The following is a 50,268-nucleotide window of genomic DNA, read 5'->3' as shown; positions in this document are numbered from 1 at the left end:
AAGGGGCGTGAGCAGTCCGCGGAAGCTTCTGTCGGTTTTTACTTAGCCCACTAGGTTACAAACCTCGCGCCGCGATTAAACCGCTCCTAGTTTGAACAAATTGTAATTTGAAAAGGTCAACAGACCCTGAAGTATGTATCTAAAAATGCAGTAAATGATTGTTTATCAGCTTGTTCAATTGCCTTTTGAGCTTGGTACGACTCTGCAGCTTGTTGCTCTAGCCACGATTTTGAAAATTCAGTATAACTTGCTGTTTCATGGCTTTGTTTGTACTTCTGAGCAAGTGAGAGTGCAAAGTGGCCATTATCTAACCCTGATGCTTTTAACTGCTCAACATAACGACCAGAATACGTTAATGCCGGATCATGAATCCAAGTCGCCATGCGCTTAATGGTGTTTGAGTAGTAGTCAACATCGTAAGCCGTATCCATCCACTGAGCAACATCACTCAACTGACTAAATATTTCATCACCCCAAGATTCTAGGCTGCGCTGCTCATTATTAAAATTAAGCATCAAGCCTTGTTCTCGACCTTGGTTAACCACAGTATCAAGATTTTCAGTGCTACGAGTTTGCTCTTTCCAATCCATAGGCGCTGAATCTTTTAATAAACAATAAGTTAAAAACACATCTAAAAAGTGTATTTGCTCTAAGTCAATGCCAACTTCACTAAACGGGTTAACATCCAATGCACGAATTTCAATATATTCTATACCCGCTCTTAGCAATGCATCAGTGGGCGTTTCACCATTTTTTGCATTACGTTTAGGACGAATTGGCGAGTAAAACTCGTTCTCTATTTGCAAAATGTTTTTATTTAATTGCTTTGGCGTAGCACTGGTGTAATCGTCAATACTGCCGTAAATATCTGAAGGCGTATTTATGGCTTTTTTAAGTCCTGCGACATATTCATCTAATGAGTTATACATTACTCGTAATGACGATTGTGCGCTATTGGTATAGCCTAAGTTGCCTAAACGCAATGCGGTACCCACTTCCAAATATAAAGTGCCTTTACCGAGTTTTTTAAACGGTAAATCGCTTTTACGCCCTTGTAAAAAAGAGCTACATAATGCCGGCGATGCGCCAAACATGTAGCTAATTAACCACAGTTCACGTTTAAAGTTACGAATTAACGCCAAGTAACTATCCGATATAAAATCTTCAAGTTTCGCATTACTTTGCTTTAATGAATGCAGTGACTGCCATAGCGTTTGTGGAAAAGAAATATTGAAATGTACGCCAGCAATCGCTTGCATCATACTGCCGTAACGGTTCTTCAAGCCTTCGCGATATAGGGTTTTCATTTTACCGACATTAGAGTCGCCAAATTGTGCCAATACAATATCGTCTTGATGATTTATAAAGCACGGCATACTAATTGGCCACAACAATTCATCGCCCATATGTTCTAGGGTGAACTTTTGTAAATCTTTTAGCTGCTGTAAGGTTTGCGTTGATGACTCGCTAACCGGTGTAATGAACTCAAGTAAAGACTCAGAAAAATCAGTGGTAATATGCCCATTGGTGAGCGCACAGCCCACACCTTGAGGATGAGCCTGTTTTGAAATGGAACCATCGTGATTAATTCTTAATGATTCTCTCTCAATACCGCGCATAATGCCTTTAATAGCCTGTTGATTATCTGCATTAGATAGCGCGTTGAGCGTGTTCTTTAAATTATAAGTTGTCAAAAAAAAGTTTCCTCGAGCCAAGTGGCTTAATCATGAGGTTATGGGGTCTTTTTACCTTTACTCAAGATTAAACAATGAAAAAACTATATGAATTTATTAGATATAGTTTTTGCTGGATTTTAAACACGCTTTGTTTCACGCTAGAAAAGACAATCTTGCCATTGCCACCACGAATATACAATTTCTTTTACATATTATTTGCCATACCCCCCGCTGACAACATGGCGTTTTAAAACACTTTGATAAGATAGAGTTAAACCCTAAAAATTTGTCATAACTGAAAAATTCAATTACGCTTAATATTGATAAAGATCACATAAATATCAAAAAAAATGTCTTATTCCTGCTATTTTACACATATCACTAACGTATATTAGTTTTAGTAATTACAATAGCCGCCATAATAAAGAATGATAAAGAGTCACTATGCGTCGTAATCAAAGCTTAATAGATGAAGAAGTTAACTTCGAAGAACACCAAGAGTTGGTTTCAACCACTGACTTACGCGGTGTTATTACTTATGCCAATCATGAGTTTTGTAGTATCGCAGGCTACGAGATGGATGAACTGATAAATAAAAATCACAATATCGTTCGCCACCCTGATATGCCAAAAGCTGCATTTAAAGAAATGTGGGACACTTTAAAACAAGGCCATTCGTGGCGTGGCGCGGTAAAAAACTTATGTAAGGACGGCCGCTATTATTGGGTTGATGCATTTGTAACGCCTATTTTTGAGCATGGCCAACTTATTGGTTATCAGTCTGTACGAATAAAACTAGAGCAACGCGCAAAACGCAGAGCGCAAAAGCTCTATGCCAAAATTAACGCTAATAAATCATTATTCAGCTGGCGCGAACGCACATCATTAAGACAAGGTTTGAGCATTGCGGGTATTTTAATTTGGTTAGCCAGTGTCGCAATGTGGGGCTCTCTTTCGCTTGCCGCGATTAACTTATTAGTATGTATTGCTATTTTAGTTTTAAATTATGATGAGCTGGTAATCACACCTGCAACCCTCAAACAACAAAAAAGCCAAGCAGACTCTGTATCTCGTTATGTGTTTAGTGGCTCGCACCCACATAGTATTAGTGAGTATAGAGAGCAGATGCTCAGTGCTAAATTAAGAACGGTACTAGGGCGGGTAAAAGATTCAACCTTGAGTTTTAATTCGATTGCCCAAGGGTTAGATCAGCAATCGACGTTGACCGAGCAAGGTATTTCTTCTCAAGGCACTCAGCTAGAACAAATTGCTTCAGCCATGTCACAAATGAGTACCACGATTGGTGAAATCTCTACCAATACCAATAACACGGCTGATAAAGTGGGCATTACTTATCAAAGCTGCTCTGATATCAAGAATCATATTGCAGATAACAGTAAAATGGTGTCTGACTTAGCTGTACAAGTTGAGCAAGCGGCCGCAACAGCAACGGGGCTTGCCTCTGAAGCGGATAAAATTGGCCAAGTCATGAGTGAAATAGAAGGGATTGCTGAACAAACTAACTTATTGGCACTCAATGCGGCTATTGAAGCGGCACGCGCCGGTGAGCATGGGCGTGGTTTTGCCGTTGTTGCCGATGAGGTAAGAGCGCTGTCGTCACGAACTCAAAACGCCACAGCACAAATTCATAGCTCAATTAAAGAAATTCAAGATACCTTGTTTAGCTGGTCTAAAATCATGCAGAGCACAAAACAACAAGCCGATGACTGTGTTAATACAACAGGACAAACACAACAAGAGCTTGATAGTATTTTTATTCAAATTAGTGAAATTTCACAGCTCGCCACGGATATTTCAGCCGCAGCAGAACAGCAGCAGGTTGTAAGTAAAGACATTGGTAGTAATGTTGAAAAGATTAAAGGCTTAGGGGATGACAATTTACAATTGAGTTTTAGCGTAGCACGCGGTGCGGCTGAACTAGTTGAAGGCTCAAGAAAAGTGAATGACTTATTACTGACTTTTAAAGTTTAACAAACGCCCTAAAATAAAAACAAAAAAGCCGCTGAAAACAGCGGCTTTTTGCTGTGCTCAAATTATCGACTCGTAAACACTAAGCCGTCTTCGTTAGCATCAATGACAATGATACAACCTGGTTGAAAGTCATTATTAAGCAGTTTTTGTGCTAATGGATTTTCAATGGTTTGCTGTATTGCCCGTTTAAGCGGACGAGCGCCATAGACAGGATCAAAGCCACTGGCAGCAATTCGCTCAAGAGCAGCATCTGTCAACTCAAGTAAATACCCCATCTCTGTTAATCGTTGACGTAATTTACTTAATTGAATATCTGCAATTTCTTTAATATGACTATGTGAAAGTGAGTGAAATACCACTGTTTCATCAATTCGGTTAATAAACTCGGGTCTAAATTCATTCTGTAAAACGCCCATGACTTTTGCTTTAAGCTCATCATAGTCATTACTTCCCGCTTGCTCTTGAATGATATCTGAGCCCAAGTTGGAGGTCATAATGATAACCGTATTTTTAAAATCAACCGTACGCCCTTGGCCATCCGTTAAACGCCCGTCATCAAGGACTTGTAATAAAATATTAAACACATCTGGATGCGCTTTTTCTATTTCATCAAGCAAAATAACCGAATAGGGTTTACGACGAACAGCTTCGGTTAAATAACCACCTTCTTCGTAACCTACGTACCCTGGAGGCGCACCGACTAAACGTGCGACTGAGTGTTTTTCCATAAACTCAGACATATCTATACGCACCATGGCACTTTCGGTATCAAACATATAGCCTGCTAGTGCCTTGGTAAGTTCTGTTTTACCAACCCCTGTAGGCCCTAAAAATAAGAACGAGCCAATTGGACGATTGGGATCAGCAAGCCCTGCACGCGAACGACGAATGGCATTAGCCACCGCCACGACGGCCTCATCTTGACCAATGACTTTGTTATGTAACTGCTCTTCCATTTGTAATAGTTTTTCACGTTCACCTTGAAGCATACGCGCCACTGGGATCCCGGTCCAACGTGATAAAATTTCTGCAATTTCATCTTCGCCCACCTGATTTTTAAGCAAGCTCATTTCTTGCATTTCTGCTTGTGATGCTAAATCGAGTTTGCGCTCAAGCTCAGGTATACGTCCATATTGCAGTTCAGACATACGCTGCAAGTCACTTGCTCTGCGAGCCACTTCTAAATCAAGTCGTGCCTGCTCTAGCTCAGCTTTAATAACCTGCGTGCCTTGTAAAGACGCTTTTTCTGCATTCCATACTTCATCTAGTTCACGGTATTGCCCTTCAAGCTCAGTGATCAGCTCGACCATTTCTGTACGGCGCTTTTGACTTGCTTCATCTTTCTCTTTGGCCAATGCGTTATCTTCAATTTTTAATTGGATAATGCGACGCTCTAATTTATCTAAAGCTTCTGGCTTTGAATCAATTTGCAAGCGAATAGAAGAGCCCGCTTCGTCAATTAAATCGATTGCTTTATCGGGTAATTGGCGATCACTAATATAACGATGCGATAACTGCGCTGCGGCAACGATTGCGGGGTCGGTGATCTCCACTGAATGGTGTAATTCGTAACGCTCTTTCAAGCCACGCAGAATAGCAATGGTGTCTTCTACTGAAGGCTCTTCTATTAATACCTTTTGGAAACGGCGCTCAAGCGCAGCATCTTTTTCAATGTATTTACGGTATTCATCTAAAGTGGTTGCACCTACGCAATGGAGTTCTCCGCGTGCTAAGGCAGGTTTTAACATGTTACCCGCATCCATAGCGCCATCACTTTTACCAGCACCAACAATGGTATGAATTTCATCAATAAATAAAATAACTTGGCCTTCTTCTTTAGCCAACTCATTAAGTACTGATTTTAAACGCTCTTCAAATTCACCTCGGTATTTTGCACCAGCAACTAATGCGCCTAAATCAAGTGATAATACGCGCTTGTTTTTTAAGCCCTCAGGCACTTCACCATTAATAATACGCTGTGCAAGCCCTTCAGCTATGGCTGTTTTACCCACCCCTGGCTCACCAATTAACACAGGGTTATTTTTGGTACGGCGTTGTAATACTTGAATAGTGCGGCGAATTTCATCATCACGACCGATTACAGGGTCAAGCTTACCTTGCTCTGCACGCTCAGTTAAATCGATGGTGTACTTTTCAAGTGCTTGACGTGTTTCTTCCGCATTAGGATCGTCAACTTTTTGGCCACCACGAATCGCTTCAATTGCCGTTTCAACCTTACTCGCCGTAATGTTAAGTGCTTTAAAAACACTGCCAAGCGGGCCTTTATCTTCACACGCAACTAATACAAACAACTCACTTGAAATGTATTTATCTTTACGTTTTTGGGCGTATTTATCACATAGGTTTATCAGTGAAACCATGTTATTTGACAACTGTACATCGCCACCAACGCCTTCCACTTTAAATAACTTTTCTATCTCTTGTGATAATTTAGTGTTGAGTTCATCAACGCTGATGCTCATTTGTGCAAATAGTGCACGCACACTTGAGCCACTTTGTTTTAACAAAGCGTACATTAGATGCACAGGTTCAATAAATTGATGATCGCGACCTAGTGCTAATGATTGCGCATCTGAAAGCGCAGACTGAAATTTACTTGTAAATCTATCTAAACGCATGGGAGTTTACCTATAAAAAAACGAATTACTTAATAGATGGGTATGTTAGCGGGTTTGTTCAAGGTATTGTGGGAAAAATAATCACCTAATGATTATTTACTTGCGCCAGATCAAACTTGCCATACGACCGGTTTGGCCATCGCGCCGATAAGAAAAAAACAAGTTAGCTTGAGAAACAGTGCAATGCTCACCCCCGCTAATGTTTATAACGCCCTGTTGATTAAGTAAAATAGTTGCTATTAGATAGATATCAGCTAAATACTTTTCATTATTTTGAGCTTTGAACGCGCTGTGCATTAGGGGGTTATTTGCTGTAAATAACTCGACTACCTCTTGGCCTACTTGAAATTGATTAGCCCCTATTGCAGGGCCTAACCAAGCATGTATATTCGACGGGGCGTTTTTAAAACATGCCAGCGTATTGTTGATCACCCCTTGCTCTAACCCTCGCCAACCAGCATGAATTGCGGCCACTTCTTGCCCGTCACTCGATGAAAGTAAAATAGGTAAACAATCAGCGGTCATTATGGCTAAAGGTTGATTGCGTAATTGCGTGTATAGTGCATCGGCTGTGAGTGTTTGGTTGGGGTCAAATCGCTCATCCACTGTAATTACATCAGCGCTATGAACCTGATTTAACCAAATTGCCGGTTTAGGAAAATGAGCATTTACACGTGCTCTGTTATTTAATACATCTTGGCTGTTATCACCTACATGCAATCCTAAATTCAAGCTATCAAATGGAGGCTTTGATACGCCTCCATCCCGTGTAGTACTCAATGTGCCTACACCCTGAATAGATTGCCATGTAGCTGATAAGCCAAACATTGTTAACTCGCTATATCAGGGTTTGCTTTTGTATCTTCACGCAGTGCTTGAGTCATCGCCACCATATCATCAGGGATAGGCGCTTGCCAGGTCATCATTTCACCGGTGATTGGATGCGCAATACTTAATTTAACGGCATGAAGCGCTTGGCGCTTAAAGCTACGCAGTAACTCAAATAACTCAGGCGTTGCCCCTTTTGGTGGACGAGGACGACCGCCATAAGATTGATCGCCAATTAATGGGTGGTTTAAGTACGCCATATGCACACGAATTTGGTGTGTACGCCCAGTTTCAAGACGTAAACGCAAACGTGTATGGGCACGGAATTTTTCGGCAACACGGTAATGCGTAATAGCTGGTTTACCCATTTCATGTACTGCCATATGCGTACGCTGTGTAGCATGACGACCAATTGGTTTTTCAACCATACCACCGGCTGTCATAGTGCCATTACATAACGCTTCATATTCACGTGTGAAGTTTTCGCGCTTTTGCAGTGCTTTAACTAAATGTGTTTGTGCCTGAATCGTTTTAGCGACAACCATTAAACCTGTTGTGTCTTTGTCTAAACGATGCACAATACCCGCTCGTGGCACGTTAATAATTTCTGGATAGTAGTGTAGTAAAGCATTTAACACCGTACCATCAGGGTTACCTGCGCCAGGATGAACCACTAATCCCATTGGTTTGTTGATCACTAAAATATCATCGTCTTCATAAACGATGTTTAATTTGATATCTTGTGCTTCGTATTCACGAGGTGCTTCTATTGTTGTTTCAACAGCTACAACTTCACCACCGAGTAGTTTTTCACGCGGGGTGTTGAAAATTTCGCCATCAACAGTGATTTTATCATCTAAAATCCACGTTTTTATCCGTGATCGTGAATAATCAGGGAACAATTGCGCTAATACTTGGTCTAGACGTTTACCACCTAAGTCTGTTGGGACCTCGGCTTGGAGAGATATTTGCTCTGACATTAGTAACTTTACCCAATTTACCAGTGCAAGCTGTGCTTGACTGGGTTAGAATCGCTTTTAATAAAAGCATAACATAATACGCATAGTTTACTCGGTTTTACCCACTTGGCCTAGCCGAAGACATCGAAGGTAACAAATAAAATGATAAATAAAATAGGGAAACGTGCATTCGCCATTGTTTTTTCAGTTTCAGTGCTTAGTTTAGGGGCCTGCTCGTCTGCACCTGACCAAGAAGATATTCAACGCGTACCCAACAGATCGGCACAAGCATTATACGAAGATGCAAAACAAACGCTTGATTCTGGTTTATACGCTCGTGCAATTGAATTATTAACGGCAATTGACTCTCGCTACCCGTTTGGTCCGTTTTCAAAGCAAGTCCAAATGGATTTAGTGTACGCGCATTACCAATCAGGTAATACAGAGCAAGCACTTGCTACCATTGACCGTTTTATTCGCTTAAACCCAAACCACAAAGATTTAGATTACATGTACTACATGCGTGGCTTGGTTAATATTAAGGCGGATAAAAATGCTTTCCAAGAATACTTTGGCGTAGACAGAGCCGACAGAGATGCTAAACGCACCCGTGTTGCTTATACCGACTTATCAACTTTGGTTAAACGTTTTCCAGATAGTGATTATGCGCCAGAAGCAAAACGTCGTTTAGTTTGGTTATTAAACCGCATGGCACGTTATGAGCTAAAAGTGGCAACTTACTATTACGAACGTGAAGCCTATTTAGCAGCCGCAAATCGCGGTAAATATGTGGTAGAGCACTACTCACAAAGTAGCTATCTTGATGCGGCACTCGCCATGATGGAAAAAAGTTACGAGAAGCTTGGCTTGACTGAACTAAGTCAGCATGCAGAGCAAACGCGTAAATTTAATAGCAGAAATAAATAACACGAAAAAGGCGCTAGTTATAAAATTAGCGCCTTTTTTTACAAGGTTTACTCGACTATATAGCCTCTTCATCCTCTTCTGCAGTACGAATTCGAACCACACGTTCTACGTCAGTGACAAATATTTTACCATCACCAATTTTGCCAGTTTGTGCTGTTTTAACAATAACATCAATAGCACGTTCTACGTCTTCATCACCGAGCACAATATCTAGTTTTACTTTAGGTAAAAAATCCACCATGTACTCAGCACCACGGTATAGCTCTGTGTGGCCTTTTTGACGCCCAAACCCTTTTACTTCACTTACTGTCATACCCGTAATGCCTACATCAGATAATGCTTCACGCACATCATCGAGCTTAAACGGTTTAATGATTGCTTCTATTTTTTTCATAGTAATTACTTTTGAAAGCTTCAGTTGCCTCGATTTTAGACAATCATGAGGTTCATAGCAAACAAAGAGATTGAATAGCACCGGTGAAAAATAAACATGGTATGATTATTTTAATAAAAATAACTATACTAAAACATCACCGAGTTAATGAGATTTATATGAAAACTAAGCACCGTGGATTTACCCTATTAGAGTTAATGGTCACCGTAGCCATTGTTGGCATTATAGCCACTATTGCGTTGTGGAACAGTAGCGATATGCTGGAAGAAAACCGAGGTGAAAATTTTTTATTAGAACTTAAACGTAATATTAGCTTTGCACGCTCACAAGCGGCTAGTACCGATGAGATCGTAATTGTGTGCGCTGCTCCAGGTACAAAAGTAAAAAGTAATGATAAAACCCTAACTTGCTCAAGTAAATGGGATGTTGATCAAATAATTATTACCTTTATAGATGCTAATAATAATGGCCAATATAATAATGAAACAGATAGCTTGATCAGAGTCATGGAGGAAATTAGTCCTAATGATCGCGTTTCATTTACAGATACCCGTATACGATTTAATACCAGCGGACGTATAACTACAAATCCTGGGAACTTCATATTTTGTCCTAACGGCGACAACAAAAACCAAAAAGCGTTAACATTAACGAAATCAGGCACCGCTTTTTATTTAGGGGATACCACAGAGAGCTGTGGTTAAAAGCCATTTCATACTTTGTCGTTTTTTTGATTGTTTACTAAACTAATATAATGGACTGTTCAATGAAAGGCTTCAGGGATGAAGTTAATTATAAGTGTTCACAAAAATGGTGGCGTTACATTATTAGAATTACTAGTAACCATTTCAGTTATAGCGATACTAAGCCAACTCTCTTTATGGTTTTTTCCTGATTTCTTGGCGCTCAATCGCGCAGATAACCAGATTAATCTATTACACAGAAACATTAATTATGCACGTCTTTATGCAATAGAAAATAATAGCTACGTCACTCTATGTGCCTTGAAAAATAATGAGTGTTTAGAAGATGATTGGGACAATCAGGTGTCACTTTTTATTGATAACGACAAGTCAACCTCTTTGGATGATGACGAGCGCCTTATTAGTACCTTTGAACATACCCATCCCTCTGATAGCTTAGAGTATCCTCGGGATGCCATCACTTTTAGACCCGACGGCTCTTTAAACGGCTTTCAAAATGGGACTTTTATATATTGCCCCAATAGCGATAAAGCCAATCTCGAAGGATTGGCTTTATCTGTAAGTCAAACGGGTAGAGTACGTATAAAATCAACTGACAAATGCCAAGAAGAATAACCTTAATTACCTTCCCCAGCAGTAGTCAATATCTTTCCCGTCGTTTGTTTTAGCACCTTTAGCACCTTTAAGACCTGTATCAGTTATAAAAAGCTCAGTGCAATCACCATCTCCTTTTACCGGCCCTGCAATAGGTTTTGCAGTGACTGTAAAAGTATTTTTATCAACTACTTTAATCGCTAATTCGAAATGCCCATTCTCTGTTTTACTTTGAATCCCTAAATTACTCGCTAATTCTGTATACTCTCTGTTATCTACAAAGTACTGCTCTTGCTTATTAGCTGCATCTAATAATGCAGCAACTGCCTCTGCGCGCGAAGCACGCTTCACATACTCTGTATAATTAGGCAATGCAATTGCTGCAAGTATACCGACGATAGCAACCGCTATCATCAGCTCAATTAAGGTAAATCCATGTTGCTTTTTATTCATTTAAACACCCTTAATCATCTTAATTAGATTTGATTTCGTCGTTTTCTTCGCGCTTATAAATGTAAGTTTGCTGGGTTTTAAAACCAAAACCGACAGACTCCTTATTTACTAATTGTATTTTTCCGTCTACTACTTTTAACCCCGGCCCAATAACATCCACTGGTCTCATTGGGTTTTGAGCATCTTTACCTTTTATACCCGGGCCAATTAAATAAAATTGGCTTTCCTGTTTTACATCAACGGTCGGGTTATCGTCACATTTACCATCACCATTGCCATCAGCACACGACGGTCCTTCACCAAAGTACAGTTGCGGGGTATCGGGTACGTCATAACTGGTCGAAAATTTCAGCTCGTCGTATACCTTAGTGCCGTAATGTAAATGAAACGCATACAGTGAGCCTCCACCACCACTAAGTGAACACTGATTTACTGTTGCTGTATCTGAAGCCGGAGTAAACGAGGTAAAATAAGCCACTCCACCCACAACTGTAGCTGCGGCAAGTGATTTTTCACCGGTTGCTAATTCATATCGCCAACCTTTAACTTTAGCTAAATCAGCCTCTAGTTCAATAAACCCATCTACATCGTCTAATAAACTACCAAATGGGTCGCTATTCATCAGCATTAAATCAGATGCCTTGATTGTTGCTGGTGCCCCTGTTTTAAATGACTTAGTCACTGTATTTTCATCTCGAATCATAAATAACTGATCTTGCTCATTAGTATCAGTCGGTTTAGAGCGATTACCACTACCTATAACTATGGCATCGTAAGGAGTATCTAAGCGCGTGGTAACTACTTCCCCTTTTTCGCCGGTGGTTTGAGTCACTTTACTAAACATAGTGCGCGCAACTAATGGCTTGTAAAAAAAACGCCTATCTTGGGTAGCACTTGTACTACCTAGTTCAGCTAATTTAAAATGGCTGAACTCACTAGTATCACTGCCCGGCATATCAATCCGCCAAATATTACCACCTGTATCTGACGCATAAATTCTATCTATATAGCCGTCATAATCAGAGTCGAGTGTGGTTAAATCGGCTGCAATACTGTGCTTGCCTGTAAAGCCATTTTCACCGGGTGTTAATGCCCAAACTTTTTTACCTGTTTTAGCTTCAACAATATAAATACCGCGGCCAGTCTTATCCTCACTACGAATAGCAGCATCTTTATTTGTATCGTAACCAGCACCAAATACAAGCAGAGGCTTATCGCCAAATGCTTTTATGTAGGCTATTTGTGGTTTAGACCAACTTTGAGCAAGTTCAGTAAAGTCACCTTTCCCGCCTTTAATTGGTTTATCCCAGAGTTTTTTCGGAGCATTTGGTGCTGTAATATCTAGTGCATAGTAGTTTTTACCACCACGGCGCATTCCTGCAAAAGCCCATACTTCATCGCCTTTGCTGGCATCTATAATGCCGTCATTTAATCCTTCACCGTTTAAACTTTTATTACTAAAATAAACACTGATTGCTCCATCCATACCATAAACTTTAGTTTCAGCCTGGTTTTCACGCAGTGGTTTAATAATCTTGTATAATGCAGAGGGAATAAATGCCCAACTCTCACTCACTGTATTACCTGCGTCTTTAAACATATGTAAAAAGCCAGCATTAGTGCCAATAAGCAAACGAACGTCATCATTACCGTAATCAATTGCTACAGGTTTAGAGTGCAGTGGATCGCCAAAAATATCTTGTCGTTGGTCTTGCTTTGAGCCGTCTCTGTCCTCATCATCAACATCAAACCCCATCGCCCATTTTATGTCGTCACTTGCTAAGCTAAGTGTATTATCGGGAGTAGTATTAAGAATATCACTTACCACTGTAGGGCTAAATTTAACAAGCGCTCCTTGGTTCTCGGTGTATAGGTTACGACTTTGGGTATCTAAAGTAGTTAAATGTAAATTAACCCCTCCCTGCGCTACTGCATTACCATCCGCAGGCTGATTACTTGGCAGCCAGAACGTTTTTGCATCTTTGCTAATTAAACCATTATCATCCAGCGCTCCCTTAGCCGTTGAATCAACTATTTGATCACCCGAAACTTTTAATTTTTTTAAGTTACCACGCCAACGCGCACCGGTTTCGGGATAAAACATGGCAAAATAGATAGCGTCTCTACTTCGGGTTTGATCTACGTTGTTACTCGCTACAGAAGGTGATGAAAAGCTGTCGTTCACTTCGCGAATACGCGAAATGGTATTTTTAAATGCATCTGAAAGTTGTTCAGCTGTATCTGCATGTAGGTATTGCCCTCCACCTAACTTAGCCGTTTTTTCTAATAGGGCTTTGCCACTTGGGCTCATTCCAGAGCCAAAACCAATAGCATAAACACGACCTGTATCTTTAATCTCTGCTGTGTTTGTATATAAATCTATTTCAATCTCATCAGTCCCATGAATAACTTTAGCAAGCCCCCCAAGATAACCAACGCCGGTGCCATCTGTAAAATGCTTATAGTATTGAGTAGCGATAGCACTATTTGCATCATCATCATTTGAAGGGTCACCATCTGTCATAAGAATTATATTTACTGAATTATCACAACGTTCTGGTTCCCCTAAAACCTGCTCAAATGGAGAGATGTAACGCGAGTTATTATCGTTATTTTTTGATCCTGTCTCTGCAGAAAAGTCTCGCTGATTTGTATTTTGCCCATAACGTACTTTATGCCCCGTTATATATAAATAAGCTTCCCATAAAGTTTCAGTAAGAGGTGTTGCACCATCCGCAGGTAACTTTTCTATTTGATCGAGTATTTTATCTTGTGAGGAACCTAACCGGGCCATAACATAGCCCCCACTACTGCCATTAAACCGCATTAAACCAAAATCAATATCGTCATTATCATTGACTAACTGTTTCATAGCATTCTTTGCTACACCAAGACGACTATCAGAACATAACCTCCAGCCACCGCCACTTTTATTGCCACAATCATCTCCGGTAGCAGTAGAGAACGCCATACTACCTGACGTATCAAAAACCACTAGCACCCGTGGTTTTTCATTTGTGTCAACATTATGATTTACATAAAGCTCTATATCTTCAGCGCTTGCTGACATATTAATAGTTAAGCTCATCAATGAGGCTATAACTACAATTAATTTAAACTTCATTTTAAATCCCCTTACCTGTGCTAGCCATTTCTTGGGCTACACCAGTAACTATGGTTAGTTGATGCTTACTTTTTGAACCATATTCTATAGTGGTAGCTACTTGCACCATATTGCAGGATACTCCTGCGGTAAAATTAAATCGGCGTGGGCATTCTAAATTGAGTGCCCCTTTATTTAAGTTAATCATTTTACTTTGCATGTCATTGTGCTTAGCGATTACCATGCCACTCTCATCACCTGATGCAATGCTGGTTACTTCGTCTGGGGTTAAAAAAAACTGATTGCCTGCCCCCTTATTTGCTTCGCCCGAAATCATCCGCTGCACTTCGCCAATCAACTCATTTTCAGCAACTTCACGCTCTTGAGCTGCATTGGTGATTTTAATATCTATAGTGCTACTACTCATTAATGTTACAGCGATGCCTGTTACAGCTATTACCATTATCAATGCTGTAATAAGCACTACACCCCGCTGTTTATTCGGTATATTTTTTAAATGCGCCATAAGTTAGCCCCCACATTATTTAAACGAATAGTGGTAGTAAATACCGTACGTCTGTAATTATCGGTAAATGTTAGCTCTCGTTTATCGCTATCTTCACCCAGTATATATTTTTGATTTTTAATTTTAACTCCAGGATCGGGTTGCAATGCTCTAATCAATAAAAATAATTGTACGGTTAAAATGCCTTTTCGATTTTCCCAATCTGTGGAAGTCATGTCGTTAATGCTGCGGTAAGTATCTACTCGGCTATCATTGGTAGTGTCTAAACCAAATACAAAACGCATGTTTTCAACCCCTTCCATAATAGTCTCTGCTCTTACCTCGTCCGCTACTAAACGCTCTCTCATTAACGCTGGTACAGTCAAGCTTTGATTATTTACTGTATATGTTTGCTCAGTAATATAATAAGTATGATGGCTATAAGGCCATACTGTCGCATTTGTATTTAATGTACTTTGATCAACAACTCCGCGTACAAATTGTGCTTGCTCTTGTTCGGCAATAAAGTAATTTTGATTTATTTGTGTTTCATTAGTCCCTGCCTCTACCGTAAGCTGATTTCCTTGCAAAAATTTAAGCTGAAGAATATCGGTTTTTTTTATCGGGTTATTAATGCAATTCAGTTCTTTTGTACCATCAGCCGTTTTAGCATATATAGTTCTAAAATTACTGCTGCTGGCTAAATCTGGAAAGCTGCCGTTATTTAAGCCTTCAAAACAATCGTTTGTTGGAGCTGGTAAAGTTGATGTGTTTCCAGCTGTAAATGAATCTTCATAATAGGTTCCCCAAAAACCAATTTGCTCAATATCGCGCTGCATTATATTAATTGCTAAGCGCCCTGACTCTTGAAGCTCGCCTATGGTCATAGTGTCTTTAGTAGTTACCTTCATACCAATATAAGTAAACATAACGCCACCGAGTACTAACCCACCTATAAATAGCGAAATCATTACTTCTATGAGCGTAAAACCTGTTTGTTTCATGCTAGCTCCTCACATAAATATAGCTAGTTAATACCACTAATCGACGTTTTTTATCTGCAGTACCACAGCTAACATCTCCTGTTGCATCACTTGCTTTAAACTCTTGACGACCTTGCCAGGAGATTACTACCTCTAAATTAAATGCTTTACCGCCAGTGCCGGCCACTCCTGCCGGGTTTATACACACAGTCGCATCATCTAATGAGCCGGTATTTTCACGAGCACGAATGGCGCGTTTCCACTGTTCAATATCGAGTAACGCTATTTGCGCCGCAGTGCATGAACCGGAAAAACACGTAGTTGACGACGCTTTTGGCGTTTCACTGGTTAATGTTTGTTTATAATGAGTAGCTAACTGAGGACTGTCGTTGGCTCGAATACGCTGAATAATGTCGTTACCTAACGCCACAGCAGCAGCGCGCTGCATAGAGTCAAAACTGGCTTGTTTGGCTTTTGCTTGCAGTGCAACGGCGCCTAACAAACCAAAGCTGAGGATGATAAAGGCAATAAGTACTTCTATTAAAGTGAAGCCTTTGCGTCGCTTAATTGGGGGTGAATACATAATAAAACCAAATAAATATTATCTGATACTAAGTGTATGCAATAAAAAAATAGATTCAACTAGGACCACGACCAACGGTTAATTATGTTGATAAGCGGTTAATAGGTCGGTGTGCTAAAGTACGCTTTTTACGCTTTTGAGCGCTCGACGACTAACAGCTAAAAAAGGTGAACACCCTTTGAGTTCAATAACATGTTGATGGTTTTTAAGTGTATGGAGTGCCAAAATTTTATTTTTATTCACTAAGGTATTTCGATGAATTCGCAATAAGTGACGAGGATATTGCATTTCAAGTTGCTTTAAACTGTCTTCAATTAGAGCCTCCCCATCATCGAACACAACTTTGGTATACTTTTCCTGTGCATAAAAATAAAAAACATTTTCTATTTTTATACTTCTTACGGTGCCTGCTAATTGATAGGTTATTTTTTCTGTTTGTTGTTGCAGGTGTACTCTGTTTAAACGTCCTAGCTGTTGTAATGTATGTTGCAAACTTTTTTCTGATATAGGTTTTACCAAATATCCGGCTGCATTTAACTGCATCGCATCAAGTGCATGCTCAGGATGAGCGGTTATAAAAATAATCGCCGGAGGTACCGCTAGATCATTGAGTTGATTGGCCACTTCGATGCCATTTAAGCCTGGCATATCAATATCTAAAAACACTAAATCAGGCTGCTGCTTTTTCATTTGTGTTAAAGCGTCATTACCATCACTAGCCTCTCCTTGCACATGAATGGATGTATGGTTCTCAGCGAGTAAACGCTTCAATCGTGCCCTTGCTAAGGGTTCATCATCTACAATCAATACATTCATAACGTATTCTCTGCTTGTTTTGGGATGACTACTTTGACTCTAAATTGATTATCTTTGTTGGTTATTGTCAGTTGCGCCCGACCTTTATAATAAATACTTAAACGAGAACGAATATTATCAAGAGCCATACCGTTATGCTCTCTAGTATTTTCAGTTTCAGTAGGTACAGGATTAGTTACAATTAAGGTTAAATAATGTGTTGTCACATGCAGTTCAATACTTATAGTAGCACCACTTTGGCTTGGCTCAATGCCATGACATACTGCGTTCTCTACCAAAGGTTGTAATGTTAGATATGGAATATATAGCGCAGGGAGATGTTCTGGTAATAACCACTCAACCTTTAAGCGCTCTGCAAAGCGCCATGATTCAAGCGCAATATACTGTTTAGTTAATGTTATTTCATCACTGAGTAATACACTTTGACCTGAACGCATTGCAGCTTGAGACAGCGCTGCTAGTGCTAAAATTGCATGCTCTGCAGCCTCAACGTCATGATGCGTTAATTCTGCCGCCGTATTCAAGCTATTATATAAAAAGTGGGGTCGGATCCGTGCCTGCAAAGCATCAAGTTCTGCACGAGAAAGTGCTTTGGTTTGCTGCTCTTTTTCAAAATGAATAAGCAAAAATTGTACAAACAGTAAGGTAAGCAAAAATACAATAATGCAATTACGCAGCACAAAAAACGTCAGTTGTTTTTCGTTTTCAATATCAAAAGCAATATGAGAAAACACCAGACTAAATACAGCAGTACTGAGACTATATGAAGCAATAAAAAAACTGATCTGAATAAACTGAGTCTGTTTTGCGAGTAATCGACGACAAAGATATAAAAAAGAGGTACTGACCAGCACAGTTACATGGAGAAACAAACTGATCGCCCCCAAATGCAGCCATATGTCATCGCCAGCATTAGGAGCAAAAGCTAATATAATAGCCACAACCTGTGTTACTACGAGGGATGCAAGCACACCACGCTCATTAAAAAGGGCCAAAAAAAGTAACGCATCTGGTGACAGTTGCTTACCCATTCGACCCTCCTTTTATGATATATCTCTAAATTAACGCAGCTCTACTGGTACAGCAAAAACAATGTTTTCTTCTTCACCAGGGTTTTCTGTTACTTGGTTACCACCGAGTTCTTTTAAGCGGGTAATCACTTGCTGCACTAGCACTTCAGGTGCTGAGGCGCCTGCGGTAACCCCCACACTATTGATACCATCAAACCATGACGCTTCAACATTGCTGGCATCGTCAATTAAGTACGCACGCGTGCCCATTTTATCAGCTAGTTCTCGTAAACGATTGGAGTTAGAGCTATTTTTAGCGCCTACAACCAATAGCACATCGACTTTGTCTGCTAAGTCACGTACTGCATCTTGACGGTTTTGAGTTGCATAACAAATATCATCTTTACGCGGACCATCAATAGCAGGAAACTTGCTGCGTAAGGCATCAATCACATCCGCAGTATCATCTACCGATAAGGTTGTTTGGCTGCAATAAAAAAGATTATCTGCGTTCTTAACATCAAGCTTTAACACGTCATCAACGGTTTCAACTAGGTAAATGCCACCTTGTTGATTGTCGTATTGACCCATAGTGCCCTCAACCTCGGGGTGTCCATGGTGACCAATTAAAATGCATTCAATACCTTTTCTGCTGGCACGGGTAACTTCCATATGCACTTTAGTCACTAACGGGCAGGTTGCATCAAATACTTTAAGCTCACGGCGTTTTGCTTCACTGCGTACAGCCTGTGATACACCATGAGCACTAAATATAACAATACTGTCATCCGGTACCTGATCAAGCTCTTCAACAAACACGGCGCCGCGATTTTTTAAGCCATCAACCACATAACGATTGTGTACCACTTCATGGCGCACATAGATTGGTTTTTCAAAAATATCTAAAGCGCGCTCAACAATGCTAATTGCGCGGTCAACACCGGCGCAAAAGCCTCGTGGATTAGCTAATAATATTTCCATTAACCTTGCACCTCAATAATATCAACTTCAAACGTTAAACGCTGGCCCGCTAATGGGTGATTAAAATCGATAGTAACTGACTCGCCTTGCACTTCACGAACCAAACCCGGAAGCTCAGTACCATCAGGTTGAGTAAAGGCAATAATCGCACCTACTTTAGCCGGTGTTTCTGCACCAAACTTACTACGATCTACATAATAAATATTATCTGGATTGGGTTGACCAAAGGCATCTTCCGGCTCAAGTTCAAATGTTTTGCTTTCACCCGCAGTTAGGCCAAGCAAACATTTTTCAAAGTTAGCGGTTAAGCTGCCATCACCCATAGTGAGCTTAGCAGGTTTGTTATGTACTTTTGTTGAGTCAGCGGCAGAGCCATCTTCTAGTTTAATAGAAAAATGAAAAATAACGTCTGAGTTTTCACCAATTACAGCTTGGCTCATGCTTTATGCTCCTTTGGTTCTTCGCCTGTAAAGGCGTCAAATAGTAATAATGCAGCGCCTATACAAATAGCGCAGTCTGCAATATTAAATACGGGGAAATGTGAGTCTTCGTAAAACACATGTAAAAAGTCAATAACGTATCCATAAGCAACACGGTCGTATAAGTTGCCGATAGCACCCGCTAACACTAACGAATATGCACTGCACAATACTTTATTAGACGCAGGAAGGCGCTTTAACCACCATACCAACAAACAACTAATTGCAATTGCTATTACACTTAAAAACCAACGTTGCCAGCCACCCGCTTCGCTTAAAAAGCTGTAAGCTGCACCGTAGTTATGTACATAAGTGATGCTAAAAACAGGCAGTAAATTAATTGACTCACCATAAGCCATGGTGTTTACAACCAGTGTTTTACTGGCAAAGTCTATTACAAGCAGTAATAGACTCAACCAAAGCCACACTAAACCACTTTTTTGGGTTAGTTTGCTCACTAAAAACAACTCCTAAGCGAATTGACGCTTTTCACCTTCACCGTCAACGTTACTTACACAACGACCACAAATTTCGGGATGAGCAGGCTCAACACCTACATCTTCACTGTAATGCCAACAACGCTCACACTTTTTAGCATCTGTTGCTGATACGCTAATGTATAAACCATCAATTTCAGTAGTTTGTGAATCTGTAGGTTGACTATCTACCTCGGTAACGTTAACCGCAGAGGTTAACAACACAAAACGTAGCTCATCGCCTAACGCCGCAAGTTTTGCTGCAAGCTCTTTGCTGGCAAACAGGTTTACGGTTGCTTGTAATGTTGCACCAATCACTTCTTCTTTACGTGCAGCTTCTAACAGACGGTTCACTTCGTCACGCACATTTAAAATAGCTTGCCAGTCTTCATTACTAAACTTGGTCGTAGTTGGTGCTTGTAATCCCTCATACCATGTTGAAGTAAATACATAGTCACTGCGCTCACCTGGAAGTGCTTCCCAAATTTCTTGCGCTGTAAAGCTCATGATTGGCGCCATCCAACGCGTCATTGCTTCAGCAATATGATAAAGCGCTGTTTGACAAGAACGACGTGCATGGCTGTCGCTTTTTGCCGTGTACTGACGGTCTTTTATAACGTCTAAGTAGAACGAACCAAGCTCACCGGTACAGAAGTTCATTAGCTTTTGCGTTACTAATAGCATTTGGTAGCTATCGTAAGCCGCTAAAATATCATCTTGTAACTGTGCTGCGCGCCCTACAATCCACTTATCAAGCTCAACCATATCATCAACAGCAACTTGATCCGTTTTTGGATCAAAACCACTTAGGTTAGCAAGTAAGTAGCGGCTGGTGTTACGAATACGACGGTAACGATCTGCCGAACGTTTGAATATTTCATCGGATACGGTCATTTCTGCCGTGTAATCAGTTGATGCTACCCATAAACGTAAAATATCAGCGCCCAGTTTATTCATCACATTTTGTGGCGAAATAACATTGCCTAATGACTTAGACATTTTGCGGCCGTTTTCATCAACCGTAAAGCCATGCGTAAGCACTTGCTTGTATGGTGCATGACCATTAATTGCCACTGAGGTCATCATTGATGACATAAACCAACCACGGTGTTGATCAGAACCCTCTAGGTATAAATCAGCAGGACCGGTTAAATCTTTACGCGCATCAACAACACAGGCATGCGTTACACCTGAATCAAACCACACATCGAGTGTGTCTTGCACTTTCATGTATTGTTGTGCGTCTTCTTCACCTAGTAAAGTAGCTGGGTCTAAGTCATACCATGCTTGAATACCTGACTTTTCAACAAGTGCTGCTGCTTGTTCAATCAGCTCTTGAGTATTTGGGTGTAATGCACCCGTGTCTTTATCAACAAACAACGAAATAGGTACACCCCAGGTACGTTGACGTGAAATACACCAATCAGGGCGGCCTTCAACCATGTTGGCAATACGGCTTTCGCCCCATTCAGGTAACCACTGAGTATTTTTAATTTCAGCCAGTGAATCTTGGCGCAAGTTAGCCTGATCCATGCTAACAAACCATTGTGGTGTGGCACGGAAGATAATAGGCGTTTTATGGCGCCAGCAATGTGGGTAGCTGTGCGTTAATGCATGATGATGCATTAGGGCATTATTTTCTTTTAATACCTCAATTACACTCGCATTGGCTTTAAACACATGTTGACCGGCAAATAATTCAGTATCAGGTAAGTACACACCGTTTGCGCCAACAGGGTTAGCTACTTCAAGATTATACTCAAGACCTGCCACGAAATCTTCTTGACCATGACCTGGTGCAGTATGCACGATACCCGTACCAGAATCTGTTGTTACGTGCTCAGCAACAATAACAGGAACATTAAAGTCATAAAAAGGATGTGCTACGGTTAAGTTTTCAAGTGCTGCGCCTTTAACATAGCCAAGGATATGGAAATGGTTAAAACCAAAACGATCCATCGCATCTTTAACCAGCTCAGAACCTATAATAAGACGTTGCTGAACGCCTTCATCGTCTACTTGTACTAGCGCGTATTCTAAATCAGCATGCACAGCTACCGCACGGTTTGCTGGCAAAGTCCATGGTGTCGTAGTCCAAATAACGGTTCCTACGCTACCTGTTCCTGTATGGCCAGCCGCTAAATCAAACGCATTAACCACCGCATCTTGATCTGTAAAAGTAAAACGTACATCAATAGCTGGCGATTGTTTATCTTGGTATTCAACTTCTGCCTCAGCTAATGCTGAACCACAATCTGTACACCAATGCACAGGCTTAGCACCTTTATGTAGATGACCATTTTTTATAATGCGGCCTAGTACACGAATGGCATTAGCTTCAAAGTCAAAGTTCATGGTTAGGTAAGGTTTATCCCAATCACCAAAAACGCCTAAACGTTTAAAGTCTACTTTTTGGCCTTCCACTTGCTTTTTAGCATAAGCACGACATTTCTCACGAAACTCTGCCGCAGTTACCTTAACACCAGGTTTACCGACTTTTTTCTCAACCATTAACTCGATTGGTAAACCATGACAGTCCCAACCTGGTACGTATGGCGCATCAAAGTCTGATAAAGTTTTAGACTTAACAATAATATCTTTTAATATTTTATTTACTGAGTGGCCTAAATGGATATCGCCGTTTGCATACGGAGGGCCGTCATGCAAAATGAAAGTTTTTTTACCTTTCTTCGCGCTGCGAATTTGACCATACAGGTCGTCTTCATACCATGCTTTAAGCATTTTTGGTTCACGTTGTGCCAAATTGCCACGCATTGGAAACATTGTTTCCGGTAAATTCAAAGTATGTTTGTAGTCGCTCATTAATCCTACTTTCCGTTTCTATCGGCTACCTAATTTAAACCAAAACACTGCTTAGCGGCGGCAACATCGGTTGCTATTTGTGCCGTCAGTTGTGTTAATGTCTCGAATTTTTTCTCATTGCGGAGTTTTTCAATTAACTCCACATGCATAAATTGTCCATAAATATCTTGTGCAAAATCAAAAAGGTGAACTTCTAATAAGGCACGAGTTCCATTAAACGTGGGTTTGTTTCCAATGTTAGCCACCCCAAAAACTTTCTTTCCTGCGATCATCACTTGAACCGCAAATACACCATTGACCGGACAAACTTGACGTTTTAGTGCAATATTTGCCGTTCTAAAACCCAGTTCGCGGCCTTTTTTCCAGCCGTGAATAACTCGTCCAGATATTGCATAATTATGCCCAAGCATAACTTTTGCACTAACTAAGTCACCCTCAGCAAGCGCTTCTCGTATCAAGGTACTGCTTACTCTAGCATTTAATTGTCTAAAGCTGGCAGTGCTTTTAACACTCATTCCCACTTGGGTGCCCATAGTTGCCAATAGACTAAAGTTACCTTGGCGCTGTTTACCAAACCTAAAATCATCACCAACCGTTAATGCTTTAACGCCCAGCTTTTTAATTAAAATATCGCTAACAAACTGCTCAGCATGCATGTTTGCAAAAGCCTGATTAAAGCTAATACAAATAACGCGCTCAATCCCCAAGTTACTCAATAGACGAAGTTTATCACGCAGTCGAGTAAGCCTAGCCGGGGCATTGTTTTTTGCAAAAAACTCTTGTGGCTGAGGCTCAAATAACATTACAGTGCTGGGTAAATTATTTTCTTTGGCATCCGCTAACAGCCCTTTTAATACGGCAGCATGACCCAAATGAACACCATCAAAATTACCAATGGTTAGCACACAACCAAAGTGTTGTGGGCGTATATTGTGTATACCTCTAATTAACTCCATGCCACCTAATGCCTTTTTCAGCGAGCGATAAAATGCGACCTTGGGTCGCAGAGTGTCCGATTATAATCTTTTTTTTAATTTGATTCAGTAATTGCTACACTTTTTATCGTATTTAGTCTAACGCCCATCAAAAACAACATAAAAAAGTAACTAACAACCGCAATAATTAATAACACAACCAACAACATAACTTGTTCACTAAAGTGCCAGCTAGCCCAATCATAGTGTCTACTGGTAAACCACACTAGTGCGCCCATCGTCACACTCGCCAGCAAGCACTTCAAAGTGAAGTAGCCACTCATGCTGGAGAACTGGTAAACATTCTCTTTTTTAAGCTGTCGGTACAGTAAGTAGGCATTACAACTAGCCGACATAGAGGTTGCCAGTGCTAAACCTAAATAGCCAATAAAGGGCGCCAGCATAATATTAAACACCATGTTAAGCACCAAAGTGATAATACCAATGCGCACGGGTGTTTTCGTATCTTGGCGAGAATAAAACCCAGGCGCCAACACTTTAATTAACATAAAGCTGACTAATCCCACCGAGTAGGCAACCACCCCTAAGCTCACCGCCTTAACGTGATCAATGCCTGCCTCTTTAAACGCGCCGTGATCAAACAGCACAGTAATAATCAACGGGCTAATAATCATCAACCCTATCATGGCCGGGAGCCCTAAAAAAATCACAAATCGCACTCCCCAATCTAGGGTATGTTGAAAGTCGCTACTTTTTTTACTGCTGTGTAATTTTGATAGCGCAGGTAAAATAACCGTCGCAATACCAATGCCAAATAAACCAAGTGGGAATTCAATCAGTCTATCTGAGTAATACAGCCAAGCGATAGAGCCTGTCATCAATAATGAAGCTATTACCGTATCGAGTAATAAGTTAATTTGGCTAATTGATACACCAAATAACGCTGGGAGCATTAATTTACGCACTTTTTTAACATTTTCGTCTTGCCACGCCCAACGCGGTCGCGCCAACATTTTTGCTTTATATAAAAACGGCAGTTGAAATAATAGCTGTACCACGCCCCCTAAAAATACGCCTATTGCTAATGCATATGCACCAACAGAAAATTGGTCATGCAATAAAATGGCACAACTAATAATAGAAACATTAAGTAATACAGGAGTAAATGCGGCAACTGCAAAACGGTTGTATACATTCATTACAGCGCCACTAAGCGCCACTAAGCTTACAAAAAATAAATAAGGAAAGGTCAGCTTTAATAGTGAACTAGCAAGCTCAAACTTTTCTGCGTCAGGGCCACCTTGCCACCAATCTATAAACCAACCAGTACCAAATAAAGCGGCGATAACGGGGGATGCCACAACACCAAAAAGCGTAACGAGTAGTAAAATTGTGCCGAGTGTACCTGCCGCCTGCGCAACAAATATTCTGACTTTATCATCGCCTTGTTGTTCTTTGATTTCACTTAATACAGGTACAAACGCCTGTGCAAAAGCCCCTTCAGCAAATAAACGGCGTAAAAAATTAGGAATACGGTTTGCAAATAAAAATACATCGGCAGCAGCCCCTGCCCCCAACAAGTTAGCAACAACAGCATCACGCACTAGCCCTAAAATACGCGAGATCATTGTCATTGCACTTACAATCATCCCGGAACGAAACAAACCTTTTGACACTATAAATCCATATTAAAAATCAGCAATTAAGTTAATTATGCCATAGTCTTTTTTATAAATCGCTTTAAAGCACTAGGCTCGAACCCCTTGCTTTGTTACAATAGCGCCATTAACTGCTAAAGCGGCAAATTGATGTTCGTTATAAGGAGCAGTTTTTCTTGGATTGTTAAAATTAAATTGACATTCATGATAAAAACAGGCATATTCCACGGCCTTTAATTTAAGCTTTATTTAAGATTGTTAGGAGCAAACCTTGGCTAACATCAAGTCTGCAAAAAAACGCGCTATCACAAGCGAAAAAAACCGTCAGCACAACGCAAGCCGTCGTTCAATGATGCGTACTTACTTCAAAAAAGTAATCGTAGCTATTGAAGCTGGCGATAAAGAAGCTGCACAGCAAGCTTTTTCTGTTGCTACACCTATCCTAGACCGTTACTCAACTAAGGGTCTAATCCACAAAAACAAAGCTGCTCGTCATAAGAGCCGTTTAGCTGCTAAAATTAAAGCGCTATAATTGTTTTTGCAAGATTAAAAAAACCGGCTTTTGCCGGTTTTTTTTTGCCCAAAATAAATACGCCTCTTAAACGTTATCAAGCTCTGGATAAAACTTTTTCAACATCGCCGCAATTTTCTTTGGTGAAAATGGTTTAACCACAAACCCTTTTGCCCCTCTTTCTATCGCATCCTTCACATTTTCAACGCCTGAATGAGCCGACACCATCACCACGTTTGTCTCTGGTGATAACTCATTAATTTGCGCAATAAGTTCTTTACCATCGCCATCAGGTAGTTCTATGTCTAAAAATATAATATTAAAATTGGCTGCGCGACACTCGCTAATACACTGCGCGGCCGTAGACGCTTCTTTTACATTCTCTATCCCTAAATGCATTAATGTTTGACTTAGAAAGCTACGCACAGTGCTAACATCGTCAACTATTAAAATAGATAGCTGCGTATTCATATACAATCCTTATAGGCTAAAACCATGTCTGCGAAGTTGGTGATTTGCTTAAAATACAAATATTTACTTTATTATAGAGGGCTAAGCTAAAAAGGCCAGATTTGCTTTATGTCGAAAACCACAAAAAAAGTCGCCGCAAAAAAATAAAGCCGCTACTGTTAAACAAAGATCCAGTAATAAGCTTGCAAACACTGGCTCACAATTAAAACTACACTCAAATAGCGCAAAGTGTGGTATCAAGCTGACCCTGTTTTTTATTTTCACGATATTATTACTTATACTTGTTTTAGTGCCAAAGCCAAGCTTACTTACTTATAAAAAATCATCTATGGTAAGCCAAAGTGTGTATTGGCCTGGGTTGTTTTCAAGCGAACCAAAACTACTGGACTCAACCCTAAACCCGCGACTGGATAAGGAGCATAGAACCCTTTACCTATGTATTGATTTACAGCAACCGCAGAGCTGCCAAAAATATCGAATTATTGCTGAAGAGGGATTATTTTCGGTATTAATGACCTACTTTTAGCATTAAAAAAACTAATCTGAAAATTTAAAATTACTTGGTTGAAAGCTGTGCAAAAGATCAACATAATGGCGCTCCTTTTTTCAACAACTGAACTATTGAAACGACCATGCTAAACGAGCTAGATTGGCTTTTAAATACATTACTACTTGCACTAGGTTTAGGTGCATTCTTTATCAACCAACTGACACTGCTTCGCGTTGCTGCGATTAGTGCCTGTGGTTTGTTATTCCTATCATTTAGCTTAGATCTTATGTCGTCGAGTATTATTTCAAATATGAGTTTAGTGTTGATCAACACATTTTACTTGTTCAAAGTTTATACGTTTGGGCAATTTAGCGTATCTCAGCATTAATTACTTCCCCTTAGAATATTTTATAGCCCAGTTTTTCTGGGCTTTTTTTATTCCACAGCTTTAAAAATCTTGGGTCTTAGTTTGAACTAAGTTAAAATTTATCTCGTAATAGCCTATTTTGAGATAAGCCCATGCCATTGTCAGATTTCGATTTATTCTTAACTTCTATGGAAGATGTTACCCCCATAACGCATGACACTGTGACCTTACCACCTAAAAACCATAAAGCGGTCATCGCCCAGCAAGAAAAAAATAAAGCAGCACAATCAGATTTAATCTCTGAACAGTTCAATCCGTTGGATGAACCACTTGAATTACTCGATCCACTTGCCATATTAAGCTTTAAAAAAGAGGGCGTACAAAGCGCGGTTTTTAAAAATGTAAGATTAGCGAAATATCAGCTTGATGCGACGCTTGATTTACATGGGCAACTTTTAAAAAATGCACACGCATCATTATTAGCCTTTGTTCAAGACTGCCATCAGCGAAATATAAGAATGGTACTCGTTCGCCATGGCATAGGTATTAAAAATAAAACCAAGCCAGGGATATTAAAAAGTTACGTAAATCAGTGGTTACAAACAATTCCATGCGTTTTAGCGTTTCATACTGCACTTAGGCAGCATGGAGGAAGTGGTGCGACTTATGTTTTATTGAAGAAAAGTGATGATAAAAAGCATCAAAACAGAGAAATACACAGCAAGCGTAGCTAAATCTTGCTGTGAAAATAAGAGTCAGATCAGCAGCGCTGCCGCATTGGCTTGATTAAACCAGGCAGATATTCCTAATATAATGATAGATACAACCACGATGCTAATTTTTGCGCCCCCTTGATTGGGTTTCATAATTCATCCTATTTTTTTTATTATTGTATAACTGTTTTTAACAATAATAAAAATTACAAATGTTAACAAGCTGTTTCTGTTAAAAATTAAACAAATTTTAATCCTTGAAGGCCAACAACTGCTAATTAATAACCTTGCTGCTTATCAATGCAATTTATTAATGGCTGTTTCGCTTTTAAACGCAAAATGTTTTCTGCTATTTGTTCAATAACACTATCCAGATCTGACAACGCAGCACAGTGCGGTGTTAAAGTAATATCTGGATGCAACCAATAAGGGTGTTCGCTTGGCAGTGGTTCACTGGCAAACACATCAAGCGTTGCTGCGCGTATACGTGTATTGTTAAGTGCATCAAGTAAATCAGCTTCTACTATATGCCCACCTCTGGCCACATTAATCACCACAGCATGTTCAGGCAGTTGCTCAAGTAACTGTTTATTAATAATGCCTTGGGTACTGCTGGTAAGCGGTAATAAACATACTAAATAATCGGTTTGCGCAAGCATCTGTGTTAAGCCGTCATCGCCATGATAGAGTGTCGCAATGTTTGATGTTTTAGGGCTTCGGCTCCAAGCATTTACGTTAAAACCGTTATTAACCAGCCTATGTGCACATGCTTGACCTAGTTCGCCAAACCCTAAAATGCTTACTTGATTATGTTTATGCGCTCTTTTAGGTTTCCATATACTTTGCTGTTGCTTTATTGCATATTCTTTTAATCGCAATTTTTGTGCTAATACATGGGTAAGTACGTATTCAGCCATATCGTTGGCTAACTGTTTATCAACAATACGCACGACCTCTACATCCGCAGGTAATAAACTTAAATCAATGCTATCAACGCCAGCGCCAAACGATGACACAGCCTTTAAGTTTGGTAACGTGGGCCACAGTGATGCAGGCGCATTCCACGCTAAAACGAACTCTACACTCTCTAAATTTTGGCAATCATCAAGTTCTTCAATTCGAATACTAGGCAATCGTGATTTCATTTTTGCTATTAATTTTGTGTTGTCTCGACCTGTTATAGCCACCAAAACTGACATGATGATTCCTTAAAAAGTAACCCTGAATAATAGTACTGATATGGTTCAATTCAATAGTATGTAAACGGTTTTAAAAAGTCACACAACTGACCGCGTATTGTCATATCCGCACTCTAAGCTAAACATATTGGCTTTAGCCTAGTATAAAAAAGAGGTGCGTATGATCAGTGTAGATAAAGTAATTGCGACTAACTTACCACAGTTAACTAACTCATTTAAAATAAAAAAACTGGTAAAAAAGAGCCTTAGCTACTTATTACATGAACAAGAGTTTACAAACTTTGCAACAACTTATCCCCATCTTCAAGGAATAGAATTTGTCGAGCAAGTACTTGATGAACTTGATTTTGACACTCGATACAAAGCAAAACAAATAGAAAATATTCCCAGTGAAGGGAAAATTGTCATTATTGCTAATCATCCAATTGGATCCTTAGATGCGCTTGCATTAATTAATGTGTTATCGACGGTGCGTGCTGATTTAAAAGTCGTGGCTAACCGAATGCTAATGACCGTTGATGCAATGCATTCATTATTACTACCCGTTGATAATTTGTCGGGGCAAAGTAAAAAACAAGAGCTTAGTAATATCCACCAGCATTTAAAAAATGAAGGAGCATTACTTATTTTCCCTGCGGGTGAAGTTTCTCGACTTCGACCAACAGGGATCAAAGACTGTAAATGGAACAGCGGGTTTTTACGTATCGCTAAAAAAGCCAATAGCCCAATTTTACCCATACATATAAAAGCCAGAAACAGCCCGCTTTTTTACGGTGCCTCTATGCTATATAAACCGCTTGCCAGTCTATTACTAGTCAAAGAAATGTTTAAACAGCGCCAAAAATCGCTCGAATTTGAAATAGGCGCCTCCATTGCTCCTGAATCTTATTTAATACCCGATTTAAAAGACAAGGAAGTGGTCGAGCTTATACGAAAACAGCTGTACCGTTTAACCACTAAAAAAACACTGCCACTAAAAACTCATGCCCCTATTGCCTCACCAGAGTGTAAAAAAGAATTAAAAAAAGCCATCGAAAGCTGTGAACATTTAGGTAACACCAGTGATGGCATGGTTATTTATTTATACCAATACCAAGGCAGCTCACCGTTATTTCGTGAACTTGGCCGCCTACGGGAAATTGCCTTTCGTGCAGTAGGTGAAGGCAGTGGCAATCGCCGTGATATAGACAAATACGATATGCATTATCAACACTTAGTCTTATGGGATGCACAATCACTTGAACTAGTTGGCGCTTACAGATTAGCCTGCGCGCAGGATGTGATTGAACAGCACTCTCAACGTGGGCTTTATACCGATAGCTTATTTAATTATACCCAAGAGATGACGCCATACTTCAAGCAAGGCATAGAATTAGGCCGTAGTTTTGTACAACCCAAATACTGGGGCAGAAAAAGCCTCGACTACTTATGGTATGGCATTGGTGCCTTTATTAACCGCTACCCTCAGTATCGTTACTTATTTGGTGCCGTGAGTGTGTCAAACGCACTGCCAGAGCAGGCAAAGTCTTTATTAGTGCATTATTATCAGCACTATTATGGCTCTGAAAAATCACTCGCAACGCCTAACAATGCTTTTCGTCATACCCGTGAGCAGCAGATTCAATGCACTAATTTTTTTATGGGTAACAACATCAAAGAAGACTTTGTAGAACTTAAACACATACTGGCTAATATGGGCACCCATGTACCCACACTATTTAAACAATATACCGAGCTATGTGAGCCAAATGGAGTAACGTTTTTAAGTTTTAGTATTGATCCGCAATTTAATAATTGTATTGATGGGTTGGTATTGGTCGACCTTGAGAAAGTAAAACCGAGTAAAGCAAAACGCTATTTGGGAGCGCAAGACACCACCTCAATAAACTGAGTTTTGCCGTTAAAATATTAACTTAAGCGCCTAAGCTTGGGCGCTTAAACTTAAATACTTAAACTTAGGCAATTTCATATTTATCAAATCCCCTGATTATTAGACTGAGTAAATATATGTACTAATAGTTGGGTGTATATTTTCTCTATTTGTAACAAGTCGCTAATGGGCACATGTTCATTAACTTGATGAATGGTCTGGTTTAAAACCCCGCACTCTATCACTTGCGTGTTTTTACTTGCAAAAAACCGCCCATCTGAAGTCCCGCCGCTGGTACTAAGTACTGGATAGCTTCCGGTCACGTTAAATATTGCCTGCTCTAGCTGGGCGAGTAAACAGCGCTCTGCCCTATGGCTTGTATAATAAGGCTCACATGGACGCTCCCATTGCACCGTTAAATATTCGTTTAAATCATTCAGTGCAGTAAGTACCAGCTGTTTCACATCTGTACTTTTATACCCATGGCTGTAGCGAATATTAAACGTAATATTACATTGAGCAGGCACTAAATTATCAAGCACGTTATCAATATTAATACCGGTTACTTGCAAGCTTGTTTTTGAGCTTGGCCCATCTAAAAGCCAATCAATTTGGGTTAATCTATTCACTACTTCAGCGCTGATATGCGCAGCATTGATGGTATTTTCAGGATAGGCCACGTGTCCTGCTTTTCCTTGAATAGTTACACGCGCTGACAGCGCGCCACGTCGGCCATTTTTTATGGTGTCGCCCACTTGCAAATGACTTGTTGGCTCACCAACAATACAGCCATCAAGTACAACACCTTGTTGTGCTAGGCGTTTCGCAATCAACACTGAGCCATGCTCTGCCTCACCTTCTTCATCAGAGGTGATCAACCAATACAAGGTGCCCTGCTTTTGCCGCGCACTATGTATTAGCGACTGCGTTGCACTGAGCATGGCTGCAATCCCCCCTTTCATATCGGCGGCACCACGTCCATAAATCGCATCATTAATTATTTTTCCATCAAACGGATCAGCTAACCAGCCACCTTGCGCAGCAGGGACCACATCAATATGACCAGAAAATGCCACCACAGGGCCTGCTCCAAAAGATATTTTAGCAATTAAATTAGTGACATTATGGGCACTAAACTGCTCAATGCTAAAACCTAAATCAGTTAGCTGATGTACCAGCCACTCAATACCACCTGCGGAATTAGGCGTAATTGACTTAAATCGGACCAGCGTTTGTAAGTGACTGAGCGTTTTTAACTGTGGAATAGTTAAGTACGGCGCGGGTACTTTTTTGTTGATAGCTTTTGTCATAATAAACACACCTCGTTTTAGCAGTGTATTTATTACAACGACTTTTTATGACCGCATTATGAAAATACAGGCTAACGTGTGCCCTCTTCTATTAATGTTTCTCGTGTCACCTGCACAATGTGTTTATCTTCTTTGGTTAATCTGGTTTTTTTCCATGCGCCACGCATAAACCAAGCGAACGCTATCAGTGCGATGGTTATGTTCGTAATTGCAAACGAATACCATATTCCCTGATCGCCAAGCAAAGTGTGATTAGAAAGAATATAAGCGGCAGGAAACTGCACCACGCATTGTGATAATAACGCGATAATCATGGCATTAAGCATATTTCCAGAGGCACGAAAAGCAGCAACAATACAAAGCTGAACACCAATTCCCCCCCAGCTTAAACACATCACTTGAACAAACTGCGCGCCTTTATTTATTACACTGCTATCTTCGGGAATAAAAAATGCCACCAGCGTATCTGCATACAAATAAGCAATGCCCCCAGCAAAAGAAAGGCCTATTAATCCCCACATACTGGCAAGCTTCGTTATTTGCTCAGCCCGTTTAATATTTCCGGCACCCATATTTTGCCCCACCAAAGTTGATACCGCCATTGATAAACCCATGGCAGGGATCATCACCATTTGCAAAATATTAGAACCCACGCCATAAGCCGCAATAGTAACGGTTCCAAAGCTTGCTACTAAAAATGACGTGATGATCAAGCCAAAAGCACGTGTTGATAATTCAATAGAGCCTGGCGCTCCTAAGAAAAAAGCCCGTTTCATATATTGCCAATCGGGATAGAAGCTTTTTAGCTGTAATTGAATACCATGGCGACCGCGTAAAAATATAATAATGCCCGCCAGTGCCGCTAAACTTTGTGTAACCAAAGTCGCCAGCGCAGCGCCCATAACGCCAAGCCCTTCAAAGCGGCCATAACCAAAAATAAATAGCGGATCGAGAATAAAATTAAGTAACACGGTGGTGCTAACTATGATTAAAGGTACTTTAGTTTGCCCAATGCCCCGCATTAGCGATTGGAACATGGCGTAAATAAACACAAAAATAACGCCAATAAAGGACACATGCATAAACTTAAGCGCATCACTGTAAACCGCCTGCTCAACGCCTAGCAGTTTTAAAAAGTATGGGGAAAGTACATAACCTAGAAGCCCTAACACTAAGGCGGTAAATGCAACCATTAACACCGTTTGCGCTGCAACATGGTTCACTTTATCTTGCTGACCTGCGCCCATGTATTGCGCCGATAATATAGCACCGGCCATTGCAAGCCCAGAGCCTATAGCAATGACTAAAAAAGTGATCGGGGTACTAATAGACACTGCGGCGACTTGAGTTGCTCCTAATCGCCCAACCCAAAATGCATCCGTAAGCTGATAAGCCGACTGCAATATATTAATGAGGATAATAGGAATACCTAATTTCAACAGCGCTTTAGCAATGGAGCCTTGAAGAAATAGTTGACCAGAGGGAGTCATGAGGTCGCTTACTTTTATTAAACCGTGAACATAGCCTTAGTTTAACAAAACTAGCTGATTATATTATGAATACTTCGTTTGCAGCTTGTATTTGAGTGATCAGTCAATAATTTTTAAGCACTAATTAAGTAAAAGTTTAATCTAAATCAATAAATAGAGGCTCTTTACTCATCCGCTTTTGAAACTTTGATCTAGAACAGGTTTTTATTTTTAACTTCGAGCAATAATAGCCTCAATCAACAAATAGTCACACAGTAGTTCACGGAGAACAACATGAAAACTAAACTAAGCATTGCAATACTTACTTCTTTACTGGCTCTTTCTCCTGCAGCACACGCAAACTTTAGTGTTAATGTTGGTGCAATTAATGTTAATCCAGATAACGATGGTTCAAAAATTAACGAAGCACCCACTCTAGGCTTAAAAGGCGACTCAGATACTCAGTTAGGTATTACTGTAGATTACGCATTTAACGACCAATGGGTATTAGAGCTTATTGCAGCAACGCCGTTTTCTCATGATGTAGAAGGTACTGGTGGTTTAGCTGGTAATAAAATTGCTGATATTAAACATTTACCACCATCACTGGTTGCACAATACCACTTTTTAGACAGCAGCTATGCACTTCGTCCGTTTGTAGGTGTGGGAATTAACTATACGACGTTCTTTGACGAACAGCCTTCTGCAGCACTTAAAGCAACGTTAGAAACTAACGATGTAGAAGTAAAACTAGATGATTCATTTGGTTTTGTTGCTCAAGTAGGTGCTAACTACAAGATTGATGAAAAATGGGGCCTACACGCTATGGTATCTATCATGGATATTGATACTGATGCGACTGTTTATGCTAATGGTGCAAAAGCATTAACTTCAACCGTGTCACTTGACCCTGTTGTTGCTATGTTTGGTCTTAAATACTCGTTCTAATAACGTTTATGTGTGTTAAAAAGGCCGTTAGGCCTTTTTTTTTTGCCTGTGTTTAGCGAGGTAAGTTATTTACTTTTTTTTGCTCAAGCATTTCTTTCCAGTGAATTATTTCAGCCGGTAAAATGGGGGCAATCCCGTCAAAGCCTGCAACCTCGAGCATATGCTCAACGCTTACCACCCCTTTTTTACTTTTAAACACGCCGCGCACATAAGCAATGGCATGTAAGCCCCGCTCAGAATGAAACTTTTGTTCAATGTAAAAGTATTTATGATCCCAGCCAACCAAACGCGTACTAATAGTAAAACGTTGCATTGGCTTAATATCGCGGATGTAGGTAATAGCTGTCGCATTAACAATAGGAAACCAACGACGTTTCATTATTTGCTTAAGCAAACCAACCCGTTCAGTCATCCAGGTACGCGACAAGTCCATCATCGCTAAATAGCGTGAATTGGTTAAATGCAAATTAATATCGCAGTCACTTGGTAATGCTTTGTAGTCTATATCAACCGTATCTAACAACGATTGATAGTCACGATTACGTTTAATTTTAAAAAATAACAGCAGTAGTCTAAAATATAAGTTCACAGTAGAGGTCTTACCAGTTGAGTTTTTATCAGTGTATCATAGCGATTGACTCCTTTGGTTGTTTTTAAACCAAGGAATCAATCATTAAATGAGGATATTTGGGTATCTATCTTTAAACTTTAACCGTTTTGCGGTTAATTCCGTAATCACGCAATTTATTAGCCACTGCAGTATGACTTAGTCCCAAGCGTTTAGCTAACTGACGAGAGCTAGGATAGGCAGGATAAAGCTTACGCAGTAAGGTGGCTTCAAAACGCTTAACCGCTTGATCAAGCGAGCCCTCAAAATCAGACTCTAAATAGCCTAAATCATGGGTAAACGTGGGTAACTGTAAATGTTCAACGCGCAGTTCACTGTCTTCTAACAACGATACCGCACGGTAAATCGCGTTTTCTAATTGGCGTACATTGCCAGGCCATGGGTAATCTTGTAAAAACGTTAAACATTCTTCAGATAACTCGGGGACTGTATGGCCATTTTGCTGCGCATATTTTTGAATAAAGTGTTCAGCAAGTGGCCCAACATCCGCTTTACGATCTCTAAGCGGCGCAATTTCCAGTGTTAATACATTAATTCGGTAGTATAAATCTTCTCTAAATACGCCCTCTTGCACCATTGCTGGTAAATCTTTTTGCGTGGCAGCAATAATACGCACGTTCACTTTAACTTCGTTTTCGTCGCCAACTTTTCTAAATGTACCGTCTTGTAAAAAACGTAGCAATTTAGTTTGTAGCTGCGTCGACATTTCACCTACTTCATCTAAAAATACCGTTCCACCATCCGCTTGTTCGAGTACACCACGTTTAGGCGCTGCGTTTTCTTCATACCCGGCATAACCGAATAGTTCGGACTCAGCAACATCATCTGGTAACGAGGCGCACGATAAAGCAATAAATGGTTTTACTGAGCGGTTAGATGCATAGTGACAAGCTCGCGCTAGTAACTCTTTACCCGTCCCTGTTTCACCCGTAATAAGAATGGGGGCTTCAAGTTGCGCCATTTTTCGCGCTTCGCGAACAACGCGGCGCATCGCCGTGCTAAAGTTATGAATAGTCGCAAAGCTTTCTTGGCCATAACGCCTAAAAGCACTCACTTGCTGGCCTAAACGGCTTTGCGATTTTATATTAATTACCGCGCCCGCTAACACATCGCCTTCGCTGCCTTGAGGGACCGCAATAGGCAGAATATCAGCAATAAAATCTTCACCAGCTACTTCAACACGCGTGGTTTGCCCCAGTACTTCTTTGCCTTCTAACCAACGGGTAAAGTTAAAGCCTTTGAGCAAATTATTAATATTAGCACCGGTGACTTCTTTTTCTGTTAATTGTAAATCTTTGCAGGCTGCGTCGTTACACAGGCGTACCCACCCTTTAGCATCAATAGATATAACCCCATCAGGAAGTGCTCTTAATAAAGTGTTAAGTTCGTTGTGCTCACGTTCAGACGGTAAAAACGCGGTTGTTCGTACATCATGTACACCATCAATTAAGCGAATAGACGGCATAATTTTTTGAAATTGTTCAAATTCAATCTCAGGAAAACTCACATACATACGACAATTTACTGAGTCGACTTCAATCCCCTTTAAGTCAACATTGTAGCTAACTAAAATATTAAGAATCTCTTGAGCAATACCAACTCGGTCTGCACAGTGAATATCTAAACGCATACACCCTCAGGTAAGGAAAAACTAGTTGGCGTGAATAATACGCTAACTCTGTTTACGAGCATAGTTTATTGTAAAGAAATTTGGACGAAAAAATGTTTTTTACTAACTAGAGGGCTTTTTCAAGCACTTAACGCATTCAAGCTTGGCTGTTCACTAAAAGTTGGGGTTGTTGCAACTCAATTTCGTCAAGCTGGCATTGTATAAATTATATGCTGCAATGAGCGAATCATTACTGTCCATACGCCAATATTCGCTCATGTTTAATCTAAGTGGTGATTATTAAATTAAAGTAGTAAAGGTTAACTATTATTGAAAAATTAGTAGCTGTAACTACCCGTAAAAGAAAGCTTTTATTTATTTTTCAAGCGGTATTCAAACAGTATTAAAGATAACGTTGGTATGACAATATCACCTATGATGTTAAAGATATTTTTTGATAAGTTTAGGTGTTTACTACAGCAAATAGGGGTTCACACTCTGGTATTTAACAATTACATAACCGATGTATGATAGCGCGCTCAACGCTTCCCCTAGCACAAAGGTCTATGTATACTTAGGCGCAATTGTAACTAGGATAAGGGTGTGACGCTTACCTAAACGTATAGCTGCGTTTAGCAAACCATTACCTTAGCTGCATAAAAAACACTGATGATCGAGCATTTATTATACTTTTTATAAGTAAAAATTTAGCTAAATAAAAAACCACAAGGTCATCAAAACAATAATGAATTAGGAAGTAAATATGAGTTCAAATTCTGACAGTGGCTGGTTTGGTCACCCTAAAGGACTTTCAACCCTGTTTTTCACAGAAATGTGGGAACGAATGAGTTACTACGGTATGCGAGCGATGCTCGTATTATTTATGACAGCAAGTTTACAACAAGAAGGCCTAGGATTTACCGTTGCTTCTGCTGCTGCAATTTATGGCTTATACACAGGTTCAGTATACTTTTTAGGTTTACCTGGTGGTTGGTTAGCAGATAGATTATTTGGTGGTCAAAAAGCAGTATGGTATGGCGGTATTATTATCATGTGTGGCCATATTATTTTAGCCGTGCCACATGAATATTCATTTTTTATTGGTTTGATCTTTGTTGCAACAGGTACTGGTTTACTTAAACCTAATATCAGTGCCATGGTTGGTCAGCTTTATACTGACGAAGATGAGCGCCGTGATGGTGGTTTCGCTATTTACTACATGGGTATTAACTTAGGTTCTTTAATTGGTTACTACGTGTGTGGTTACTTTATGGAAAACGTAGGTTGGCACTGGGCATTTGGTGCCGCGGCTGTCGGTATGGGTATTGGTTTAATTCAATACAAGCGTACACTTAAAAACTTACCAGATCACAGCGCCTTACCTGCTAACCCATTAAGTCCTAAAGGTACTTCGCGCGCATGGGGTGGTATTGCTGCATTTGTTATCGCGACCGCCGGTGTTACCGCTGCTGCGATGACAGGTGCTATTGTCATTAACCCATCGATTGTTGCAGGGTACACCGCAGTTATATTTACTGTTATCTTTTTCGTTTACTTTGGCCTTATATACTTCAAAGGCAAACTAACCGATGCTGAAAAACAAAGAATGTGGGCGCTATTTTTAGTCTGTGTCGCTTCAGCCTGTTTTTGGTCTGGCTTTGAACAAGCCGGTTCTTCATTAAATCTGTTTGCTCGTGACTACACAGACCGTCTGGTTGGCACATTTGAAATTCCAACGACTTGGTTCCAATCTCTAAATTCATTGTTCATTATTGCGCTATCGCCATTCTTTGCCGCTTTTTGGATTAATTTATCTAAAAAAATGGTCTCGCCTACTTACAGCGTAAAATGTGCGTTGGGCCTCGTTATTATGGCTTCAGGCTTTTTAGTAATGTTTATGGCAGCACACTATGCCGCTGAAGGCTTAAAAGTAGCACCTTATTGGCTTGTTACTACGTATTTCTTACACACAGTGGGTGAGCTTTGTTTAAGCCCAGTTGCATTGAGTGCTGTAAGTAAGTTATCGCCTCGCCGCTTTACTGGTCAAATGATGGGTGTATTTGTACTTACATACTCTATTGGTAACGTTATTTCAGGATTACTTGCTGGTAACTTTGACCCTAACAATGTTGAAGAAATCCCGAACCTTTACCTACAAATTGCCTTATTTAGTATCGGTGTAGGTATCATCTTAGTACTGATGAGTTTTAAAGCTAAAATATGGGAAAAACAAGGTTTAGAACAAACCGCACCAACACAATAATTTAGATTTATCACACGCATAATTATGAGCTTTGATAAATGATATCAAATACCTCCTGTAGTCAACTGCAGGGGGTATTTTTATGGCCGCTATTAAACCACACAATTTTTACATTCAGCCGTATATTATTTATACCTCATCACTGTGCATAAACGAGTTTATAGCAGCAAAGCATCAATACTCTTTGTTTTTATATATATCGCAGCTAACCAAACTCATTAAAAGTGTAAATAATAAAATACAAAAACCGCACTTTTTTTAGCGAAAAAAAACTAAAAACACATATAAATAAATTAAATTAAACTATTAATAATCAATAACTTAATAATAAAGCCTGCACTTCTGTCTCGCTTCCTAATTTTTACTTTCACCTGCTCGTATGTAAATAAACAACATACTTTGATAACCGTCTCGTAAAATTTACACACGCGCTATTTACTAAATAACAACACCCTCTTCCCCAAAACACCAATCTGGTTAATCATGAAGGCAATACGATAACTAATAATCGCAGTGCTTAATTGCGGGAGTAATGACAATGAGCGAAGTAAATAATCCGTTAGGCCTAATGGGCATTGAATTCACTGAATATGCAACACCGGATGCAGATTACATGGACAAAGTGTTTACTGATTTTGGCTTTTCTAAGCTAAAAAAATTCAAGGGTAAAGACATTGTTTATTACAACCAAAACGATATTCATTTTTTACTAAATAATGAGCGTGAAGGTTTTTCTGCTGAATTTGCTAAAAGCCACGGCCCAGCAATCTGTTCAATGGGTTGGCGTGTAGAGAATGCGCAAAAAGCATTCGAGGTTGCTGTTGAACGTGGTGCAAAACCTGCGACAGACTCAACACATAAAAATTTACCATACCCTGCTATTTACGGTATCGGCGACAGCTTAATCTACTTCATCGAACAATTTGGCGACAAAGGTTCTATCTATGAGTCAGATTTCGAAGACTTAAGCGAGCAAAACATTGTTGAAGACAAAGGCTTCATCCGTATCGACCATTTAACCAATAACGTATATAAAGGCACGATGGAAACATGGGCTAACTTCTATAAAGACGTATTTGGTTTTACAGAAGTGCGTTACTTCGACATTAAAGGTCAAAAAACAGCGTTATTATCTTACGCACTTAAATCTCCGTGCGGCACTTTCTCGATTCCAATCAATGAAGGTAAAGATAACAACAACAACCAAATCGATGAGTACTTAAATGAGTACAATGGTCCGGGTGTACAGCATTTAGCATTCCTAACTAATGACCTAGTAAGCTCACTTGATAAGTTAGATAAATCAACTATCGCCACTTTAGATATTATCCCTGAATATTACGACACCATTTTTGACCGTGTGCCTTGGGTAAAAGAAGACAAAGAGAAGATCCGTGAGCATCAAATCCTTGTAGATAGCCAAAGCGAAAACTGTTATCTACTGCAAATTTTCTCGAAGAACCTATTTGGTCCTATCTTCATTGAGATGATCCAACGAGTTGATGATGGCGGCTTTGGTGAAGGTAACTTCCAAGCGCTGTTCGAATCAATCGAACGTGATCAAGAGCGTCGTGGTGTAATCTAAACCGCAATATTGCGCTTAAAAAGCAGCGTTTAACACGCTGCTTTTTGTCGTTTTAAATTCTGTTTTAAACTAACTGTTTAAATTGCGTTGATTGCCTCCATATAGATAACTAATAAATCAGCGCGAACCAATAAGGAAAGAGTATGAGCCTAATTAACGAAACCCACGATATTAATCTAAAAAGCTGGGTTGCATCTGCTAACGAAGCGAACTGTGACTTCCCAATTCAAAACCTTCCTTTTGCAGAAGTACGTCGTAAAAATTCAGATGAAGCGTTCCGTGGCGCTGTAGCTATTGGTGATCAGGTTATTGATTTAGCAAAAGTAAATGAACTTGGTTTATTCTCTGATGATGCACAGATTGCCGTTAAAGCTGCAAGCCAAGCTACATTAAATGAATTTATGGGTCTGGGTGAGCAATATTGGTCAGCCCTACGTTTAGCATTATCGAAAGCATTACGTGAAGGTTCTGAGCATCAAGAACAACTTACACACGCACTTATTGCGCAAAGCGAGATTGAGTTTGCTCTGCCGTGTCGCATTGGCGATTACACTGACTTTTACACCTCGATTTATCATGCGACTGCCGTAGGAAGTTTATTCCGCCCTGATAACCCACTGCTACCGAATTACAAGTGGGTACCGATTGGTTATCACGGTCGTTCGTCATCTATTGGCGTGTCTGGTCAGCAGTTTCATCGCCCTAAAGGACAAACTAAAGCGCCAGATGCAGAAGTTCCTTCATTTGGTCCGTGTAAGCGCCTTGACTATGAGCTGGAACTAGGTATTTACCTAGGTAAAGGTAATGATCTGGGCGATGCAATCTCAATTGAAAATGCTGAAAAGCATGTATTCGGCTTTTGTGTTTTCAACGATTGGTCAGCACGTGATTTACAAGCATGGGAATACCAACCGCTTGGTCCATTTTTAGCGAAAAATTTCGCATCAACCGTGTCACCATGGATTGTAACTACCGAAGCACTTGCACCATTCAGAACAAGCTGGACGCGTGATGAAAATGATCCGCAACCATTAGAATATTTAGAATCAACGGCTAACCGTGATCAAGGTGCATTTGATATTCAAATGGATGTTAAAATTCAAACACAAAAAATGCGTGATGAAGGCTACAACCCAACTCAAGTGTCTAAGTCTAGCTTTAAGCACTCATACTGGACTGTAGCGCAAATGGTAACTCACCATACCGTAAACGGGTGTAACTTTATGCCAGGCGACATGCTGGGCTCTGGCACGCAATCAGGACCTACTCATGAAGAAGCGGGTTCATTACTTGAACTTTCTCGTGGTGGTAAAGAAAAGATCACTTTAAGTAACGGCGAGCAGCGTAGCTTCTTGGAAGATGGCGACAACGTTATAATGCGTGGCTGGTGTGAAAAAGAAGGCTTTGCACGTATTGGCTTTGGCTTTGTAGAGAGCACCGTACTACCAGCAAAATAATATACAAAATCAATAAACTAGTAAAAAAGGGTTGCTGAATAAGCCGCCCTTTTCTATTAATTAAGCCGAAGTTACAATTTTTTTCTGGCTTTTTTAGTTCAAATTGCTATCTTGAAGCCCTTAATAGCCAGTATTTATGTGACATGCCTTTATTTATAAAGTCTTTTTTTAATAAACATTTCCCAGCTCGTCAGCTGCTCATTCGCCAAAATGGTGAAGTAAAACATGTTGTTTTGACGCCTTGGCTACAGGTTTCTGTGCTTGCTATTATTTTCATTGCTATTGTGTGGATGAGTGTCTCTAGTATTCGTGTGTATATGCAAACACACCAAATTTCTCATATCGAGCAAACTCAGCTTGATAAGCAAGTACAATGGCAACAAAAAGTAAAGCAACAGCAACAACGCTTCGCATTGCAGCAAGAGCAGTTAGCTGAACTCGAACAAAAACAAGCTTTATTACAAGGTATGATTGAATCACTCCCAGCTTCTATCAGCAAAGATGTAATAAAATTAGAGGGTGAGCTTGAATCTTCTCCTATTAATGAGAACGAAAGCGAATTTCATGAGCCGCTCGAAGAAGATAAAACACAAAATAAACACGCACAAAACAGTTTAACCAGTTTTGAGCAGCGCTACACTTTATTAAATCAGCAATACGATACTAATTTTACCTTATTAGCTGCGCAAATTAATCAACGCCACGACGCTATTTTAGAGATATTGCAAGACACAGGTCTCGAAAATGCACTGGCACAGCACCTCGCGTTAAGCACGCAGACAACGGCGCAAGGTGGCCCGCTAGATATACTCGATGAAAGTAAAATTCCAAGTACTTTTCTTGCTATTGCCGATAAGCTACTACTGTTAAATCAGCTAGAAAACTTTTTAACCGCCTTGCCGAACACATTACCCTTACCTGCCGCAAAATATTATATTTCCAGTAATTTTGGACTTAGAAAAGACCCAATGAATAAAAGGCGCGCTTTTCATAAAGGCATTGATTTAGCTGGCTGGCATAAAACAGAAATTTTTGCCCCTGCCGATGGCACGGTTCGTCGAGCGGGCCGTAATGGCGGTTATGGTAACTTTATAGAGTTAGCGCATAAAAACGGTGTTGTAACGCGCTTTGGTCACTTAAACAAAATTAATGTTAAAAAAGGTCAATTAGTCACAAAGCACGATGTCATTGGCTTAATGGGCAGTACCGGAAGAAGTACAAGTACTCATTTACACTATGAAGTATTAATAGACGACAAGCATGTCAATCCACTAAAAATAACAAAGGCGCTTTCTCGTGTTTGGTAAAAATAAACAAGCAAAAACGGACTCATCAATCAAGCGAGTAAGTCATACTCCCTCAATCATTTCTAATGATGTGCGTATAACGGGCTCTTTGGTAAGCCAAGGTGAAGTACAACTAGATGGACGAATAGACGGTGATATAAAGGCCGAACATTTAGTGATTGGCACTTCAGGTGTTGTTGAGGGCGTTGTTGAGGCAAGCAGCGTTGTTGTTAAAGGTAAAATCATCGGCTCTTTAAATGCAAGTGAAGTAAAGATCGAAAATAACGCTCATGTACTTGGCGATATATTTCATGACACCCTGAGCATAGAAGCCGGTGCGATTATTGAAGGTAGTTTAAAGCAGCGCTTTGAAAAAGAAGTCATTGAGCATGCTAAAGATAAACCAAAACCGGTTAACGATGTAAAAGCCATTATTGATAATGAAGACAATGGCCTTTCGTTTGTAAACAAGTCGTCTACTGCAAAAGGTTAAACCTAAACAAAAAATGGTTTAGTCAATAAACTAAACCATTGTTTTTAATACTTTATATAAAAATATAATTTAGCAATTACTTCTTCTTTGTGATGTACATGGTTATATCTGCAGTAAACACCAACTCATTTCGGGTATTGTAAAGCTTTACCGGCACCACTAAATCTTCTTTATCAGTCCATTGATGAGGTAACTCAATTTCAGCAATCGCAGTAACGTCTGTGTCTACTTTAGTTAAGTATTGTACTGTCATACCTTTAGGTATCCAACGGTGTGTTTTATGCGGTACCGTCGCATCCACCATCACTCCCGCACACAGCTCAGCCAAATTACATTGAGCAATAGCATGAATTGTTCCAATGTGATTATGTACACGGCGTGTGTTTTTAACCACAGCACTACAGTGCCCTGCTTTTAAATCTAAAATAGTGGGTTTCATAGAGCCAAAATATGGTGCCTTGAAACACACGGCTTTACTGAAAAGCCAGTTACCGCATGGCCACTTTTTAAATTTATGCCATGTTTTTATTAATGCAGACTCATTACTCATTATTATTTTTCCATTGTCTTTGCTTAAAAAGCAAATTAACACATCGGATCAGTTTAAAGAAGTGTGATACTTAAACAAAAATAATCATAATAAGGTTCAAAGTAGGTAACTTGGCTGATACATCGGCCATAAGCCCTTTCTTTTTCATCAGTCGCCACTTAAAATACCAACAAAAGGAGACCTGATGCATACACAGCCCGCTAAACCTAATTTTACTTTATTACTTATCTTAGCGTTACTCGTCATTTTTTGTCCGATGGGCATTGATATTTACCTGCCTGCCTTTCCCACTATCGCAGAGCAATTCTCAGTGAGCGAAAAGCAAGTACAGCAAACGGTGGCTATTTTTATGCTTACTGTTGGTTTGGGGCAATTAATTGCAGGTCCACTCGCTGATCGTTTTGGCAGAAAGCCCATCGCCTTAACTGGGGTCGCTTTGTATGGACTGGCGGCATTGGGGGCATATTATACTCCTAGCTTTTTAGTACTGATGTTTGCTCGTGCTATTCAAGGATTAGGCGCGTGCGCTACCTTTGTTGTCGCTTTTGCAATAGTAAGAGATAAGTTTGGTAGTGAGCGCAGTGGCCAAATAATTACCTATCTAAACGGTATAGTTTGCTTTATTCCAGCATTAGCGCCCATTTTAGGTGCTTGGCTAACCGTACAGTTTGGTTGGCAAATGAACTTTCTATTTTTAACCGGTTTTGCATTACTGGGGTTTATTGTCACCTTATTCTTGTTTAGGGAAACACGCCCAGCAGACAGTCATTACCAGGGGCATATTTTAGATTTAAGACGCTTTCTCCCCATCATTTCAACTCCATTATTTTTATTTAATAGCCTGTTATGTATGGTCACTATGTCAGCTATATTGGTGTTTGTAACACTGGCTCCCGGTTGGCTCATTACTGAATTAGGTGGCAACGTAGCCGACTTTACCTTTTGGTTCTCGCTCAATGCAGTGCTTAGTATTCTTGCTAGTTTTATTATGCCTATTTACATTAAACGTCAACCTAAAAGAGCCTTAAAAATAGGCCTTTTAGTGCTAGTGAGTGCCGGCTTACTTATGTTGTTATTAAGCCAATTTAAAACGCCATTGGCATTAATGATCCCTATGTTTATTGCTGCCTTTGGTTTTGCTTTAACACTTGGCTCTGCCGCCGGGCGTGCTTTGAGTTTATTTCCTAAACAAGCAGGCACCGCCTCTGCTCTTTTGGGAGCAATGCAAATGAGTGGAGCAAGTTTATTGGTGTTTATTACTCAATATTTAAATTTATCAACCCCAGAGCTTATAGGCACACACTTTTTATTATTAATTCCCTTTTCTTACTTACTGTTTCGTTATGCTAAATATGCCTAATAAAATGCACGTTTACTGAGCCTGTTAATTATAATCATCACAGGCAATTAGTACTGTAGTTAAAACTCTTTACCAAGCGGGCAATATGCCCGCTTTTTATTTTTCTATATGCTTGATAACATTAACCACCAAACCCTTTTTGATTCAGAGCAATGATCAATCCTGATTTTTTACTTTCATTTTTACTCGCCAGCTTTTTAATGGCCGTCGCGCCTGGGCCATCAAACGCGTTCTTAATGGCACAAACATTTGCTAACGGGCGAAAAGCAGGTATGCAAAGTGCTTTTGGCTTTGCCTTAGGTGGCGTAGTACATACATTTTTTGCAGTTATTGGTTTAAGTGCTATTTTAAAAGCCTCTGAAACAGCCTATGCCAGCGTACAATATGCAGGTGCAGCCTATTTATGTTACTTAGGTTTTATGATGCTTAAAGGCACGTTTATGCCACCATCTTGTGAGCAAAGCGATAAACCGCATGTTACAACCAATAAAAACAAAAATGTCATGTTTCATGCCATGATGACAGAAGTGCTTAACCCTAAGGTGGCTTTGTTTTTTATTGCTTTTATCCCACAATTTGTTGACCATAGCTTGTCATCTGCAACCTTTCAGCTGGCGTTTTTTGGGCTACTGTATCCAATCTTTGCTTTTCCGATAGACTGCACGTATATTTATTTCGGCGATAAAATAGCTCAATTTTTTAGAAATCACCCAAATAGCCAGCTCTGGATTGATAGGTTCACAGGCATTGTATTTATTGCCTTGGCTATCAATTTATTACTCTAACTAATAAGAATCAGCATGGATCAAAAAATACAATCTCTACCTGCGCAAAAAAATATAGCCTTAGTAGCACATGACGGCAAAAAATCTGCGCTTAAGTTATGGTGCGAAAAACATAAGGCCATTCTAAGTAAACACACTTTATATGGCACAGGGACTACTGGGCATTTAATTGAAAAAACAACAGGGCTTGATGTTATTCAATTATTAAGTGGCCCTATGGGCGGCGATCAACAACTCGGGGCGAAAATAGCGGAGCATGAAATACATGTATTAGTCTTTTTTTGGGACCCTTTAGCCTCGCAACCTCATGATCCCGATGTTAAAGCTCTGCTACGTTTAGCTGCTGTGTGGAATATTCCTGTGGCGTGTAATGAAGTGAGTGCCGATATGCTACTTAGCTCACCATTAATGGATATAGAGCTTGAGCGAACATTGCCAGATTACGAAAAATACCTCGCAACCCGACAAATACCTCTATAGCAGCTTACTTATAAAGCATGCTGGCCCATTTAGTAAGGCCAGCAGTTACACTACCAAAGTGATCACCGTTCACCATTTTTATGTTACCTAAATGCTCACTCAACGCCGCTTTAATTAATGGAGACTGTGCACTCCCTCCCGTTAAGTAAATCACATCGGGAGTGGTATTCGCATCAGTAATTGCCTGTTTAGCTAAGGTAACAATCTGACTAATGCTATCGTCAACAGCAAGCGCTAAATCAGCGACTGAAATATCTTTGCTTAATGAGTTATCTAAAAAGGCTAAATCACAATTAAAACTATTTGCGGATGTTAATGCAATTTTAGCCGCTTCAGCTTGTTGAACTAATTGGTGACCTTGCTTATTTTGCTGTAAGTGAATAAGTCGTTTATAAAGTTCAGGGACACTGACATCGCGTAACTGCGCACTGAGTTCACGATAATGCTGGGCACTATAAAACTGGCTCTGTAAATTCACATCGTTAATTTTACAAGCTTGCCAAAATGCTTGATTAGGTAGTGGTAAACCTGATTTAAACGTACTGCCAAGCCCGAGTAACGGCATTAAACCATGGTAGCTCAAAGCAATATCTAAATCGTTTCCGCCAACACGTTTACCACTATGAGATAAAAAATCACTATCTCGCTGGCTATTTCCTCTAAAGCTTGGCCCCATTTGTACAAATGAGCAGTCACTGGTACCACCACCAATATCAATCACCAATACTTTTTGGTCTTGCGTTAAATCACTTTCATAATCAATACCAGCGGCGAGTGGCTCATATAAAAACTCAACATCTTTAAAGCCCGCCCGGTTTGCTGCGCGTGTTAGAATACCCACGGCTTGTTGGTTTGACTGCTGACCACCAACTGCTTGAAAATTCACTGGGCGCCCAATAACAGTTTGGCTCAGCGTATACCCTAACGATAATTCAGCACGTTGTTTTATTTTTAAAATCATTGCTGTGGCAATATCTTCAAAAAAATTGATTTGACCTTGCTTTAAGCCCGTTGCGCCAAAAAATGATTTAGGGGATTTTACAAAATAACCTTCTTCAGGAAATTGCACATATTCACTAATCGCCTCACGGCCAATGAATAAGGTGTCGTCGCCGGCTTGTAAGTCTAGGTCTGATTTAATTCGCGGGAGTGTATTAAGTAAGGGTTGGCGCGCGGTTTTATAGGCATGCTCATGCTCTGAACCGTGTAAATGCTGCGCTACAAAATCAACGACTAAGGCACTATGATGGGTGTATAACGTTGATGGAAGATAGTGTTTGCCTTGCTCTAAAGGGATAAGCTGAACACGTTCTTCGTTTAAAACACCCATAGCACAATTAGAACTACCATAATCAAAACCAACAAACATAGATCACCAAACATTACCAAAAAGGCCGCGCAATTTAGCATAATTGCTAAAAAATATATACTGAATTGGCCTACACTCTTTATTTTTCGGGTCTTTCTCGCAAAAAACTAGCAAAACGCGGTAAACCATTTTTAGTGTATCCGTGGTATCGATAAGTGATTGTTGAACCAATAGCTGGCGGACGCTTGCGTTCTTCATCACTAAAGCCCGTGCCAATAGAAAAGGTTACGCCTTGCTTGGTTTGCACTCGCAATGCCCCGAGCATACCAGTGTATTTACCTTTACCTGGTAAATGTTCAATAACTAGCGCTTCAGCATCCAAATAAGGTTTGAGTTTTAACAATGCACTAGAGCGACCACTCGAATGCTTAGCCTCTGCTAAATGAAGCATAACGCCCTCCCCGCCTTGTTTGGTGACCTCATTAAAGTAATCACTTAGTTGTTGATTGTCGCTAAATTGATATTGCTTAACCGCCTTAATATGTGAGCTATTTAACTTAGTAATGAGTGACAGGTAATTTTGATAGCGACGATGAAAAGGCGTGTTTGTATCTGGCATATCAAATACTTGATAAGTCACTGTTTGCCAGAGTAAGTCGTTGGGTATTTTTGTTCTAACAATACCACTGAGAACAGAAAATTGACCTCGCTTGGTCCATAACTCACCGTCTAACCAAACATCAGGCAAAGGGGCGGTAAACCACTTAGGAGGATTAATTGGATTACCTTGGCGGGTAACAAATTGTTTCCCCGTCCATATTGCTCTAACGCCGTCAAACTTTTCACTCACCAAATATTGGCGAATATCGTTATGCTTAGTTTCATCATAAACATCAGCGAGTTGCACCTGCGGCAATTGCGCTAATAAACTCGCACTAAAAAGCGTTAAAAAAATAAATAGGTATCTTTGAATAGTAACCATAACTGCATCCTTGCAAATTTAAATATGGCTTAAACTATAGTTGAGATTGAAGCCATTGCCAAAATTCTTCAAGGTTATGCATTTGCTGTGTTGCTTTACTGAAGTCGTGCTGCTCGGTGTGCTTATTAGCAATCGCTACAACGGCTAAGGCTGCATTATTTGCTGCTGTTACGCCAGTGAAGGTATCTTCAACGGCAATCGCATTTTTTGCAGCGACCTGCATATTTTTAAGTGCTAATAAATAGGGATCACCGGCAGGCTTTGGATTGGTTACATCGTCTTTTGTAACCACCGTATCAAATAAATCATAAAACCCTAATCCTTTTAGTATTGGCTCAGCTTCATGGCATGCGCTGCCTGTTACTAACGCCATTTTTAAGTCTTGCTCTTTAACCGCGAATAAAATATCTGCAGCATAAGGCATTAAAGGCGGTAAATTGGTTTTAACGTTTGCTAGGGTCTGTTGATCTTTCAAGGTTAAACTTGCAGCAGACTATTTGGTATTTAGGCAAGGCAGAGCCTATGTGGTGTGGTTACTCCCCATAAATAGGCGATAACGCAGCATCAATGCCAAATAGGCGTTGCCCGAAGGGTTCTGCCTAGGGGCGATTAACG

At 40.1% G+C, this 50,268-nt stretch carries 44 protein-coding genes and 1 pseudogene; 17 read left to right on the top strand and 28 right to left on the bottom strand.

All coding sequences use genetic code 11. The annotated features are described in order from the left end of the window. Positions 1 to 116: 116 nt before the first annotated feature. Positions 117 to 1,694 (bottom strand): glutamate--cysteine ligase, encoded by a 1,578-nt coding sequence (gshA, locus tag CWC30_RS08450; RefSeq protein ID WP_069440342.1) that lies wholly within the window; start codon positions 1,692 to 1,694, stop codon positions 117 to 119. Between the two features lie 426 nt (positions 1,695 to 2,120). Here gshA and CWC30_RS08445 point away from each other — a divergent pair, with 426 nt between their 5' ends. Further along, on the top strand, positions 2,121 to 3,668 hold the full coding sequence (locus CWC30_RS08445) for a methyl-accepting chemotaxis protein (RefSeq protein WP_058154367.1): 1,548 nt from the start codon (positions 2,121 to 2,123) through the stop codon (positions 3,666 to 3,668). A 62-nt stretch (positions 3,669 to 3,730) separates the two neighbouring features. Here the strand turns inward: CWC30_RS08445 and clpB are convergent, their stop codons facing one another. From clpB to rluD, 3 genes are all read right to left on the bottom strand, one after another. Next, entirely contained in the window at positions 3,731 to 6,307 is a 2,577-nt protein-coding gene (gene clpB / locus CWC30_RS08440) for an ATP-dependent chaperone ClpB (protein ID WP_138626858.1), read from the bottom strand. A gap of 96 nt (positions 6,308 to 6,403) precedes the next feature. Continuing rightward, positions 6,404 to 7,135, bottom strand: coding sequence for a peptidoglycan editing factor PgeF (pgeF, locus tag CWC30_RS08435; RefSeq protein WP_138626857.1), 732 nt, complete (start codon positions 7,133 to 7,135; stop codon positions 6,404 to 6,406). Positions 7,136 to 7,137: 2 nt separating this feature from the next. Beyond that, positions 7,138 to 8,115 (bottom strand): 23S rRNA pseudouridine(1911/1915/1917) synthase RluD, encoded by a 978-nt coding sequence (gene rluD, locus CWC30_RS08430; RefSeq protein WP_028835384.1) that lies wholly within the window; start codon positions 8,113 to 8,115, stop codon positions 7,138 to 7,140. 141 nt (positions 8,116 to 8,256) lie between these two features. On the opposite strand from rluD, the gene CWC30_RS08425 reads away from it, so the two are divergent. Then, complete coding sequence (locus CWC30_RS08425; protein ID WP_138562941.1) at positions 8,257 to 9,021, top strand: outer membrane protein assembly factor BamD; 765 nt, start codon at positions 8,257 to 8,259, stop codon at positions 9,019 to 9,021. A gap of 55 nt (positions 9,022 to 9,076) precedes the next feature. Here CWC30_RS08425 and CWC30_RS08420 read toward each other — a convergent pair whose 3' ends face one another. Next, the gene (locus CWC30_RS08420; protein ID WP_013464483.1) at positions 9,077 to 9,415 is read right to left on the bottom strand and encodes a P-II family nitrogen regulator; all 339 of its coding nucleotides are present in this window, start codon (positions 9,413 to 9,415) and stop codon (positions 9,077 to 9,079) included. A gap of 158 nt (positions 9,416 to 9,573) precedes the next feature. Here CWC30_RS08420 and CWC30_RS08415 point away from each other — a divergent pair, with 158 nt between their 5' ends. Both CWC30_RS08415 and CWC30_RS08410 read left to right on the top strand, forming a co-directional pair. After that, positions 9,574 to 10,119 carry a GspH/FimT family pseudopilin gene (locus tag CWC30_RS08415; protein ID WP_138626856.1) on the top strand — a complete coding sequence of 182 codons (546 nt, stop codon included), beginning with the start codon at positions 9,574 to 9,576 and terminating at the stop codon, positions 10,117 to 10,119. Positions 10,120 to 10,197: 78 nt separating this feature from the next. Further along, positions 10,198 to 10,734: a GspH/FimT family pseudopilin gene (locus tag CWC30_RS08410; RefSeq protein ID WP_138626855.1), complete on the top strand. Its 537-nt coding sequence runs from the start codon at positions 10,198 to 10,200 to the stop codon at positions 10,732 to 10,734. A gap of 6 nt (positions 10,735 to 10,740) precedes the next feature. Here the strand turns inward: CWC30_RS08410 and CWC30_RS08405 are convergent, their stop codons facing one another. From CWC30_RS08405 to murJ, 13 genes are all read right to left on the bottom strand, one after another. Beyond that, positions 10,741 to 11,166, bottom strand: a complete 426-nt coding sequence (locus CWC30_RS08405; protein WP_138626854.1) for a type IV pilin protein — start codon at positions 11,164 to 11,166, stop codon at positions 10,741 to 10,743. 19 nt (positions 11,167 to 11,185) lie between these two features. Next, the gene (locus CWC30_RS08400) at positions 11,186 to 14,290 is read right to left on the bottom strand and encodes a pilus assembly protein (RefSeq protein WP_138626853.1); all 3,105 of its coding nucleotides are present in this window, start codon (positions 14,288 to 14,290) and stop codon (positions 11,186 to 11,188) included. A gap of 1 nt (position 14,291) precedes the next feature. Continuing rightward, positions 14,292 to 14,795 (bottom strand): pilus assembly protein PilX, encoded by a 504-nt coding sequence (locus CWC30_RS08395; RefSeq protein ID WP_086993274.1) that lies wholly within the window; start codon positions 14,793 to 14,795, stop codon positions 14,292 to 14,294. Further along, entirely contained in the window at positions 14,783 to 15,778 is a 996-nt protein-coding gene (locus tag CWC30_RS08390) for a PilW family protein (protein ID WP_011327615.1), read from the bottom strand. The genes CWC30_RS08395 and CWC30_RS08390 overlap by 13 nt, the downstream gene beginning before the upstream one ends. A 1-nt stretch (position 15,779) precedes the next feature. Then, positions 15,780 to 16,340, bottom strand: a complete 561-nt coding sequence (pilV, locus tag CWC30_RS08385; protein WP_138626852.1) for a type IV pilus modification protein PilV — start codon at positions 16,338 to 16,340, stop codon at positions 15,780 to 15,782. A 114-nt stretch (positions 16,341 to 16,454) separates the two neighbouring features. Beyond that, entirely contained in the window at positions 16,455 to 17,156 is a 702-nt protein-coding gene (locus CWC30_RS08380) for a LytR/AlgR family response regulator transcription factor (RefSeq protein WP_138626851.1), read from the bottom strand. After that, complete coding sequence (locus tag CWC30_RS08375) at positions 17,153 to 18,187, bottom strand: sensor histidine kinase (protein ID WP_138626850.1); 1,035 nt, start codon at positions 18,185 to 18,187, stop codon at positions 17,153 to 17,155. The genes CWC30_RS08380 and CWC30_RS08375 overlap by 4 nt, the downstream gene beginning before the upstream one ends. Positions 18,188 to 18,217: 30 nt before the next feature. Beyond that, positions 18,218 to 19,147: a 4-hydroxy-3-methylbut-2-enyl diphosphate reductase gene (gene ispH / locus CWC30_RS08370; RefSeq protein ID WP_013464473.1), complete on the bottom strand. Its 930-nt coding sequence runs from the start codon at positions 19,145 to 19,147 to the stop codon at positions 18,218 to 18,220. Then, positions 19,147 to 19,587 (bottom strand): FKBP-type peptidyl-prolyl cis-trans isomerase, encoded by a 441-nt coding sequence (gene fkpB, locus CWC30_RS08365; protein WP_010391275.1) that lies wholly within the window; start codon positions 19,585 to 19,587, stop codon positions 19,147 to 19,149. Before fkpB ends, ispH begins: the two co-directional genes overlap by 1 nt. Further along, a complete protein-coding gene (gene lspA / locus CWC30_RS08360; RefSeq protein WP_138626849.1) occupies positions 19,584 to 20,084 on the bottom strand; it encodes a signal peptidase II in 501 nt (166 codons plus the stop codon). Before lspA ends, fkpB begins: the two co-directional genes overlap by 4 nt. Before the next feature lie 12 nt (positions 20,085 to 20,096). Next, positions 20,097 to 22,925 carry an isoleucine--tRNA ligase gene (gene ileS, locus CWC30_RS08355; RefSeq protein ID WP_138626848.1) on the bottom strand — a complete coding sequence of 943 codons (2,829 nt, stop codon included), beginning with the start codon at positions 22,923 to 22,925 and terminating at the stop codon, positions 20,097 to 20,099. A gap of 29 nt (positions 22,926 to 22,954) precedes the next feature. Then, entirely contained in the window at positions 22,955 to 23,881 is a 927-nt protein-coding gene (gene ribF, locus CWC30_RS08350; RefSeq protein WP_138562923.1) for a bifunctional riboflavin kinase/FAD synthetase, read from the bottom strand. Between the two features lie 74 nt (positions 23,882 to 23,955). Beyond that, entirely contained in the window at positions 23,956 to 25,494 is a 1,539-nt protein-coding gene (gene murJ / locus CWC30_RS08345) for a murein biosynthesis integral membrane protein MurJ (RefSeq protein WP_502704753.1), read from the bottom strand. A gap of 295 nt (positions 25,495 to 25,789) precedes the next feature. Here murJ and rpsT point away from each other — a divergent pair, with 295 nt between their 5' ends. Next, positions 25,790 to 26,050 (top strand): 30S ribosomal protein S20, encoded by a 261-nt coding sequence (rpsT, locus tag CWC30_RS08340; RefSeq protein ID WP_138626847.1) that lies wholly within the window; start codon positions 25,790 to 25,792, stop codon positions 26,048 to 26,050. Between the two features lie 66 nt (positions 26,051 to 26,116). Here rpsT and CWC30_RS08335 read toward each other — a convergent pair whose 3' ends face one another. Continuing rightward, a complete protein-coding gene (locus tag CWC30_RS08335; RefSeq protein WP_138607618.1) occupies positions 26,117 to 26,500 on the bottom strand; it encodes a response regulator in 384 nt (127 codons plus the stop codon). Between the two features lie 632 nt (positions 26,501 to 27,132). On the opposite strand from CWC30_RS08335, the gene CWC30_RS08325 reads away from it, so the two are divergent. Beyond that, positions 27,133 to 27,378, top strand: coding sequence for a hypothetical protein (locus CWC30_RS08325; RefSeq protein WP_013464466.1), 246 nt, complete (start codon positions 27,133 to 27,135; stop codon positions 27,376 to 27,378). 131 nt (positions 27,379 to 27,509) lie between these two features. Next, positions 27,510 to 28,091, top strand: coding sequence for a DNA endonuclease SmrA (smrA, locus tag CWC30_RS08320; RefSeq protein WP_076921492.1), 582 nt, complete (start codon positions 27,510 to 27,512; stop codon positions 28,089 to 28,091). Positions 28,092 to 28,348: 257 nt separating this feature from the next. On the opposite strand, the gene CWC30_RS08315 is transcribed toward smrA, so the two are convergent. Then, positions 28,349 to 29,269: a 2-hydroxyacid dehydrogenase gene (locus CWC30_RS08315; RefSeq protein ID WP_138626846.1), complete on the bottom strand. Its 921-nt coding sequence runs from the start codon at positions 29,267 to 29,269 to the stop codon at positions 28,349 to 28,351. Positions 29,270 to 29,429: 160 nt separating this feature from the next. On the opposite strand from CWC30_RS08315, the gene olsF reads away from it, so the two are divergent. Next, positions 29,430 to 31,160 (top strand): bifunctional ornithine lipid synthase OlsF, encoded by a 1,731-nt coding sequence (olsF, locus tag CWC30_RS08310; protein ID WP_138626845.1) that lies wholly within the window; start codon positions 29,430 to 29,432, stop codon positions 31,158 to 31,160. 83 nt (positions 31,161 to 31,243) lie between these two features. Here the strand turns inward: olsF and dapE are convergent, their stop codons facing one another. Together dapE and CWC30_RS08300 are read right to left on the bottom strand one after the other, a co-directional pair. Further along, the gene (gene dapE, locus CWC30_RS08305; protein ID WP_138626844.1) at positions 31,244 to 32,449 is read right to left on the bottom strand and encodes a succinyl-diaminopimelate desuccinylase; all 1,206 of its coding nucleotides are present in this window, start codon (positions 32,447 to 32,449) and stop codon (positions 31,244 to 31,246) included. 71 nt (positions 32,450 to 32,520) lie between these two features. After that, on the bottom strand, positions 32,521 to 33,939 hold the full coding sequence (locus CWC30_RS08300) for an MATE family efflux transporter (RefSeq protein WP_138626843.1): 1,419 nt from the start codon (positions 33,937 to 33,939) through the stop codon (positions 32,521 to 32,523). A gap of 273 nt (positions 33,940 to 34,212) precedes the next feature. Between CWC30_RS08300 and CWC30_RS08295 the strand changes: the two genes are divergently transcribed. Further along, complete coding sequence (locus tag CWC30_RS08295; RefSeq protein WP_036983252.1) at positions 34,213 to 34,866, top strand: OmpW/AlkL family protein; 654 nt, start codon at positions 34,213 to 34,215, stop codon at positions 34,864 to 34,866. A 52-nt stretch (positions 34,867 to 34,918) separates the two neighbouring features. Here CWC30_RS08295 and CWC30_RS08290 read toward each other — a convergent pair whose 3' ends face one another. After that, on the bottom strand, positions 34,919 to 35,455 hold the full coding sequence (locus CWC30_RS08290; RefSeq protein WP_138626842.1) for a thioesterase family protein: 537 nt from the start codon (positions 35,453 to 35,455) through the stop codon (positions 34,919 to 34,921). A 112-nt stretch (positions 35,456 to 35,567) separates the two neighbouring features. After that, positions 35,568 to 37,124, bottom strand: coding sequence for a transcriptional regulator TyrR (tyrR, locus tag CWC30_RS08285; protein WP_013464456.1), 1,557 nt, complete (start codon positions 37,122 to 37,124; stop codon positions 35,568 to 35,570). A gap of 742 nt (positions 37,125 to 37,866) precedes the next feature. Between tyrR and CWC30_RS08280 the strand changes: the two genes are divergently transcribed. The 5 genes from CWC30_RS08280 (at position 37,867) to CWC30_RS08260 (ending at position 44,187) form a co-directional block, all read left to right on the top strand. After that, positions 37,867 to 39,366 carry a peptide MFS transporter gene (locus CWC30_RS08280; protein ID WP_013464455.1) on the top strand — a complete coding sequence of 500 codons (1,500 nt, stop codon included), beginning with the start codon at positions 37,867 to 37,869 and terminating at the stop codon, positions 39,364 to 39,366. Between the two features lie 538 nt (positions 39,367 to 39,904). Continuing rightward, positions 39,905 to 40,951 (top strand): 4-hydroxyphenylpyruvate dioxygenase, encoded by a 1,047-nt coding sequence (gene hppD, locus CWC30_RS08275; RefSeq protein WP_138626841.1) that lies wholly within the window; start codon positions 39,905 to 39,907, stop codon positions 40,949 to 40,951. A gap of 143 nt (positions 40,952 to 41,094) precedes the next feature. Continuing rightward, positions 41,095 to 42,408, top strand: a complete 1,314-nt coding sequence (gene fahA / locus CWC30_RS08270) for a fumarylacetoacetase (protein WP_069440292.1) — start codon at positions 41,095 to 41,097, stop codon at positions 42,406 to 42,408. 143 nt (positions 42,409 to 42,551) lie between these two features. Next, entirely contained in the window at positions 42,552 to 43,715 is a 1,164-nt protein-coding gene (locus CWC30_RS08265) for a M23 family metallopeptidase (RefSeq protein ID WP_138626840.1), read from the top strand. Then, positions 43,705 to 44,187: a bactofilin family protein gene (locus tag CWC30_RS08260; protein WP_138626839.1), complete on the top strand. Its 483-nt coding sequence runs from the start codon at positions 43,705 to 43,707 to the stop codon at positions 44,185 to 44,187. Before CWC30_RS08265 ends, CWC30_RS08260 begins: the two co-directional genes overlap by 11 nt. Before the next feature lie 76 nt (positions 44,188 to 44,263). On the opposite strand, the gene CWC30_RS08255 is transcribed toward CWC30_RS08260, so the two are convergent. Further along, a complete protein-coding gene (locus CWC30_RS08255) occupies positions 44,264 to 44,737 on the bottom strand; it encodes a hotdog fold domain-containing protein (RefSeq protein WP_138626838.1) in 474 nt (157 codons plus the stop codon). Positions 44,738 to 44,921: 184 nt separating this feature from the next. Here CWC30_RS08255 and CWC30_RS08250 point away from each other — a divergent pair, with 184 nt between their 5' ends. The 3 genes from CWC30_RS08250 (at position 44,922) to CWC30_RS08240 (ending at position 47,362) form a co-directional block, all read left to right on the top strand. After that, a complete protein-coding gene (locus CWC30_RS08250) occupies positions 44,922 to 46,097 on the top strand; it encodes a multidrug effflux MFS transporter (protein ID WP_138626837.1) in 1,176 nt (391 codons plus the stop codon). 152 nt (positions 46,098 to 46,249) lie between these two features. After that, a complete protein-coding gene (locus CWC30_RS08245) occupies positions 46,250 to 46,882 on the top strand; it encodes a LysE family translocator (RefSeq protein ID WP_036983259.1) in 633 nt (210 codons plus the stop codon). A gap of 15 nt (positions 46,883 to 46,897) precedes the next feature. Further along, positions 46,898 to 47,362 (top strand): methylglyoxal synthase, encoded by a 465-nt coding sequence (locus CWC30_RS08240; protein ID WP_138626836.1) that lies wholly within the window; start codon positions 46,898 to 46,900, stop codon positions 47,360 to 47,362. A gap of 4 nt (positions 47,363 to 47,366) precedes the next feature. On the opposite strand, the gene yegD is transcribed toward CWC30_RS08240, so the two are convergent. From yegD to CWC30_RS08225, 3 genes and pseudogenes are all read right to left on the bottom strand, one after another. Then, positions 47,367 to 48,731, bottom strand: coding sequence for a molecular chaperone (gene yegD, locus CWC30_RS08235; RefSeq protein WP_138626835.1), 1,365 nt, complete (start codon positions 48,729 to 48,731; stop codon positions 47,367 to 47,369). A gap of 79 nt (positions 48,732 to 48,810) precedes the next feature. After that, positions 48,811 to 49,653 (bottom strand): DNA ligase, encoded by an 843-nt coding sequence (locus CWC30_RS08230; RefSeq protein ID WP_069440298.1) that lies wholly within the window; start codon positions 49,651 to 49,653, stop codon positions 48,811 to 48,813. Between the two features lie 34 nt (positions 49,654 to 49,687). Further along, positions 49,688 to 50,101, bottom strand: a pseudogene (locus CWC30_RS08225) (HAD family hydrolase); the annotation flags it as partial. Between the last annotated feature and the right edge of the window lie 167 nt (positions 50,102 to 50,268).

Origin of the sequence: Pseudoalteromonas sp. S4741, assembly GCF_005886135.1 — a bacterium.
Lineage (GTDB): Bacteria > Pseudomonadota > Gammaproteobacteria > Enterobacterales > Alteromonadaceae > Pseudoalteromonas > Pseudoalteromonas tetraodonis.
Note: the sequence above shows the minus strand (reverse complement) of the source record. Positions and strands in the feature narration are given on the sequence as shown.

What these genes read in the sequence shown, in the direction of transcription:
- CWC30_RS08445 (WP_058154367.1), top strand. Translation starts at nt 2,121, where the DNA reads ATGCGTCGTAATCAAAGCTTAATAGATGAAGAAGTTAACTTCGAAGAA.
- clpB (WP_138626858.1), bottom strand. Translation starts at nt 6,307, where the DNA reads ATGCGTTTAGATAGATTTACAAGTAAATTTCAGTCTGCGCTTTCAGAT.
- pgeF (WP_138626857.1), bottom strand. Translation starts at nt 7,135, where the DNA reads ATGTTTGGCTTATCAGCTACATGGCAATCTATTCAGGGTGTAGGCACA.
- rluD (WP_028835384.1), bottom strand. Translation starts at nt 8,115, where the DNA reads ATGTCAGAGCAAATATCTCTCCAAGCCGAGGTCCCAACAGACTTAGGT.
- CWC30_RS08425 (WP_138562941.1), top strand. Translation starts at nt 8,257, where the DNA reads ATGATAAATAAAATAGGGAAACGTGCATTCGCCATTGTTTTTTCAGTT.
- CWC30_RS08420 (WP_013464483.1), bottom strand. Translation starts at nt 9,415, where the DNA reads ATGAAAAAAATAGAAGCAATCATTAAACCGTTTAAGCTCGATGATGTG.
- CWC30_RS08415 (WP_138626856.1), top strand. Translation starts at nt 9,574, where the DNA reads ATGAAAACTAAGCACCGTGGATTTACCCTATTAGAGTTAATGGTCACC.
- CWC30_RS08410 (WP_138626855.1), top strand. Translation starts at nt 10,198, where the DNA reads ATGAAGTTAATTATAAGTGTTCACAAAAATGGTGGCGTTACATTATTA.
- CWC30_RS08405 (WP_138626854.1), bottom strand. Translation starts at nt 11,166, where the DNA reads ATGAATAAAAAGCAACATGGATTTACCTTAATTGAGCTGATGATAGCG.
- CWC30_RS08400 (WP_138626853.1), bottom strand. Translation starts at nt 14,290, where the DNA reads ATGAAGTTTAAATTAATTGTAGTTATAGCCTCATTGATGAGCTTAACT.
- CWC30_RS08395 (WP_086993274.1), bottom strand. Translation starts at nt 14,795, where the DNA reads ATGGCGCATTTAAAAAATATACCGAATAAACAGCGGGGTGTAGTGCTT.
- CWC30_RS08390 (WP_011327615.1), bottom strand. Translation starts at nt 15,778, where the DNA reads ATGAAACAAACAGGTTTTACGCTCATAGAAGTAATGATTTCGCTATTT.
- pilV (WP_138626852.1), bottom strand. Translation starts at nt 16,340, where the DNA reads ATGTATTCACCCCCAATTAAGCGACGCAAAGGCTTCACTTTAATAGAA.
- CWC30_RS08380 (WP_138626851.1), bottom strand. Translation starts at nt 17,156, where the DNA reads ATGAATGTATTGATTGTAGATGATGAACCCTTAGCAAGGGCACGATTG.
- CWC30_RS08375 (WP_138626850.1), bottom strand. Translation starts at nt 18,187, where the DNA reads ATGGGTAAGCAACTGTCACCAGATGCGTTACTTTTTTTGGCCCTTTTT.
- ispH (WP_013464473.1), bottom strand. Translation starts at nt 19,147, where the DNA reads ATGGAAATATTATTAGCTAATCCACGAGGCTTTTGCGCCGGTGTTGAC.
- fkpB (WP_010391275.1), bottom strand. Translation starts at nt 19,587, where the DNA reads ATGAGCCAAGCTGTAATTGGTGAAAACTCAGACGTTATTTTTCATTTT.
- ileS (WP_138626848.1), bottom strand. Translation starts at nt 22,925, where the DNA reads ATGAGCGACTACAAACATACTTTGAATTTACCGGAAACAATGTTTCCA.
- ribF (WP_138562923.1), bottom strand. Translation starts at nt 23,881, where the DNA reads ATGGAGTTAATTAGAGGTATACACAATATACGCCCACAACACTTTGGT.
- murJ (WP_502704753.1), bottom strand. Translation starts at nt 25,494, where the DNA reads ATGACAATGATCTCGCGTATTTTAGGGCTAGTGCGTGATGCTGTTGTT.
- CWC30_RS08335 (WP_138607618.1), bottom strand. Translation starts at nt 26,500, where the DNA reads ATGAATACGCAGCTATCTATTTTAATAGTTGACGATGTTAGCACTGTG.
- CWC30_RS08325 (WP_013464466.1), top strand. Translation starts at nt 27,133, where the DNA reads ATGCTAAACGAGCTAGATTGGCTTTTAAATACATTACTACTTGCACTA.
- smrA (WP_076921492.1), top strand. Translation starts at nt 27,510, where the DNA reads ATGCCATTGTCAGATTTCGATTTATTCTTAACTTCTATGGAAGATGTT.
- CWC30_RS08315 (WP_138626846.1), bottom strand. Translation starts at nt 29,269, where the DNA reads ATGTCAGTTTTGGTGGCTATAACAGGTCGAGACAACACAAAATTAATA.
- olsF (WP_138626845.1), top strand. Translation starts at nt 29,430, where the DNA reads ATGATCAGTGTAGATAAAGTAATTGCGACTAACTTACCACAGTTAACT.
- dapE (WP_138626844.1), bottom strand. Translation starts at nt 32,449, where the DNA reads ATGACAAAAGCTATCAACAAAAAAGTACCCGCGCCGTACTTAACTATT.
- CWC30_RS08300 (WP_138626843.1), bottom strand. Translation starts at nt 33,939, where the DNA reads ATGACTCCCTCTGGTCAACTATTTCTTCAAGGCTCCATTGCTAAAGCG.
- CWC30_RS08295 (WP_036983252.1), top strand. Translation starts at nt 34,213, where the DNA reads ATGAAAACTAAACTAAGCATTGCAATACTTACTTCTTTACTGGCTCTT.
- tyrR (WP_013464456.1), bottom strand. Translation starts at nt 37,124, where the DNA reads ATGCGTTTAGATATTCACTGTGCAGACCGAGTTGGTATTGCTCAAGAG.
- CWC30_RS08280 (WP_013464455.1), top strand. Translation starts at nt 37,867, where the DNA reads ATGAGTTCAAATTCTGACAGTGGCTGGTTTGGTCACCCTAAAGGACTT.
- hppD (WP_138626841.1), top strand. Translation starts at nt 39,905, where the DNA reads ATGAGCGAAGTAAATAATCCGTTAGGCCTAATGGGCATTGAATTCACT.
- fahA (WP_069440292.1), top strand. Translation starts at nt 41,095, where the DNA reads ATGAGCCTAATTAACGAAACCCACGATATTAATCTAAAAAGCTGGGTT.
- CWC30_RS08265 (WP_138626840.1), top strand. Translation starts at nt 42,552, where the DNA reads ATGCCTTTATTTATAAAGTCTTTTTTTAATAAACATTTCCCAGCTCGT.
- CWC30_RS08255 (WP_138626838.1), bottom strand. Translation starts at nt 44,737, where the DNA reads ATGAGTAATGAGTCTGCATTAATAAAAACATGGCATAAATTTAAAAAG.
- CWC30_RS08250 (WP_138626837.1), top strand. Translation starts at nt 44,922, where the DNA reads ATGCATACACAGCCCGCTAAACCTAATTTTACTTTATTACTTATCTTA.
- CWC30_RS08245 (WP_036983259.1), top strand. Translation starts at nt 46,250, where the DNA reads ATGATCAATCCTGATTTTTTACTTTCATTTTTACTCGCCAGCTTTTTA.
- CWC30_RS08240 (WP_138626836.1), top strand. Translation starts at nt 46,898, where the DNA reads ATGGATCAAAAAATACAATCTCTACCTGCGCAAAAAAATATAGCCTTA.
- yegD (WP_138626835.1), bottom strand. Translation starts at nt 48,731, where the DNA reads ATGTTTGTTGGTTTTGATTATGGTAGTTCTAATTGTGCTATGGGTGTT.
- CWC30_RS08230 (WP_069440298.1), bottom strand. Translation starts at nt 49,653, where the DNA reads ATGGTTACTATTCAAAGATACCTATTTATTTTTTTAACGCTTTTTAGT.